Annotated in this window: 44 protein-coding genes and 1 pseudogene (2 of these 45 cut by a window edge); 17 read left to right on the top strand and 28 right to left on the bottom strand. The window is 69.4% G+C overall.

Annotated elements, in window-relative coordinates; translation table 11 throughout:
- Both PZE19_RS31170 and PZE19_RS31175 read left to right on the top strand, forming a co-directional pair.
- Positions 1–301, top strand: partial view of a DUF1592 domain-containing protein gene (locus PZE19_RS31170; RefSeq protein WP_277864578.1) — the final stretch only. Its footprint begins 3,779 nt before the window's first position; 301 of the gene's 4,080 nt are visible here — the last part of the coding sequence; its start codon lies beyond the left edge, outside the window; it ends in the stop codon at positions 299–301.
- Positions 302–357: 56 nt separating this feature from the next.
- The gene (locus PZE19_RS31175) at positions 358–1,665 is read left to right on the top strand and encodes a DUF1552 domain-containing protein (RefSeq protein ID WP_277864579.1); all 1,308 of its coding nucleotides are present in this window, start codon (positions 358–360) and stop codon (positions 1,663–1,665) included.
- A 29-nt stretch (positions 1,666–1,694) separates the two neighbouring features.
- Here PZE19_RS31175 and PZE19_RS31180 read toward each other — a convergent pair whose 3' ends face one another.
- From PZE19_RS31180 to PZE19_RS31215, 9 genes and pseudogenes are all read right to left on the bottom strand, one after another.
- Positions 1,695–2,021: a type II toxin-antitoxin system YafQ family toxin gene (locus PZE19_RS31180; RefSeq protein WP_277864580.1), complete on the bottom strand. Its 327-nt coding sequence runs from the start codon at positions 2,019–2,021 to the stop codon at positions 1,695–1,697.
- Positions 2,022–2,024: 3 nt separating this feature from the next.
- Positions 2,025–2,345: a hypothetical protein gene (locus tag PZE19_RS31185; RefSeq protein WP_277864581.1), complete on the bottom strand. Its 321-nt coding sequence runs from the start codon at positions 2,343–2,345 to the stop codon at positions 2,025–2,027.
- A gap of 53 nt (positions 2,346–2,398) precedes the next feature.
- Positions 2,399–3,982 carry an OprO/OprP family phosphate-selective porin gene (locus PZE19_RS31190; protein ID WP_277864582.1) on the bottom strand — a complete coding sequence of 528 codons (1,584 nt, stop codon included), beginning with the start codon at positions 3,980–3,982 and terminating at the stop codon, positions 2,399–2,401.
- 62 nt (positions 3,983–4,044) lie between these two features.
- Complete coding sequence (locus PZE19_RS31195; RefSeq protein WP_277864583.1) at positions 4,045–4,254, bottom strand: hypothetical protein; 210 nt, start codon at positions 4,252–4,254, stop codon at positions 4,045–4,047.
- 115 nt (positions 4,255–4,369) lie between these two features.
- On the bottom strand, positions 4,370–5,314 hold the full coding sequence (locus tag PZE19_RS31200) for a ParB/RepB/Spo0J family partition protein (protein WP_277864584.1): 945 nt from the start codon (positions 5,312–5,314) through the stop codon (positions 4,370–4,372).
- Between the two features lies 1 nt (position 5,315).
- Complete coding sequence (locus tag PZE19_RS31205) at positions 5,316–6,131, bottom strand: ParA family protein (protein WP_277864585.1); 816 nt, start codon at positions 6,129–6,131, stop codon at positions 5,316–5,318.
- A gap of 528 nt (positions 6,132–6,659) precedes the next feature.
- Positions 6,660–7,148, bottom strand: a complete 489-nt coding sequence (locus PZE19_RS31210) for a tetratricopeptide repeat protein (protein WP_277864586.1) — start codon at positions 7,146–7,148, stop codon at positions 6,660–6,662.
- Positions 7,149–7,169: 21 nt separating this feature from the next.
- A pseudogene (locus PZE19_RS33315) lies at positions 7,170–7,316 on the bottom strand (hypothetical protein); the annotation flags it as partial.
- 121 nt (positions 7,317–7,437) lie between these two features.
- Entirely contained in the window at positions 7,438–9,156 is a 1,719-nt protein-coding gene (locus tag PZE19_RS31215) for a SulP family inorganic anion transporter (RefSeq protein WP_277864587.1), read from the bottom strand.
- Between PZE19_RS31215 and PZE19_RS31220 the strand changes: the two genes are divergently transcribed.
- Positions 9,155–9,856, top strand: a complete 702-nt coding sequence (locus tag PZE19_RS31220) for a hypothetical protein (RefSeq protein ID WP_277864588.1) — start codon at positions 9,155–9,157, stop codon at positions 9,854–9,856. The two genes, PZE19_RS31215 and PZE19_RS31220, sit on opposite strands and share 2 nt — an antisense overlap.
- 275 nt (positions 9,857–10,131) lie before the next feature.
- Here PZE19_RS31220 and PZE19_RS31225 read toward each other — a convergent pair whose 3' ends face one another.
- From PZE19_RS31225 to PZE19_RS31290, 14 genes are all read right to left on the bottom strand, one after another.
- A complete protein-coding gene (locus PZE19_RS31225) occupies positions 10,132–11,064 on the bottom strand; it encodes a GGDEF domain-containing protein (RefSeq protein ID WP_277864589.1) in 933 nt (310 codons plus the stop codon).
- Positions 11,061–12,140, bottom strand: coding sequence for a cobalamin B12-binding domain-containing protein (locus tag PZE19_RS31230; RefSeq protein ID WP_277864590.1), 1,080 nt, complete (start codon positions 12,138–12,140; stop codon positions 11,061–11,063). Before PZE19_RS31230 ends, PZE19_RS31225 begins: the two co-directional genes overlap by 4 nt.
- A gap of 249 nt (positions 12,141–12,389) precedes the next feature.
- Positions 12,390–14,102, bottom strand: coding sequence for a hypothetical protein (locus tag PZE19_RS31235; protein ID WP_277864591.1), 1,713 nt, complete (start codon positions 14,100–14,102; stop codon positions 12,390–12,392).
- Entirely contained in the window at positions 14,099–16,879 is a 2,781-nt protein-coding gene (locus tag PZE19_RS31240) for an NPCBM/NEW2 domain-containing protein (protein WP_277864592.1), read from the bottom strand. Before PZE19_RS31240 ends, PZE19_RS31235 begins: the two co-directional genes overlap by 4 nt.
- Positions 16,880–16,928: 49 nt before the next feature.
- The gene (locus PZE19_RS31245; protein WP_277864593.1) at positions 16,929–17,468 is read right to left on the bottom strand and encodes a hypothetical protein; all 540 of its coding nucleotides are present in this window, start codon (positions 17,466–17,468) and stop codon (positions 16,929–16,931) included.
- A 61-nt stretch (positions 17,469–17,529) separates the two neighbouring features.
- On the bottom strand, positions 17,530–19,188 hold the full coding sequence (locus tag PZE19_RS31250; RefSeq protein WP_277864594.1) for a coiled-coil domain-containing protein: 1,659 nt from the start codon (positions 19,186–19,188) through the stop codon (positions 17,530–17,532).
- Positions 19,169–21,406, bottom strand: a complete 2,238-nt coding sequence (locus PZE19_RS31255; protein ID WP_277864595.1) for a hypothetical protein — start codon at positions 21,404–21,406, stop codon at positions 19,169–19,171. Before PZE19_RS31255 ends, PZE19_RS31250 begins: the two co-directional genes overlap by 20 nt.
- A 22-nt stretch (positions 21,407–21,428) precedes the next feature.
- Entirely contained in the window at positions 21,429–23,888 is a 2,460-nt protein-coding gene (locus PZE19_RS31260) for a vWA domain-containing protein (RefSeq protein WP_277864596.1), read from the bottom strand.
- A 33-nt stretch (positions 23,889–23,921) separates the two neighbouring features.
- Positions 23,922–26,099: a BatA domain-containing protein gene (locus PZE19_RS31265; RefSeq protein WP_277864597.1), complete on the bottom strand. Its 2,178-nt coding sequence runs from the start codon at positions 26,097–26,099 to the stop codon at positions 23,922–23,924.
- A gap of 64 nt (positions 26,100–26,163) precedes the next feature.
- Complete coding sequence (locus PZE19_RS31270) at positions 26,164–27,084, bottom strand: DUF58 domain-containing protein (protein WP_277864598.1); 921 nt, start codon at positions 27,082–27,084, stop codon at positions 26,164–26,166.
- Entirely contained in the window at positions 27,053–28,099 is a 1,047-nt protein-coding gene (locus PZE19_RS31275) for an AAA family ATPase (RefSeq protein WP_277864599.1), read from the bottom strand. Before PZE19_RS31275 ends, PZE19_RS31270 begins: the two co-directional genes overlap by 32 nt.
- Positions 28,100–28,115: 16 nt before the next feature.
- A complete protein-coding gene (locus PZE19_RS31280) occupies positions 28,116–29,222 on the bottom strand; it encodes a prenyltransferase/squalene oxidase repeat-containing protein (RefSeq protein ID WP_277864600.1) in 1,107 nt (368 codons plus the stop codon).
- Positions 29,219–30,127 (bottom strand): SIMPL domain-containing protein, encoded by a 909-nt coding sequence (locus PZE19_RS31285; protein ID WP_277864601.1) that lies wholly within the window; start codon positions 30,125–30,127, stop codon positions 29,219–29,221. The genes PZE19_RS31280 and PZE19_RS31285 overlap by 4 nt, the downstream gene beginning before the upstream one ends.
- Entirely contained in the window at positions 30,124–32,211 is a 2,088-nt protein-coding gene (locus tag PZE19_RS31290) for an outer membrane protein assembly factor BamB (RefSeq protein WP_277864602.1), read from the bottom strand. Before PZE19_RS31290 ends, PZE19_RS31285 begins: the two co-directional genes overlap by 4 nt.
- Positions 32,212–32,719: 508 nt before the next feature.
- On the opposite strand from PZE19_RS31290, the gene uvsE reads away from it, so the two are divergent.
- The 4 genes from uvsE (at position 32,720) to PZE19_RS31310 (ending at position 37,444) form a co-directional block, all read left to right on the top strand.
- The gene (gene uvsE / locus PZE19_RS31295) at positions 32,720–33,688 is read left to right on the top strand and encodes a UV DNA damage repair endonuclease UvsE (RefSeq protein WP_277864603.1); all 969 of its coding nucleotides are present in this window, start codon (positions 32,720–32,722) and stop codon (positions 33,686–33,688) included.
- A 123-nt stretch (positions 33,689–33,811) separates the two neighbouring features.
- A complete protein-coding gene (locus PZE19_RS31300; RefSeq protein WP_277864604.1) occupies positions 33,812–34,768 on the top strand; it encodes a carbonic anhydrase in 957 nt (318 codons plus the stop codon).
- Between the two features lie 1,338 nt (positions 34,769–36,106).
- Positions 36,107–36,292: a hypothetical protein gene (locus PZE19_RS31305; protein WP_277864605.1), complete on the top strand. Its 186-nt coding sequence runs from the start codon at positions 36,107–36,109 to the stop codon at positions 36,290–36,292.
- Positions 36,293–37,444, top strand: a complete 1,152-nt coding sequence (locus PZE19_RS31310) for an IS701 family transposase (protein ID WP_438270005.1) — start codon at positions 36,293–36,295, stop codon at positions 37,442–37,444.
- A gap of 184 nt (positions 37,445–37,628) precedes the next feature.
- Here PZE19_RS31310 and PZE19_RS31315 read toward each other — a convergent pair whose 3' ends face one another.
- Entirely contained in the window at positions 37,629–37,802 is a 174-nt protein-coding gene (locus tag PZE19_RS31315; RefSeq protein WP_277864606.1) for a hypothetical protein, read from the bottom strand.
- A 164-nt stretch (positions 37,803–37,966) separates the two neighbouring features.
- Here PZE19_RS31315 and PZE19_RS31320 point away from each other — a divergent pair, with 164 nt between their 5' ends.
- Positions 37,967–39,385: an IS4 family transposase gene (locus PZE19_RS31320; protein WP_277858735.1), complete on the top strand. Its 1,419-nt coding sequence runs from the start codon at positions 37,967–37,969 to the stop codon at positions 39,383–39,385.
- On the opposite strand, the gene PZE19_RS31325 is transcribed toward PZE19_RS31320, so the two are convergent.
- Together PZE19_RS31325 and PZE19_RS31330 are read right to left on the bottom strand one after the other, a co-directional pair.
- Entirely contained in the window at positions 39,372–39,806 is a 435-nt protein-coding gene (locus PZE19_RS31325) for a transposase (protein ID WP_277864607.1), read from the bottom strand. The two genes, PZE19_RS31320 and PZE19_RS31325, sit on opposite strands and share 14 nt — an antisense overlap.
- Before the next feature lie 62 nt (positions 39,807–39,868).
- Positions 39,869–40,315, bottom strand: coding sequence for a helix-turn-helix domain-containing protein (locus PZE19_RS31330; protein ID WP_277864608.1), 447 nt, complete (start codon positions 40,313–40,315; stop codon positions 39,869–39,871).
- 121 nt (positions 40,316–40,436) lie between these two features.
- Between PZE19_RS31330 and PZE19_RS31335 the strand changes: the two genes are divergently transcribed.
- The 6 genes from PZE19_RS31335 to PZE19_RS31360 all read left to right on the top strand — a co-directional run bounded on the left by PZE19_RS31335 (position 40,437) and on the right by PZE19_RS31360 (position 47,383).
- Positions 40,437–41,879, top strand: coding sequence for an Ig-like domain-containing protein (locus PZE19_RS31335; RefSeq protein WP_277864609.1), 1,443 nt, complete (start codon positions 40,437–40,439; stop codon positions 41,877–41,879).
- Positions 41,880–42,128: 249 nt separating this feature from the next.
- A complete protein-coding gene (locus PZE19_RS31340) occupies positions 42,129–42,410 on the top strand; it encodes a hypothetical protein (RefSeq protein WP_277864610.1) in 282 nt (93 codons plus the stop codon).
- 61 nt (positions 42,411–42,471) lie between these two features.
- Positions 42,472–43,035: a hypothetical protein gene (locus PZE19_RS31345; RefSeq protein WP_277864611.1), complete on the top strand. Its 564-nt coding sequence runs from the start codon at positions 42,472–42,474 to the stop codon at positions 43,033–43,035.
- 106 nt (positions 43,036–43,141) lie between these two features.
- Positions 43,142–43,942 (top strand): SAM-dependent methyltransferase, encoded by an 801-nt coding sequence (locus PZE19_RS31350; protein ID WP_277864612.1) that lies wholly within the window; start codon positions 43,142–43,144, stop codon positions 43,940–43,942.
- A gap of 89 nt (positions 43,943–44,031) precedes the next feature.
- Positions 44,032–45,438 carry a hypothetical protein gene (locus PZE19_RS31355; RefSeq protein WP_277864613.1) on the top strand — a complete coding sequence of 469 codons (1,407 nt, stop codon included), beginning with the start codon at positions 44,032–44,034 and terminating at the stop codon, positions 45,436–45,438.
- Positions 45,439–45,691: 253 nt separating this feature from the next.
- Positions 45,692–47,383: a hypothetical protein gene (locus PZE19_RS31360; RefSeq protein WP_277864614.1), complete on the top strand. Its 1,692-nt coding sequence runs from the start codon at positions 45,692–45,694 to the stop codon at positions 47,381–47,383.
- A gap of 7 nt (positions 47,384–47,390) precedes the next feature.
- Here the strand turns inward: PZE19_RS31360 and PZE19_RS31365 are convergent, their stop codons facing one another.
- Together PZE19_RS31365 and PZE19_RS31370 are read right to left on the bottom strand one after the other, a co-directional pair.
- The gene (locus PZE19_RS31365) at positions 47,391–50,237 is read right to left on the bottom strand and encodes a serine/threonine-protein kinase (protein ID WP_277864615.1); all 2,847 of its coding nucleotides are present in this window, start codon (positions 50,235–50,237) and stop codon (positions 47,391–47,393) included.
- 225 nt (positions 50,238–50,462) lie between these two features.
- Positions 50,463–51,083, bottom strand: a complete 621-nt coding sequence (locus PZE19_RS31370) for an ECF-type sigma factor (protein ID WP_277864616.1) — start codon at positions 51,081–51,083, stop codon at positions 50,463–50,465.
- A gap of 1,071 nt (positions 51,084–52,154) precedes the next feature.
- On the opposite strand from PZE19_RS31370, the gene PZE19_RS31375 reads away from it, so the two are divergent.
- The 3 genes from PZE19_RS31375 to PZE19_RS31385 all read left to right on the top strand — a co-directional run.
- Positions 52,155–52,856, top strand: coding sequence for a hypothetical protein (locus PZE19_RS31375; RefSeq protein ID WP_277864617.1), 702 nt, complete (start codon positions 52,155–52,157; stop codon positions 52,854–52,856).
- A gap of 177 nt (positions 52,857–53,033) precedes the next feature.
- Entirely contained in the window at positions 53,034–54,422 is a 1,389-nt protein-coding gene (locus PZE19_RS31380; protein ID WP_277864618.1) for a pre-peptidase C-terminal domain-containing protein, read from the top strand.
- A gap of 650 nt (positions 54,423–55,072) precedes the next feature.
- Positions 55,073–57,671 carry the 5' portion of a tetratricopeptide repeat protein gene (locus PZE19_RS31385; protein WP_277864619.1) on the top strand. The gene runs 485 nt beyond the window's last position, so the window shows 2,599 of its 3,084 coding nt (coding positions 1–2,599); the start codon lies at positions 55,073–55,075; its stop codon lies beyond the right edge, outside the window.

A 57,671-nucleotide genomic window follows, 5' to 3' on the forward strand; every position in this document is an offset into this window, starting at 1 on the left:
CCAGCCGATCGACGCCCACGCCAAGCTCCCCGACGGCTCCGAGGTCGACGGCGGCGATGGGCTTCGCTCCCATTTGCTCACGAAGCGTCGCGAGGCCGTCGAGCGCCAGTTCTGCAAGAAGCTCCTCGGCTACGCGCTGGGGAGGGGCCTGATGCTGACCGACGAGCCCTTGCTCGACGAGATGCGGCTCAGGCTCGAATCGGAAGGCCACCGGGTCTCGTCGGCCGTCGACGCGATCGTCCGCAGCCGCCAGTTCCGCGAGGTCCGCGGGGCCTCGCCGGTCCTCGCTGAGGCCCGCTGACGGGCCTCGCCTTCCCCGTTCGCTCCACTCCATCCTTCCGACCATCGAGGTGACCCATGCCGACCCCCGAGCTGTCCCGCCGCACCTTCCTGCGAGGCGTGGGCGTCACGATGTCGCTGCCGTGGCTCGAGTCGCACAACGTCTGGGGCGTCGAGTCGCCGTCGACCCACCCGGCCAGCGACCCGCCGGTGCGGGTGGGCGTGCTTTTCGCCGGCAACGGCTTCCACGGCAAGGAATGGTGGGCGAAGGGGAAGGGCCGCGACATGGAGCTGGGCGGCGTGCTCGCGCCGCTGCACGACTTCCGCGAGAAGCTCGTCTTCATCAAGGGCCTCTACAACGAGGAGGCCCTGAAGGGCAACATCCACAGCTCGCAGACCGGCAACCTGCTGTCGGGCGCGCCGCTGGCCTCGGGGGGCGAGATCCGCTCCGGCACCAGCTTCGACCAGCTCCTCGCCCAGAAGCACGCCGGGTCCACCAAGGTCCCCAGCCTGGTGCTCGGCTGCGAACAGCCTAACCCGTCGGTCCATAAAAACTACTCGATGCTTTACAGCTCGCACATCTCGTGGACGTCGCCGACGAGCCCGACGCCGCTGGAGCTGTTCCCCGCCCTGGCGTTCGACCGCCTGTTCAAGGACGAGGCCGCCAAGGGGGACAAGAGCGTCCTCGACGCCGTGCTCGCCGACGCCCAGGACTTCCGCCGCGACGTCAGCCTGTCCGACCGCCGCAAGCTCGACGAGTACCTGGAGTCCGTCCGCGAGGTCGAGCAGCGCATCGAGCGCGCCGGCGACCGCGGCGAGCTGCAGGGCTGGAAGCCGACCCTGGCGAAGCCCAACGTCCCCCGCCCCGCCGACGGCGTCCCCCAGGACATCGGCGAGCACATGAAGCTGATGTGCGACATCCTCGTCCTCGGCTTCCAGACCGACGCCACCCGCGTCACCACGCTGAAGCTGAACAACGACCACAGCTCGCTGCGCTTCCCCCAGCTCGGCGTGGATTACATGATCCACCACCTGCTCTCGCACACCGACACGGCCGACTGGCTGAAGGTCAACCAGCTCTTCACCGGCCAGCTCGCCTACATCGCCCGCAAGCTCGACGCGATCCAGGAGGGCGAGCGCACCGCCCTGGACAACTCGATGCTGATGATGTGCTCCAGCATGCTCTCGGGCGGGACCCACGACGCCACCCAGCTCCCGGTGATCCTCGTCGGCGGCGGAGGCGGCAAGCTGCAAGGCGGCCGGGTGCTCGACTACCTCAAGGCTCCCAACCGCAAGATGTGCAGCCTCTACCTGTCGATGCTCGACAAGGCCGGCCTGCACCTCGACGCCTTCGGCGATTCGAAGGAGGCGCTCACCGACGTCTGACCTTCTGAAGAGTCCGGACGCAGCGCCGATCAGAAGAGGTCGGCGTGCGTCCCGGTCCGGTGGAAGACGACCTCGGTCGGCGAGAGTTCGTAGATCAGGATCCAGTCGGGCTCGACGTGGCAGTCTCGACAGCCCTTCCACGGGCCGCTGAGAGCGTGATCGACGCGGCTGCGGTCAAGGGGACGCCGCTCGATGATGGCGGCCATGACGGCACGCAGCTTGGCCATGTCCTTGCCGCGGCTCTCCAGCAGGCGCACATCCCGCTTGAAACGAACGGCAAGGCTCGGCGTCAGGGGCGGTCGCGGGGCCGGCGTCGGCTCGTCTTCGCGACGATCGGCCTTCCGCCTTCGCGCCATGGATCAAATTCCGAGGTCGGCGAACATCTCTTCCGCGCTTTCATAGCGGGTCACGTTCTTGCCCGCCCGGGCGTCCTCGATGGTCCGCCGCGTCACCTCGTTGAAGTCGGGCTCGTCGGGGAGCGGACCGGCCTTGTCGGTGCGCGCCCTGGCCCGGAGCTGGGTCAGGCGCACCAACTGGTCCGCGAGCGTCTCGCCCTTCTTCCGCCGGACGGTCTTGGGGCGCATCGAGGCCAGCGACGCGACTACCTCGTCCGGCAGGCGGTCGAGGATCGAGTCGAGCAGGACGTCGAGCGCCGGGATCTCTTCGTGGATGGTGGCCATGCCTGAATCATATCCTGAGCCTGGAGCTTCGGGGAGCCTCATTCCGGCGTCGGTCAGAAGAGGAATTGGAGCCGCGCCCAGTACAGCTCGCTATTGAGATAGTACCGGCCCGGTTCGAAGACGACCGGGCTGCCGAACTCGGTGTGCTGCCAGTCGAGGTAGACCTTCAGGTACGAGTTGATGTACCAGTTGAAGCCCAGGTCGAGGACGCCGGCGTCGTTGGACCAGAGGTTGGGATCGGCCAGTCCGGAGGTGAAGACCTGGCCGCCCAGGTGCAGGGTGGAGTAGCGGGCCGCCAGCTCGACCGCGCCGAGGCCGAATTCTCCCCGCTTGAGGTTGAACGGCTTGCGGATCTGGATCGGGGCCCGCCGGGTGACGTTCTCGCCGGTCAGGAAGAAGCCGGCCTGCACATAGTAGGCGTCGACCGGGACGTCGACCCGCGTGGTGGTCGGGCCGGCGCCCGGCAGGTAGTTGACGAACCCGCGGTCCCACTCGGCGAGCAGCGAAAGCCGCTTGTAGAACCAGGCGGCGTGCAACGAGCCCATCGCGCGCATGCCGTCCTCGCGGACGTTGTTGTTGAAGGAGAGGAACGCCGGCGAGGCCGTGGAGGCTCCCGACCCCTGCGACGCATTGACCGAGGTCCGAAGCGCGAGCGGGGCCTGGGTCGCCGCCTGGTTGCCGACCTCGGTCGAGCCGCCGATGTTGAGGTAATTCAAGAAGGGAAGCCGCTCCGAGTGGCGGAACGGGCGGGCGTTGAGGAAGCCCACGAAATTGGGCTCGTCGTTGAGGTCCTCGAACGAGTTGCGCTGGCCGTTGAAGGCCCCGGCGGCGTAGTCGATCTGATCGTCCCGCAACGTGCCCCAGGCCATGGCGCCGATCTCGCGGATGTTGCTGAAATTGATGGCGAAGACCGAGCGTTCGGGCGAGATCAGGTCGTAGTTCGGGACGGCGTAGAACTCATAGGTGAACGGGACGCGATAGCGGCCGATCTTGAGCATGAGCCGGTCTTCGTCGAGCACCTTGAGGTTCACGAGCGCGTCGCGAAGCTCGAATCCCGAGAGGCCCCGCTGGAAGGAGGCCAGGAACTCGAGCTTCTTGGTCATGCGGCCGTTGAAGGTCCAGATCTGGCGGGGGATGAAGAAGCCGTTGTGGACCGTGCCCTGCCCCGTATGGTCGAAAAGCCGGTAGTCGACCTGCGTCTCGTTGTGGAACTGGAGCTGGAACTCGTCGTCGTCGCTGCTCAGCTCGAAACCCTGGCCGAGGTAAGCCTTCAGCGGCAGTCGACGCTTCGATCCCCGCGTATTGGTCGTGACGCCCGTCTCGCCGACCCGGAACGTCGGCGCCCCCTGGGTGGGATCGGCCGGTCCGTCATTCGCGGCCGGCGCCGGATCCGCGGCCGTCCCGGACGCGACCGTCGACGCGCCGCCAGTTCCCTTCGCCTCCGCGATGGAACGCATCTGATCGCGCAGCGTGCGATTCTCCTCCTCCAGCGCCTTCAGCCGCTTCTCGAACTGCTGGAGGATCTCCCCGGCCGTCGGAGGGGCCTCCTGGCCGCGTACGGTCGCCGCGCCCAGGCACAGGACGAGCCCCAGGGCGACCCAACGGCCCGATCGGAATTTGATCGCTGGACACGTCATGGACCATCCTGACCGTCGACTCGCATTCCGCTTCGTACGGTCGCCCGCGCGGGAGATCGGATTCAAAGCCCGAGTTGAAGTAAAACGACCGCGGCGAGCGCGGCCAGAACGAGCCCGACCCCGAAACACGCCGTCGCCAGGGCCTGGGCCGCGAGGCCGGCCGATCTGTGATGCTTCGGGCAGCTACGGGCGGCGCGTTGCTTGAGGACGATGCCCGCAGCGGTCGCGAAGAACAGGACCGAGAGAAGGGCGAGCGCCAGGGTCGGGTTCATCTTCGGCCTTCCTGGCCCTCGGGGCGAATGCTCTCACGGCGACGTGAGCGGGGCGGAGAGACGCCGAGCCGGCCGTCATGGGCGGCCCGGCGATCGCCGGACGGCGAGTCTTTCGTCAGGCCGCCAGCTCGGCCTGGGCGGCGAGTTGTTCGAGGGCCTCGCGGAGCGCGGCGGCCAGCAGGGCGTCGTCGACCCCCTTGCGGTTCTCGACGGTGATCTTGCAGCCGGCGGCGCGAAGGGTCCGGGTGGTCGGCGCCTTGTCGCCGCGGCGGGCCCCCCTGCCCTTGCCGACCGTGGAAGGCGTCCGGCGTGCGGCGACGCGGACGGCCTCGACGGCCTCGGCGCGGCTGAGGCCCTCGCTGACGACCCGCTCAGCGAGGTCGCGCTGGATGGCGGGGTCCTGGATCTTGCCGATCTCGTAGGCGGTCCCCGGCGGCAGCGTCCCCTCCTCGACCCGGCCCTGGACGGGCTCGGGCAGGTGCAGCAGCGCCAACGCCCGCACGACGGTCGGCTGCGCCACGCCGAGGGCCTTGGCCGTCTGGTTGCCGGACCAGCCGTTGCGATCCATCAGGGCGCGGAACGCCTTCGCCTGCTCGATGGGCCGCAGGTCTTCGCGCAGGCAATTCTCGATCAATTGCAGCTCCCGCAGCTCGCCCTCGTCGATCGGTCCCTCCGAGACCACGCACGAGAGCGAGGCCAGGCCGGCGAGACCCGCCGCGCGCCAGCGGCGTTCGCCGCAGACGACGACGTAGCGATCCTGCGCCTCATCCCAGCGCACACGGATGGGCTGGAGCTGCCCTCGCGTCTTGAGCGATTCGGCGAGCCGGGCGAGGGCGTCGGGCTCGAACTCCTCGCGGGGCTGGTCGGGGTCGGGCACGATCTTGTCGACCGGGATCTCGACGGCGTTCTTGCTCTTGGCCACCCCCTGCCAGCGGCTGGGGACGCTGGAGGTCTTGGCTTCCATCCGGGCCTCGAACGAGCCCATCTTGGGCCGCCCGGCCCCCATGCTCTCGGCGATGTTGGCGCCGCCGGCCTTCAGCAGTTCGTCCAGCTTTCCCATGTCAAGCGGCCTCCCCGGCGGCGCGCGGCGTCTGGGCCGCTGCCAGTCTCGCGAAAATCTCCTCGCCGAGCGCCTTCATGACCTTGGTCGCCGCCCCCTTGGGCTTGTACTGCGCGACCGGCTGGCGCTGGACGATGGCTTCCTTGTAGTCGGTCGAGATCGGCACCGTGGTCGTGAACACGGCGTCGCCGTAGTGGGTCCGCAAGAGCTGCTCGAACCCCTTGTGGACCGAGAGCCGGGGGTTCGACATGGTCACCAGAAAACCCAGCAGGAGCAGGTCGGGGTTGGGCCCGGCGACGACGCGGTCGATGGACTCCTGGACGTCGGCGATGCCCTGGGCCCCGAAGTCCTCGGGCTGGAGCGGGACGAGGAGGGCGTCGCTCGCGACGAGTGAGGTCCACGACGCCAGGTGAAGGTTCGGCGGGCAGTCGATCATGACGACGTCGTAGCGGTCGGCGACGTCGGCCAGGAAGTCCCGGAGCGCCGTCTGGAGCGGCCAGTCGACGAGATGGGGGTCGGGGACGTTGAAGCTGCCGGCGGCCCGGCTGCCGGCGAGGAGGTCGATCCCCGGCACGTTCGTCGCCCGCACGACCTGGTCGGCCATGGCTTCCTGCTGATAGACGGCGGCGATCGTCTCGCCCGGGTCGAGCGCCCGCGTGGCCTGGGGCCCGAGGAAGCCCTGCGTGAGGCTCGCCTGGGGGTCGTTGTCGACCAGCAGCACCCTCCTGCCCCCCAGCGCCAGGGCCCCCGCCAGGTGATAGCAGGTCGAGGTCTTGCCGACCCCCCCCTTCTGATTCAACGCCGTGATGATCGCCATGCGTCCCCCCCTCCGGAATCCGATTCTCCATGAGGTCATATCGGCCGGGGTATACCCCGCGTATAAGCCTTTCCCGCCCCGCCTCCTCGAGGGTCTGAAGCCCGCAACCACCGGGGCTATGCTCCGCGTATACCCCCCTGCCTCGCCAGCCTCTTGCCTCGTTTGCAAGTTTGGGTTCGATCCGCGGAAATTTTTTTCGTTTCGTCCGGCCCGCGGTCCCTGTGAATCGAGGAGGCCCGCGAGGTTTCGTCCGTTTTTACAGGGAAAATTGGCCGGACGAGCCCTCCGCGGCAGCCCGGTTCATCGGCTCTGTTTCGGCTTGGTTCGCGGGCGGGCACGGGGAGATGAAGCAGAAAGCTCCGAAATTCCGGCCTCTTCGGAGAATCGCCGAGCTGGAGTCAAGGGAACTTTCCGGCATGGGCGACCACCCTTCGCGGAACGATTCCGGGGCTTCTGGCGCGGCCTCTATCCTGAGGATGGGCTCGGGCGGGCGATCTGGGAGGAGAAAATCCCGGCGGCCGCTCGGGACTATACCCCGGGTATACCTTCCGGCCGCTGGGGCGCGATGCTGTGCAGCCAGGCCCTGGCCTTGCGGTGACCCTGCTCGGCCGCCATGCCCAGCCAGTGGCGGGCCCATCGTCGCGACTGTACGACGCCGTCGCCCGATAGGTACGACAATCCCAGGTTGTACTGCGCCGTCCGGTCGCCCGCCTTCGCCGCCGCCCGATACCAGCGAGCCGCCGTCGCCGAGTCCGCCGGGACGCCGACGCCCTCATGATGGCACCAGCCCAGGTCGCGTTGGGAGTCGGAGTCGCCCAGCTCGGCGGCCCGGGTGAGCCAGAGGAGCATCTTCGCGAGATCTCGCCGGGCACCCTCGCCCTCGCGGTAGCAGAACGCGAGGTTGTACATGGCCCCCGGGTGTCCGCGGCGGGCGGACTTCTCGTACCACTTCCGGGCGATCGAGACGTTGCGAGCCACGCCCCACCCTTGGTCGTGGCAGACGCCGATGGAAAACATCGCCCGGGCATGTCCCTGTCGTGCCGCGCGCCTCCAATGTCGGAGAGCGGCCAGCCAGTCGGGCGGCCTCGATCGTTTCCGACCGAACGCGATGCGGTAGCCGAGGCGGAAGTCGGCGTCTGCGTCGCCGTGCTCCGCTCGTCGCAGGAGGGTCTTCGTCGTCTCCAACTCTGCGTCCCTCCCCGTGGCGACGGGCTCTCATCCACGGAGATGGAGCCCGCCCGCGGTCGGAGGTTCGCCTTTCGGGCCGGGCTTATACGCCGCGTATAGGCTCGGCCGCCGATCGCGCTCAAATGCAGGGATGCGGCCCGGAGATCGTGGTCCCGGAGTCGATCGGGACGGCGGCGAGGCGACGGCTCGTCGCGGCGGAGGAGGTCTTGTGCATGTGCTCGATGCCGATCAGCTCGGCCCGGCCCCGGCCGCTGCGGCGGTGCTGCTCGATGAAATACATGAGGTTGTCGCAGGTGGTGTGGTCGATCATCGCGACCCGTTCGCCCACGTAAAGCACCACGTCGGAGACGTCGGCGGGGATGCGCCGCAGTTCGCGATTGAGGTGGGGGATGTTGAAGCAGACGAGCGGGCCGTTGAAGCGGATAACATAGCAGTCGCCCAGGCGCTCGCGTGTGCCGACGGGGTTGGCGAAGAATCGGCACGCCATGGCGATACCGTGTTGGATCCCCGCGGCCGGGGCCACGGCCTTGCGGGCGAGGTCGTGCCGGACCGTGGTCACCACGCCCAGCAGGAGCTTCACGGCCATTCCGACGCCGATCCCCACGAGCAGGTCGGTGGCCAGGGTCACGACCACCGTCGTGGCGAAGAGGAAGAGCTGCTCGCGGCCGATGTGCGCGACGTGCCGCCAGACGGCTGGTTCGCACATCTTGTAGCCGGTGTAGATCAGGATCGCAGCCAGGGCGCTGTAGGGGATCAGGTTGATCAGGGCCTTGCCCGCGAACAGGTAGAGCAGCAGGAAACAGGCGTTGTAGAAGTTCGCCCAGAGGGTCCGGCCGCCGCTGACGATGCAGAGCTTGCTCTTCACGCCGCCGGGGATGATCGTCAGGCCGCCGGCGAGGCTCGACATCATGTTCGAGATCCCCATCGCCAGCAGTGTGCGGTCGGGGCTCGACCGTCGCTTGAACGGGTCGATCCGGTCGATCGCCTTGATCGTCGCCAGCGACTCGGTGCCGTCGATCAGGACCAGCGTCAGCACGGCCGTGACGATCACCCAGGCGAGCGACCGGTCCGCGAACAGGCCGGGGAAGTTGGGCAGCACGATCCCGTGCTTCAGGATGTTGTCGGGGATGCTGATCCGGTGCGAGTCGTCGATGCCGAACAGCAGCCCGAGCACGACGCCCACGGCGACCACCAGCACCGGCGCAGGGACCGGCAGGCGGGAGCGGATTCGGGGGTGCGAGAGCCCGAACATCATCGCCAGGCAGACGCCGCCCATCCCGAGGATGTGCGGATCCACCCGGGCGAACTGCGACGGGGCCTCGGCGAGGATGCTGAAGAAGTCGTGGGCCCGGAATTCCTGGCCGAGGAAATGGGGCAGCTCCTTGGCGATGATCAGCAGGCCGATCGACGCCAGCATCCCCTCGACGACCGCGACCGGGAACACCGCGCTGAGCCTGGCGGCGCCCAGGAGGCTGAGCACCACCTGGATGGCCCCCACGACGCAGATCACGGCCAGCAGCAGGGGGTAGCCGATCTCGCGGTTGCCGTGTCCCAGGGCGAGCATCGCGGCGAATAGGGCGGGGGCCAGGCCGGCGGCCGGGCCGCTGATCGTGACGTAGGCCCCGCCTAGGAACGGGAAGATCAGGCCCGCGATGATCGCCGACATCAGGCCCGCGATCGGCGGCGAGCCCGAGGCGATCGCGATGCCCAGCGAGAAGGGGAGCGACGTCAGCGACACCAGCAGGCCGGCCATCAGGTCGTGCCGCCAGTGCTTGAGGCCGGCCAGCCCGTTTTGCGGCTTCTCGACGACGTCGTCGACGGAGGTTTCGGAAGACATGGCTTCGCAATCTCCAACGCCGGCGCAGGCCTGCGCCGGCAGTCCCAAAGAGCGGACGGGGGATGGCCGTCCGCGCGAGACGACGCACCGGGGGTGGTCGATCCCGAAGGGCGCATCGGCAGGATTCAGCATTCGACGCGGGAGTGGGCGTCGCTCGGCGGCCGGCGGTGGTCGTCGACCCACGCCGTCGCGAGACAGGCCGCAGGAGGGGACGGCGGCCTCAAGATATCGGCAAGGCGAGCCGGGCCCTGGGGAAAGGGCCGATCGGACTCATCAGCAGCGCAAGATCGAACGCGAGCCGTTTCTCGGGCTGGACACGATCGATGGAGGGGTGAGGAGGGAGTTCCGAAGCCCGGGCCGCAACGTCAAGGAGACGACCGGCGCCTCGGGCGACGATTCGAACTCCTCTTCTTCATCGGAATCCACGGCGACGATTCGCGACCAGGAGCGTTCCGAAGCCGCAGCCTGGGAGCCGTCGAACGACCCACCTTCGTCGCAGCTCGCGACGACGCAGGCGTACGACGTTTCCGGAGCGGCGAAGTCGCCGGACGCCACGGCAGGGAGGCCGGCGAGCAGGAAGCACGTGCTCAGGAAGGCGGCCGAGACCATTTCTCGATATCTCGACGATTTTGATACAACAGTCCTATCCGACAAATCTACTCGAAAAAGCAGCCGTCGGCAATTCCGATTTTCCTCGTGAGGCCGAAATGGATCCCCCTGGAGCATGGATCCGATTGGGACGACGATCCGGATTCTCTATAATCTCGGATCGCGCGGGATTCGAACGCGGCACTTGTACCGGGCAGGTCAGCTTGAATCCCGGGTCGAAGAAAACCGCCTCGCCACCCGCGAGGCTATACGCCGGGTATAAGCCGCGCCTTGATCCGACTCGGTTCGAGGTCGACGACGAGGGCGGGCCGTTCGGCGTGGACCTGTCCTGATAGGCTTCGCGAGAGAGCCTGCAGCTGGCGCCGCTCAGGCGAGCACCACGCGATTCCGGCGGCCGTCCTTGGCCGCGTAGAGGGCCGCGTCCGCGCGTTTGCACAGGGTCTTCACGGTGTCGTCGGGATGGAGGACGGCGACGCCGGAGCTGGCTGTGATCGCCCAAGGGATTGGAGGGATCGGCTCGCGAGCGAAATGCGACCGGACGCCCTCCGCGCACCGCACGGCCCCCTCGGAGTCGGATTCGGGCATGAGGACGATGAACTCCTCGCCACCGAACCGGGCGGCCAGGTCTGTCCTGCGGATCCGCAGCCGGACGACGTTCGCGAAGGCGCGGAGGGCCGCGTCGCCGACGTCATGGCCGAATTCGTCGTTGACGCTCTTGAAATGATCGATGTCGGCGACCGCCAGCGCGAAGCTTCCGCCATAGCGGCGGACCCGGGCGAACTCGGCGGCAATCAGCTCGTCGAACCGTCGGTGGTCGGCGATCCCCGTCAGCAGGTCGGTCTGCGAGAGGATCCGAATCTCCTCCTCACGACGCTCGAGCTTGTTGTGAGCGGAGAGCAGCTCGCGCTGCGCCTGCGCCAGGTCGAGGGAGAGCTGGATGGCCCGGTCGTTGATGCGTTCCAGTTCCTCGATCTCCGTTTCGGTGACGAGCAGCAGGCGGCTCCCGCTCCGCGAGACGGCGCCGCGCAACGTCCGCACCCGGCCTTCGGGGTCGCCGATGGTCAGGAGGCCCTCGTACGCGGCGTGGGGCTCCGACTGAGAGCATTCGACGAGGTGGGGGAGGCTGGGCGACAGCAGGTAGCCGGAGACGTCGGGATGAGGTTCGCGCGCCACCGCGTCGGGCAGCAGGCGGAGGAACCCCAAGTTGGCGTCGTGCAGCCGTCCGGATGGCTCGATCTCGGCGATCGCGACGGCGAGCGTCCGCCGTAATCCCGGGAATTTCAGCGGGCTCAGGTTCACGGCGAGGCCACGAGGAGTTCCGCGGCCTCGACGGCCGACCGCGCGTCGGAGCCAGTGCCGTCCGCCCCGAGCACCTTCTTCATCGGCGCGAAGTGGTTGATCGTCAGCCCTCCCAGGAGCAGCGCCGGGCAGGCCTCTCCCAGGGAGGAATGCAGGCCGGCGATCGCCTCACGCGCCGGCCGCAGGTGATGCGGCATCGCGACCGACAGGCCGACGACGTCCGGGCGAACGTCGCGGACCATCTTCACGAGCGAGGTCGTCGGCATGTTCGCGCCGAGGTAGTGCACGTCCCATCCCGACAGCTCGAACGCGTCGGCGACCATCCGCAGGCCGATGATGTGTTCATTCCCTTCGACGGCCGCGAGCAGCGCGCTGCGGCCGTTGGAAGGCAAGGACGAGGCCTGGGCGAACTCCCGCGCCAGGAGGCCGTGGACCATGGCCGTCGCCAGATGCTCCTGGGCGATGGAGATCCGATTGTCCTGCCAGCCCTTGCCGATCCCATATAGGGCGGGCTGGACGAGGTGAAGCTCCGCGTCGAGGAATGATCGGCCTTCCTGAGCGACCTCGCGGAAGATGCCGACCGAGGTCCTCTGGTCGCCGCAGATCAGGGCCGCGCCGAATGCATCGCATTCCTCGCACGCCTCCGGCATGAGAGGTACGCAGGGAGACGCCTCGGCCGAAGGATCGCGCAAGGAGGTGATCGCGGCGTTCAGGGCGGCGACGATCGGCCTAGCGTCGTCGTCGTCGAGTCGTGAGGCGAAGAACTCCATCAGGCAGCTCAGCGACAAGGTCAAATCCTGCGACGGAATGCCCCGCGAGCCCAGGATCGCCGTGACCCAGCGCACGTATTCCAGGATCGGCCGCCGGGTCCCGAATTCCACCGCCGGCCGGAGGAACTCCAGTTGATAGCCGACGTCTTCCCGACACGCCGCTCGACCGCGCACGCCGAACATGCCGTAGGAAGCGGTGGTGTTCTGATCGAACCGTCCGACGACCGCCTCGACGGCTTCCTGGTGGAGTGAGAGGAAGCGTTCCAGGCCTTCGGGCGTCGCGATCGGGTTGGTTGTCGCGTTCATGATTGGCCCTTCGGCTCGTCATCGCCGTGAAGGATCCGGACGTGAGAGATGCGGCTGGCTCGCACTCCGCATTCGGCGATCTTCCGCCGGCGCGCGATCGAACCGACCGCGGCGCCGCGAGCGGGAAGCGTCTTCGATCCCCGCGGAATCCGAAAGTGATCGCGCCTCGATGCCAATTGTCCTCCGCTCCGTCCTCGTCCGCCATAGGGCGTCGGCGACGACGTGATGGATGACGACGACGCAGGCCGGTCAGGGGACGTTGCGGTTGAGCTTCAGGAGCAGCCTCTCGACGCGGTAGACGACCTCGACGTCCTTGTCGCGGAGCGCCTCCTCGAGGGCGGGGACGGCCGCGGGGCCGAGGGCCAGCAGGCGGGCCTCGGCGGCCTCGCGCGACTTCCAGGACGGGTCGCCGAGCTGCTGGACGAACGCCTTGGCGCGATCCTGGAGGCGCGGGTCGACGCCGTGGACCACGACCAGGGCCACGCGCGTGAACTTCTTGGGCGTCGGGAAGACGTCGAGCGGGACGGCCTCGTCGATCGCCTCGCGGCTGAGGTGGGCCAGGATCAGCAGCTCGCCCGGCTCGAACAGATCCTTCGAGAGCCGGTCGAGCACGAGAGCGATGACGTCCTTGCGAAGGCCGCGACCTTCCAGGCGGCGGGCCAGGGCGTCGTGGGTGAACTCGCGATAGGACGGGTCGGACGACTTGAGGGGCTGGGACATGCCGAGCTTGATCGGCGGCCCCTCGACGGGCCCGCCCTTCTTGTCGGCCGCCTCGGCGAGCCGGCCGGCGGTGGTGATGAACAGGCGCCCTTCCTCGGTGACGCGGTAGCTGAGGCCGACGCCGCCCAGCAGGTCGGCCAGGGCGTCGCGGGCGGGGACGCCGGCGGCCTTCAGGCCGGTGGGCTTGGCGAGGTCGACCTTCTCCTTGGTCAGCGTCTTGTCGTCGAACTCGAAGCGGAGCCGGCACTGGGCCGAGACCATGCCGAGCAGGTCGCGGCGGGGGGCCGACTCGACGGCCGCGGTGATCGGCCGGTTGAGGAACTGGTCGACCCGGGCGCGGACCTCGGCGTCGCCCTCGGCGGGCAGCGGGGTGGGCTCGTCGGGCTTCTCCTTCTTCTCGTCCCCCTTGGCGGCGTCGCCGAAGACCTCCTCGGCCTGCTTGGCGGGATCGGCCTTGCGCGCCTCGGCGGCCTTCTTCTCCGCCTCCTTCTTCTCGGCCTCGGCCTTCTCCTGGGCGTCCTTGTCGGCCGCGGCGGAGGGCAGCTCGTCGAGCCAGCCGATGCGGAAGCCGGATTCCGAGGGCGCGATCACGGCGACGTCGACGAGGCGGCGGTTGGTCATGTTCTGAAGCGTATATTCGTCCGGCCCGCCCCGGATCCGCACGGGGATTGGCAGCGCGACGTCGGCGTCGTAGGCGATGAAGCGCTCGAATCGCGTCTCGTTCTTGAGATAGAGGGCCGCGGGGTTGGCGCGGAGCTTGCTCAAGAGGCCGCCGTCGTCGGGGAGGTAGCTCGCCGGGAGGTCGGGCGGCGGCTCGGCGAGCAGGTCCGAGCCGAACCAGCGGACCCGGCCGGCGTATTCCTTGCCCCCGGGCCAGTGGGCGAGGAAGGTCCCCTTCTTGATCTTCAGGTCCACGTCGACGTCGCGCGAGGGCTCGCCGAAGAACTGGACGAACGACCCCGGCGCGATCGGGAAGAGGCCGGCCAGCTCCTTGTCGTCGAGCTTGGGCCGGCTCGTGCCGACGACGCCCGGCATCGGGTTGCGATAGGCCTTCGCGGCGTTGAGGGTCGTCTGCGAGGGATTGCCCACCCAGATCGACACGTCGTCCACCTCGACGGCGATCTGCGCCCGAGCGTCGTCGCGGGGCTTCGCGGCGGGCTCCTCGGCCCCGGCCCGGCCGGCGACGAGCGCGAGGCTCAGGGCGACGGACGCCCCGAGGAAACGCGTGATTGTCCTGGTCATCGCGGGGGCTCCGGGGCGTTGGCGGCCGTCTTGGGCGGCGAGGCGCGGAAGAGTCGGGCGTCGGCCCAGACGACGCGGTCGCCCGCGTCCTGGCCGGCGCCGAAGTCGACCACAAGCTTGAGCTGCGAGGCCCCCGCGACGGCGAGCTTCAGCGGGACCGGCGGCGCGTCGGCCCGGAGGTCGGGGTTGGCGTAAAGCTCCTTGTCGTCGGCCAGCACGCGGCATTCGACGCGGCCCTTGCCGCGGGCCTCCTCGTCGAAGCCGACCAGGGCTTCGAACGTCTCGTACCGGCCTTCGAGGTCGTACGTCAATATGCAGCGCGCGTGGACGGCGAGGCCTCGGTCGTAGTTGCGGCCGTCCATCTTGATCTTGCCGCCCGACAGGCTCACGTCGCGACGCCAGGGCGAGCGGCGGCCGAAGAACGGCGTCTCCTCGACTCGGGCCGGTTCGAGGTCGGAGAGGTAGGTCATCTTGCCGCCCCGGAAGCGGACTTCCTGGACCTCGGCGGCGGGCAGCTTCAACTCCTGGCCCCACGGGGCTTCGACCTTCCAGACGGCCGCCTCGATGCCCTTCCAGCGACCCGAGACGGCCACGCCGCCGGGCAGGAGGAACGTCGAGCGCAGGTCGCTCGCCGGCGTCGCGGGTCGGGAGGCCAGGACGACCCCCTCGACCTGCTTGAGCGGCAGCGACCGCGACTTGCCCTGGTAGAGGAAGCGGAGCCGGCCCGCCTCGACGGCTTCCAGGACGCCCGCGATCGGGACGACCTCGCCGTTCTTCGACTGGGCGAGGAGCACGTCTTCGGACCCCCTCGTCTTGAGCCGGCGGGCGAACGACTCGGGCGTCTCCTTGCGATCGAGCAGGCTGAGGTGGACGCCGGCGATCCGCGAGAGCGGGATCTCCAGCACGTCCTTCCACGAGGTCGACAGGCGGAGCGAGTCCTTGGCGACGCCCTCGAACTTGCCGAAGAGCTTCTCGTCGCCTTCCAGGAAGACCCAGGCGTCGGGCGTCTCGGACGCCGGGGCCTTCTCGTCGGAGGCCAGCTTGGCGTCGGAATGGCCGTCGGCCTGGAAGTTGGCCGAGACGGCCTGGCCGTCTTCGTAGTTGACGTTCACCGTGAACTGCTTCTGATGGCAGTCGCCGGGCGGAGGTTCGAGGAAGACTTCGGCCGTGGTTTCCGTCCCCGCGCGGCGGAGGACCAGCGGCCAGCCCTGGCCGCCGGCCGCGTCGAGGCTCCAGGACGTCGCCCCCTGGTCGGTCTGGCAGTTGATCATGATCTGCTGGATCTTCGCCGGCCGGAGCCCGGAGAGCGCGAGCTGGATGTCGCGGATGCCGTTCTTCTTGGCCTCGACCTTGGGCGGCGGCTTGACGATCGTCGTCCCCGGCGGCGGGGCCGTGACCTCGTCGCCGGCCTCGGGCTTCTTGGGCGGCTCCGTCGCCGCCGCGGCGGCCGGAGCGGGAGCCGGGGCGCCGGGCTGGGCGGGCGCGCCGGGCTGCGACGGGGTCGGGGCCCCCTGGGTGAGATCGACGTTCGGCTGGCCGACGAACCGAGCCGCGAAGGCCGCCTGGCGTTCGAAGCGGACGCCCTCGATCTCGTCGAGCGGGATCCGGGCCTTCGGTTTGGGCGGCGGAGCAGCGGCGGCCGGCGCGAAGACGTCGGCCGGCAGCGTTCCGTCTGCGGCGGGCTGCGCCGGGGTCGCGGCGGCGACGGCCGCAGGAGCCCCCGCCGGAGGGACGGGCTGGGCCTGCGCGGGGGCTGCGACCGGGGCGGCAACGGCTGCGGGCGCCGCCACCCTCACCATGCCGCCGGCCTGCACTCGCACGGCCCGTGCCGCTCGTCGGGCGACGGCCGCCTGGACCGGTGGCGTCGGAGGCGGCGTCGCGCCCGGCGGGACCGCGCCGGCGGCGCCCGCTTCGCCGATGACGAGCTTGCCGTCCTCGATGCCGGTCGGCTCGCCGTAGACGACCTGGTCGAACACGGTGCGGACGGCGGTCCCCAGCCCGCTGACCCGCTCGGCGCGGATCGAAAGGCTCTTGAAGACGACGTCGACCGGGCCGGCGCCGCTGCGATTGACGGCGAACAGCTTGACGCCCGCCACGTCCTGGGGCTGGAGCGTGGCCTGGCCGAGGTAGCGAGGCTCGTCGGACTTCGCGTCGGTCACGAGGAACCGGAGGATCTGGCCCTCGCGCTTCAGCTCCAACTTGAAGGTCTCGCCCGCGGCGGGGAACGTCTTGCGCGGGGGGACGGCGGGCTTGGCCCCGGGCGCCCCGCCGCCGCCCATCACGATCATCCCCATGCCGCCCCGCATGACGATCATGCGGTTCTGCATCATCATCATCTGTTGCTGGTTCGGGTCGCCGCCGCCGACCTTCTCGATCGTGCGATAGACGGCCGTCCCGTTGGGCTCGACGACGCGGATGAAGGTCGCGTCGGGCTGGTCGATCGCGCTCAGGGCGATCGCCAGGCCGACGGCGACGCCGTCCTCGATCCCCGGCTTGGGGAGGCTCTTGGCGACGAACTCCGCCGTGATGGTGAAGTCGCCGCCGAAGCGGAGTTGCTGGGGCGCCTTCCAGCCCGTCTCCTCGGCCCCTTGCGCGAGGACGACGTGGAGGCCGTCGTCCTCGCGCTTGAGGGCCTTCTTGTCGCCGTAGCCCTCGACGTCGAGCGTCGCCTGGTCGAGCTTCGCGGCGTCGAGCCCGCGCGCATAGTCGCCGGAACCGGGTCCGGCGGCCGTCGTCGCGATCGCCAGGGCGAGGGCGAGCAGGGGGGTGGCGTGCATGGCGTCGGGCCTCGTCGTGTCCCGGCCCGGATCGGCCGGGCCGGTCGGGTCAGGGCGTCTCGGGCGCGGCGGCGGGGGTCTCCGCCTCGGGCTTGGCGGCGCCGGTCGTGGCCGACTTCTCCTCGGCCAGGCGGCGGTAGTAGCGCTCGAGGACCGTGCGGTACTCGGGCGGGAAGCCTTCCGACATCGACTGCAGGATGCGGTCGCGCTCGCGGGGGGTGAGCTTGGCCCATTCCTTGCCGCCGGGCCCGGCGTCGACCAGGTCGCCCACGCCGCCGGTGCCGCCGTGGATGTTCGAGTCGGGCGCGGGGCGGCTGGGTCGATTCTTGGCGATGCCGTTGCGGCAGCCCTGGCACTGCTTCTCCAGGTCGGCGATCAGCGCGTCGAGGTTCCGCAGGACGACCTTCTGGCCCTTCTGCGTGGGCTCGCCCGTGACGGTCTTGGCGAGGAATTCGGTCACGCCGCCCATCTTCACGGTGATCGACGACATCGTGGGCGGCTGCGCCTTCTCCGGGATCGGCGCCGCGGACGCCGTGGCGGCCCCGAGCGTCGCCAGGGCGGCTCCGAGGATGCGGTAACTAGTCTTCATGGCCTCATCCTTTCGAGTCGTTGCGGTTCGGAACGGGTCGGCTGGCAAGACCGGCGGTCGGTCACTTCGGCTTGGCGGGCTCCTCGGGGGCGGGAGCCTCCGCGGGGGCGCCCTCGTATCGCTCGGCGAGCTTCCCGAGGGTCTCGCGGATCTCGTCCTGGGACGACTCCAGCGTCTCGATGTCCCGCTTGAGGGCGGGAGGCAGGATCGCCTCGCCGGGGCGTCCCTGGTCGACCTTCACGGTGTCGTCGTTCACCCGCGACTGCAGCAGGCGAATCATCTTCAGCTCGGCGATCAGGCGGTTCAGCTCCTGCTCGCGCTGACGCAGGTCCTTGGGGAGTGGAGTGCCCGGCTTGGGCGGCGTCGAGGCCGGCAGCCGGCGCATGGCCTCGGCGAGCGCGAGGAGGTCTTCCTCGATCCGCTTCTCCAGGACCACGGTAGGCTCGGTCGGGTCGCCGTTCTTGAGCAGCTCCGACGCGTGCGTCATCTCGCGGCCGATCACCCGCAGCGAGGTCGGCAGGGCGATGCCGAACTCGGTCTCCTCGGTCAGGGCGCGAAGCTGGTCGATCCGGTCGGCCAGCTCGGCCTCCTTGGGGGCGAGGCCGGTGACGAGCAGGAGCGCCGTGCGAGACTTCTGGGCCACGCGGGGGGCCTGGGCCTCGGTCGTCTCGCGGATCGAGACCTGGATCTCGTGCATCTCGTTCAGCTCGGCGAGGATCCGCTGCTGAAGCTCGGTCCGCAGCTCGACGAGCAGGGCCTCGGCCGCCTTGCCCAGGTCGGTTCGGCCCTTGACCAGGTGCTTGAGCGCCTCGTCCTGCTTGACGGCGGCCGGGTCGGCGGCCTCCTTGCTCAACTGGCCCTCGGCCTCGCCCATCGCGGCCGAGGCGCGGATGAGGTCTTTCTGCAAGGCGATGCCCTGGTTGCCCAGCCGCGACGACGCCGACGCCAGCGCGTCGGACGCCCCGCGATTGCCGGCCTGGTCCTTCTCGGTCTTCTTGAAGTCGTCCTTCGCGGCCTTGGCCTCCTTGGCCGTCTTCGACCACGCCAGCTCGCGGCGCTCCTCCTGGACGATCCGGTCGAGGCGGTTGAGCGTCTCGCGCATCTGCCGCAGCCGCGCCAGCTTCATCTGAAAATCGAGGTCCTCCGCCAGCAGCAGCCGGCGCAGGTGGTCGAGTTTGGCCAGCATCTCGCGGACCTCGGTCTCGGCCTTCGAGAGCTGCGCATCCTTGAGGAGTTTCCGCGCGTCCTTCATCTGCTGGAGGATCAGCTCCTCGCGCGAGAACTTGAGCGCCAGCTTGAGCCGCGAAGCGTTCTCGGGCTCCAGGCTGCGGAGCGCCTCGGACAGGCGGAACATCCGCTCCTCCAGCTCATTCATCTGGGAGGCGACGTTCTCCTGCGTGAACTCGATCGAGTCCCGGTCGGAGACGTTGGGATCGGCGCCCAGGTCCTTCTTCGGCATCGCCTTGGCCGCGTCGGGCTTGGGGGCGTCCTTCTTCTCGGCGTCTTTCTTCTCCGTCGCGTCCTTCTTTTCGGCGGGCTTCTCGGCGGGCGCGTCTTTCTTGTCGGCCGGCGCGTCTTTCTTGTCGGCCGGCGCGTCGTCGAAGACGTCGGCGGCGTCCTGGGCGTGGGCGAGGCCGGACGCGGTCCCGAGGATCGCCAGGACGGCGAGGATCAGGAGGGGCGTCGACCGACGGCGAAGCTCAAGGCTTGTCCTTGTCATCGAAGACCTCCTGGGCTCGGGTTTCGCGGGCCTTCTCGGTCTCCTGGAGGACCTTCTGTTCCATCTTGATGACCTCCGCGACCTGGTTGACGACGTCGACGAAGCTCTCCCACTGCGACATTTGTTCGAGGATCTGCTTCATCTTTGTAACAACCTCGGCGTGCCGCCGTCGAGCTTCATCCTTGACAGGCCCGTTGAGGACGTTTGCGGAGGCGAGCGACTGGAGCGCCGACTGGAGCTGCGGCATGGGCCCGGCGGCCAGGGCCCGGAGCGGATCGACGACCCCGTCCTGCAAGAGCCGGTGCGATTTGGGCGAGCCGATCTGGTTGAGCTTCATCTCCTGGAGGGCGTCGGCCACCCGGCCGGCGATCTGCCCGAGCTGACGGCCGGCGGCCTGCTCGGCGCGGGCGATCGCGACGACCTCTTCGGCCTTCACGTCGCCTTCGAGGGCCGGGGCCTGCTTCTCGGTCGCGTCCAGGAGCGTCAGGAACTTGGCCCGCTCGGCGCGCTGGCGGATCAGGATCTCGTAGAACAGCTCGTCGGGCGAGACGACCGAGAAGGCCAGGACGCTCGACCGGCCGGTCTGCACGCCCCGGGCGCAGCGGTCGTCGGCCTCGGCGGTGAAGCGGAGCACGGTCCCCACGGCGGGCGGGTCGGACTGCAGGGCGACGTCGTGGCGGGCCTGATGGTCGAGCGTCGGCCGCGCGGCGTCGGACTCGAAGGGGATGGAAATGGGAGCCCGTTTCGTCTGCTGCTCGGGCTTGTCCGAATCGCCCGTGACGAGGGTGCGGTCGGCCTGGATCCGGAGCGCGGCGAGGCCGAAGTCGTCGGTCGCCGCGAGGGTGAGCGGGATGGTCGCGACCGGCGTCACGCGGCCGCCGACGCCCATGGACCGCAGGGTGACGCGGGGCTCGCGATCGCGCAACAGGCCGATCGAGATGAACGAGGGTTTCGAGGTCAGCCCGGTCTCGGACGAGGTGAGCACGATCTCCAGTGTGACCGCCTCGCGGAGCGTCCAGGTGGTCGCGAACGTCCGCGGGCCGGTCCGTTTCAGGGCGGGCGCGGGCCCCGGGTTAACGGTCAATTTTGCGTCCGAGAGGTCCTGGGTCCCCTCCAGGCTCAGCTCGACCTCCGAGTCGGGGAGGAAGAGCAGGCGGGAGGGCGAATCGTCGACGTCGCGGAACTGGGGATCGACGGTGCCGGGCTCCTTCACGCGAACCTTCGTCCCGGCCAGGGCGGGTCGGTCGACGCGCTCGACCGGGATCGGGCCGAGCCAGTCGTCGCCGCCGAAGAGCTCGAAGGTCGACGAGGTGGGCGACGGCGGGAACTCATACTGGTAATGCGACGGCGACGTCACGGTCATCGTCGCCGCCCGCGCGGGGCCCTTCGCGGCTCGTTCGCGGACGGTCACGGCCTCCGGGTCCGTCGGATTCCTGGGCTTCGAGCGGAGGAGCAGGGGGGCGCCCCGGCCGCCGACCGACCAGCGGTCTCCCTGGGATTCGATCAGCGGCAGGTCGCTGCGGACTTCGAGCATCGCCCGCTCGTCGCGGGGAGCGAGGAGCCGACCCCTGGCGTCGAGGTTCATGACCGTCAGATAAGTCGCCTGCGGCCAGCGCTCGTCCGAACCTCGGAACCAGCGCGCGAAGCTCAGCAGGGCTGACTCGGGATCGATCGTCGCGAAGGCCGCGGGGACGATGATCGCCAGGCCCCCGAGGGCGGCGTACGCGATCGTCCGTCCCGGGTTCCAGAGCCGCGTCCAGTCGGATTTGTCGAGCGCCTCGGACGCCTGGCGGACGGCCAGCCGGACCATGGCCGGTGACGTGGTCGAGCGGGGGTCTTCGAGCAGGGCCGGGAGCTGGAGGATCTCGGCGACGCGCTGGCCGAGGCCCGGTCGATGGCGGTCGAGCGTCAGGGCGAGCGACAGCTCGTCGAGCCCCGCAGGTCGCAGACGTCGGACCGCCCGGACGACCACGAAGGCGACGACCGCCGCGGTCGCCACTCCCAGCAGCGCGACGCGGGCGGCGAGGCCGGGCCGCAGCAGCCGGTCGATCGTCACCAGCGCCGCGCCGGCCGCCGCGAGGACGGCCGCCGACTCGGCCAGGACCTCGAGCGCGAGCTGGAGCCGGAGGCGGCGTCGCAGCCGAGCCAGGTCGGCCTTCAGCCGGGCCCGGGCCTCGGCGAGCGTGTGGGTCGTCGTCGGTTCGTTCAGGATCGACACGATGGTGGTTCCCGGGCCTCGTTCAGACGAGTCGATATCGCTTGCGCAGCAGCCATTCGGCCGTGAGGCCGACGATGATGGTCCCGAAGAGCAGGGGGGCGTCCCACAGCTCGTCGCGGTTCTCGATCGTGCGCGTGACCTCGCGCATGGGGATGGCGGCGTCGATCTGGTCGACGTCCGACAGCTCGAAGACCCGGCCGCCGCTCATCCGCGCCAGGTCGGCCAGGAGCGGGCGGTTGAGCGCCGGCTCGTCGATCTCGCGGCGAGGGGGCTCGACGCGAAACGTCGTCGTCGAGACCCGCGCGACGTCGGCCCCTCCGGTGAGGTCGGGCGCGGAGGCCGGCGCGACGCGGAGCGAGTACGCGCCCGCCTGCTGGGCGGGGAAGTCGGCCGTCGCCAGGCCCGGATCCTCGGGCGACTTCTCGAACCGGATCGGGTCGGGAGGCTGGCCGGTCGCCTCCAGCTCGGCGACCAGCTCGGACGCCTCGGCGAGCGCCGCGGGGTCGGTGTAGCGGATCGAGGCGTGGACCCGGTCGCCCACGCGATAGAGGCTCTTGTCGAGGTGGACCTGGAATGGGAACCGGCCGCCGAGGGCCTTGTTGCGGCCCACGCGGTCGACCAGCCGGGCCCAGAAGCCGTCGAAGAAGTCCTCGCCCAGATAGCGCCAGCGGTAGGTGCTGTCGAAGCCGATGAAGACCGTCCGACCCGGCCCGTAGAGCTGCGACGCCAGCAGGACATGCCGGCCGTTCTGGTTGGCCATGCGGGGGTCGCCGTGGCGGGCCAGGACCACCGCGCCGGGCCGGGCGCGGGTGACGGGGAAGCTCCAGTACATGCCTGGCAGGCTCGTCAGCATGGTCCGGTTGCGGATCGGGTCGGGGCTGAACTCAAACACCGGATCGCCTCGGCCCTCGGAGGTCAGGTCGAGCGTGTAGGTGTTCTGCGAGCTGAGCCGGACCTCGGCGTCGCTGCGGAAGAGGCCGGGGTCGCGGACGATGGGGAGGATCTTGGTCCAGCCGCCGCCGGCGGACTTGTCGTCGACCGACTCGAAGAGCTGCTGCGAGAACAGCTCGCCGGCGACGAAGATCAGGCCGCCTCCGTCGCGGCCGACGAACTTCTGGATCATGTCGGGCCAGTGCGCGCCCATCGTGCGAAGGTCGGGGTCGACCAGCAGCAGGGCGTCGTAGCGGCTCAGCTCCTCGTCGTTGTTGGGCAGCCGCGTGATCGGCCGGTCGCCGGGCTGGCGGAAGCCGGGGTCGGCGTGCTGGAGCCAGCCGGCGAACTCGACCTGCTGGTCGCGCATCAGGGCGTTGCGCAGGAACTGGACCTCGGGCGACGGACCGCCCGCGATCAGCAGTACGCGGATCTGGCGGCGGACGACCCGGGCCGCGGCGGTCGCGACGTTGTCGTCCTCGGTCAGCTCGGGGCCGGCGTCTTCGACCTTGGCGCGGTACTCGTACTGGCCGACGACCGCCGGGACGACCCGGAACGTCGCGCGCTTCAGGACGCCGTCCTCGCCCAGCACGACGCGCTGGGATCCGACCGGCTCCCACGCCCCGTCGTTGATCCGGCGCTCCAGGACGACGGTGGCGTCGGCGTCGCGGAGGCCGCGGGCCTCGACGACGACCGAGACCGTCGTCGGGTCGCGGGCGAAGACGACGGGGTCGACCTGCAGCTCGGCCAGGCGGATGTTGCGCGGACCTTCGTCGGCCCCGGCGGCGATGGCGAAGATCGGGATCTTCTGGCGGGCCGCGGCCTCGACCACGCGGGTCGGATCTTCGCCGGCGTTGGAGCGGCCGTCGGTGGCGAGGATCAGGCCGGCGACCGGCTGCCCGCGATGGGCCGCGATCACGCCCCGGAGGGCGTCGCCCAGCGGCGAGACCGTACGCTTGGGCTGCACGTCTTCGAGCTTCCGCGTCCTGGCCGCGTCGCCGCCGCCGGGGCGGGAGGCCGATTCGAGGTCGTAGACGAACACGTCTCGGCCCTTCGAGAGCGCCTCCAGGTTGGCCCCCAGCACCTTCTGCACCAGGCCGAGGCGCGGCGATTCGCGCAGGCGATCCGCGGCGGCCTTGCCGTCCTTCGCCTCGACCCCGAGCTTGCCGGCGATCGCGGCGGCTTTCGCGGCGTCGGTGTAGGGGTCGGAGAACCGCATGCTCTCCGAGTCGTCGAGGATCATCGCCAGTCGCGACGGCGACTGCTCGCGGCGGACGAAGACCAGGACGGGCTCCAGCAGCATGACGCCCAGCGCGGCGATCGTCAGGAGGCGGATCGCCGTCAGGAGGATCCGCCGGCCCGTCGTCAGGTCCTTGCGGCTCCAGCGGGCGAGCTGCCAGATGAGGACGACGAGCGCGAGCGCGGCGAGGGCCGCGCCGACCGCGGCGGCGCCCTGGGGCAGCGACGCCAGCTCCAGCCGGACGTCGTCCGGCGGCGGCGCGCCGGGCGACGGCGTCTCGATGCCCAGGAGGTATTGCCAGAATCGATTCATGACGACGCGTTCATTCCCCGTTCCAGGAGTGGCTCACCGGGACCGACCGACCCACGCCGCGAAGGCCGCCTCGGCGACGAGCAAGACGAGCAGCGCGGCCGCCAGGTCGCGCCAGATCTCGCGGCCCGTCGCCGCGAAGGACTCGACGTCGCCCCGGGCCGCGACGACTTCCACGTTCAGGGGCTCAAGCAGCTTCTTGACCTCGCCCGACTCGATCCGCTCCAGCTGGCTCTCGCGGGGATCCGGATTGGCGGCGAAGACGTCCTCGCGGGCCCCGAGCGGGCCCTCTTCCCACGACAGCCGGTACACCCCGGCCCTCCGCGTGTCCGGGAGGTCGATCGAGAAGCCCGGGCCGCGGTCGTCGGTCGGATCGTCGGGCATCGGCACGGCCGCCAACGACAGGGGCTCCGTGCCGCCGGGCGGGGTCAGCCGCGCGTTCGTGACCTCGTGGCTCGAATGGACGATGCGAAGGATCGGGTCGCCGGCCGCGATCGTATTCGCCGTCGACGTCGCGCGGGCCACCCCCTTGACCGCCTCGCGGATCGCCAGAACGAAGCTCGGCTCGACCGGCCAGTCGTTGCCGGTGCGGTCGGCGGTGGTCGTCCAGAGCAGCACGCGGCCCTCGCCGACGACCCGCTCGGCCACCGCCGGCGAGCGGTCGGGATCGTTCCAGCGGGCCAGCACGCGGGCCTCGTCCTTCTCCTTCGACTCGCCCGACGTGGCCGTCCCCTCGTCGACGGTCGTGATCCAGCGCACCGGGACGCGCTCGAAGGCCGACGCCTTCAACTCCAGCAGCTTTTCCAGAGGCGACGGCCGCACCGGCTCGATGAACAGGCCGCGGAAGGGCTGATCGGAGGTCGCCTTGAGCGCGAACGGCAGGATCCGGTCGTCGGGCCGGAAGAGGAGGTCGTTGTACAGGCCGAGATCGACCCGGGCCCCCGCGAAGATCATCAGCCCCATCCCCTCGCGGACCAACCGGCGGAGTCGGGTCGCCTGCTCGGGCGTCGGCGCGGCGACGTTCGCCAGCACGAGCACGTCGGGGGTTTCCAGCCGCTGCGAGAGGAAATCCTGGTCGGGCACGACCTCGATCCGCCAGGCTTCGGCCGACCCGACGCCGATCGACAGGGGCGCGGCGAGGTAGTCGACCTCGGACGCGAAGGGCTCGGCGGAGGGCTCGCCGTCGACGAGGCGGATCAGGAGCGAGTCCTTGACCGGCACGGACGCCCAGCGGCGGCCGTCGGCGGGCAGCTCGTCGTCGGGGAGCTGGAGCGAGAACTCGTGAGGGCCCGAGCCGGGGAACGAGACGGAGAGCGGCAGGCGGACGGTCGCGCCCGGGGCCAGCTCGGGCAAGGGGACTTCGCTCGGCTTGTCGTCCACGCGGAGGATCGCCTTGGCGGCGACGATCGAGCGCGGCGAGTCGTTGCGGACGACCGCCTCCCACGCGGAGGGGGCGCCGGCCAGGACCGTGCGCTCAAGGGGCGCGAGCGACTGGAGGGCGACGTTCGCCGTCTCGACTGCGCCGACGTCGACGATCCGCACGACGACCGCCTCGTCGCCCCAGCGCTTGGCGATCTCGCCCACGGTCCCGTCCCAGCCGCTTCGTCTCAGGTCGGTCAGGATGGTGAGCCGGCGGGTCGGGTAGGTACACGATTTCAGGACGTCGTCGATCCCCGCGAGCACCGTGGGCCAGGCGGCGTGGGTGGCGGTGGGGGATAGGCCCGCTACGGCGGCGGCCAGTTCCTCGCGGCGGCCGGCCTCGACGTCGTGGACCACCGGGGCCGTCGGGGCCGAGGTCGTCGCCAGCGTGCAGCGGTCGTTGGGGGGCGTCGAGCCCAGCAGGGTCGTCGCCACCTGCACGGCCTTCTGGAAGGCCGCGCCCTCGCTCGACGCGTAGCCCATGCTCAGCGAATCGTCGATCAGCACGACCTCGCTCGAACGCCCGCCGCGGCCGAGCCAGCGCTCCATGCCCGTCGGGTTCAGCACGGGCCGGGCCAGGAAGAAGAAGAGGACGACCGGCAACGCCACCCGCAGCAGCAACAGGAGCAGTTCTTCGAGCTGGATCCGGCGGCGGTTGCGCTGGATCGTCAGCTTCAGATATTTCATGGGGGCCCACTCCACGCGGCGGAACCGGCGACGGTTCAGCAGGTGGATGATGATGGGGATCGCGCCCAGCAGGGCGCCCCAGATCAGGAGTGGACTCAGGAACGTCATGGCGTCGAGATCACCCCCGTCGGACTCGTTTCGGGCCTGGAATGGGATCGGCGGCCGGTTCGCATCAGCGGCCGCGGCGGTCGGTCCGGCCGGCCTCCAGCCGGGTGTGCAGGAAGCGGCTCAGGGCGTCGGCGAGCGGCTCGTCGGTCAGGAATCGGACGTGGTCGTAGCCCCGCGCCCCGCACGCCTTGCGGACGCCATGGAGGAAGTCGTCCATCGCGGCCCGGTACGACTTCTGGAAGCCCCGGGGCTCGGCGAACAGCTCCTCTTCGCCTTCAAGATCCTTGAAGACCGTCGGCCCGTCGAACGGCAGGTCGACCTCGTCGTGATCGAGAACTTGCATGATCAGCACTTCATGGCCGCTGAACCGGAGCCGGTCGAGGCCCCCGTAGAGCGTGTCCAGGTCGGTCAGCAGGTCGGAGACGATCACGAGCATGTTGCGGCGGCGGAACTGGTCGCCGAGAGCCAGCAGCAGGCCGCCCAGCTCGGTCCGTCGTTCCGGCTTGCAGGCCTGGAGCATGCCCGCGACCAGCTGCACCTGCGACTGGGTGGCGCGGGGCGGGATGGTCTTCACCGCCTTCTCGTCGAACAGCACCAGGCCGACGGGGTCCTGCTGGCGGGTGAGCAGCATCGCTAGTGAGACCACCAGCGTCGAGGCGTAGTCGAACTTGCTCAACGCGGCGCGGTCGCCCTTGTACTTCATCGAGGCGCTGGCGTCGACGAGGAACGTGACCCGGACGTTGCTCTCTTCCTCGTACTGCTTGACGTAGTGGCGGTCCGACCGCGCGAAGACGCGCCAGTCGAGGCGACGGAGGTCCTCGCCGGGCGAGTATTCGCGGTACTCGGCGAATTCGACGTTGAAGCCGTGGAACGGGCTCTTGTGGAGGCCGCTGATCGCCCCTTCCACCAGCCGCCGCGACCGCAAGGTCAGGTCGGAGATCCGCGCGACGGCGTCAGGATCGGAATATGGCCGAGGCGGCGGCATCGGGCGCTCCCTTCCGGACGGGGACCTCGGCGAGCAGTCGCTTGACGATCGTGTCGCTGGTCTGGCCGTCGGCCTGGGCGTTGTAGTTGACCACGACGCGGTGGCGCAGCACCTGGGGCGCGACCGATCGCAGGTCGTCGATCCCCACGCTCGGCCGCCCCGCGAGGGCGGCCTTGGCCTTGGCGGCGAGGATGAGCGACTGACCGGCGCGGGGGCCCGCGCCCCAGGCGAGCCAATCGTCGATGAACTTGGGCCCGCCGTGCTCCGTGCCCCGGGTCGCCCGCACCAGGTCCATCGCATAGTCGATGCAGTGGTCGGTGACCGGCACCCGGCGGACGAGCTGCTGGAGCGCCCGGATCCGCTCGCCGTCGACGACCGGCTTGATCTCGTCGTGCTGAACGCCGGTCGTCATGCGGTAGATCCGCCGCTCCTCGTCGGGCGTGGGATAGTCGATGAAGACCTTGAACAAAAAGCGGTCGAGCTGGGCCTCGGGCAGGGGATAGGTTCCTTCCTGCTCGATCGGGTTCTGCGTCGCCAGCACGAAGAAGGGGTCGGGGAGAAGGTGGCGGCGGCCTCCGGCGGTGACCTGCCGCTCCTGCATGGCTTCCAGGAGCGCGGCCTGGGTCTTGGGGGGCGTGCGGTTGATCTCGTCGGCCAGGATCAGGTTGGCGAAGATCGGCCCGTGGACGAAGCGCAGCTCGCGCGCCCCGCTCTGGCGGTCCTCGTGCAGGACCTCGGTCCCGGTGATGTCGCTGGGCATCAGGTCGGGCGTGAACTGGATCCGGTTGAACTCCAGCGACAGCGAGTCCGCCAGCGCGTGGACCATCAGGGTCTTGGCCAGGCCGGGGACGCCCTCCAGGATGCAGTGGCCGCGTGCGAAGACGGCGACGAGGAGTTGCTCGACGACGTCGTCCTGACCCACGATCCTCTGGGCGATCTGGCGGCGGATCTCGTCGTGGATGGTCCGCAGCTGCTCCAGCTCGGAGAGGTCCAGCTCTTCGACGGCGGTGCTCAAGGTCGCGTCCCCTTCATCAGCGCTGGAAGACCGGGAGAAACTTGAAAGGCAGTTGGAGGATGATCGCGGCGACGGACGTCCCGAAGACCTGGCCGATGCCGTCGCCGTTCCAGGAGCCGTCGGGCTGCTGCTGGGCGATGAGCTGTTCGCGGGTCTTGGGAAAGTACTCGTCCCAGTAGGCGTCGCCGGCCATGTAGAAGCCCTGGGAGGCGTAGAGGTGGGCGTAATAGTCGTGCCCGCCCCCCTTGCTCCAGCCGTCGTTGGCCTTGAACTGGTCCCAGACGTACTTGAGGCAGTCGGTGGCGATCGGCCCGTCGAACTGGCCGGCGTTGTACAGGGTGGCTACGGCGGCGGCCGAGATCGGCAGCCGGGGGCCGCTGGGGCTGCTTAGCGAATACTGGATGCCCCCCTCGGGCGTGCGGCACTTGTCCAGGTACTTGACCGCCTCTTCGATGACCGCCTGGGGGACGAGGAATCCGGCGTTCTGCGCGGCGCGGAGGGCCTGCACCTGGGTGACGGTCACGGATCCTTCGTCGCCGGTGCCGGGAGTATACGTCCAGCCGCCGGCGCCGCTCTGGCCCTGGCTGGTCAGGGTCACGGCCTTGCGGACGGTCGTCTGCACCTGCTTGCGAAGGGCTTCCTTGGTGATCATGCCGTAGACGCTGGCCAGGAACATCAAGGCGAAGCCGTGGCCGTGCATGGGGATGCCGCCGTCTTGACCGGGGCCGGTGATCAGCCCGGTCTCGGTCGCGCATCGCACCAGGAACTCGACGGCGCCCTGGACCGTCTTGGAGTACTTGCCGCGGGTCGGGGTGTCACCGTGGGCCAGCAGCGCCGTGCCTGCCAGGCCGGTCATCGCCACCGGATAGACCTGGCCGCCGCCGGTGATCCACGAGCCGTCGTCGGACTGCTGCGAGGCCAGGTAGTCCAGGCCCTTCTGCACGACCCGGATCGTCTCGGGCGTGACGTGCTTGGGCAGGACTTCCTCGGCCGAAAGTCCCGAGACGACGCCGGTCAGCCAGCCCCCGCCGACGGCGGCGACAGCCGGAGCGCCGGCGGCGCAGCGGGCGAGGAATGCGCGGCGCGTCCCGGTCGGGGATGATCCGCGGAGGGAAGGCCTCATGGCTTGGCGGCCCCCTTGGGACGGATCGCGTAGCGGACGAGCAGCTCGACGCGGATCGGGACTTCCTGGAACTTCGTGGTTTCCAGCCGATTGGGGAGCGTATCGTCGTCCTGGGAGGGGGGTTCGCCGTAGAAGTACGCGTACGGCGAACGCGACGTGTTCCCCGGCGCCGTCATCTCGCGGACGGCCTGCACGGCGCCCAGCTCCAGGCCGTTGAGCCGGGCCAGGCGTTCGGCCCGCGATCGCGCGTCGGCCGCGGCCTTCGCGAAAGCCTCTTCCTGGAGCTTGTCGTAATCCTCGACGACGAACCGCACCAGGGTGGTGGTCGAGTTCATCCCGTAACGATACGCCATATAGGCGCTGTTGCTGGGCGGCCCGACGTGGGCCCCGGCGTCCTGGGCGACGTCGAGCAGGCGGCCGACGAGCTGCAAGACGGCCTCCTCCTCCATCGCCTGGATCTTCGTGGCGCGGACGACCAGCTTGCGCGAGAGCTGCACCTCGCTCTTGGCCTTGGACTGGACGCCGTAATCCATCATGTACGGGTTGAACGCGGCCCCCTTCTGGTCGACGAGCAGGCCGCGTTCGTCCACCACCACGTCGGCGAGCTTGAGGGCCGCGAAGGCGTCGCGGACGCGCTTCTTGGCGTCGCGGAATTTCACGATGGCGTCGCCGGTCAGCTCGGCCGAGGCCGAGACGTCGAGGTCGATCTCGGCGAGGGTCGGCTTGACCTTGACGACCCCCTTGCCGACGACCGTCAGGCCCTCGATGTTCCCGAGGTCCGGCGGGGCCTGCGCGGCGGCGGGGCAAGGGGCCGCGACGGCGACCGCGACCGCGACGGCCGCGAGCACGATCCACGCCGCCGGGCGCGCTGCGGCGACTTTCCAGGGCGCGCGGATGGACTTCATCGCGGGGCGTTCTCCTTGGGGTTCGTCGGGGCCTTCTGCGACGGCCTCGGATAGGCGGTGATCGCGCGGTTGGAGACGGTCAGCAGGCGGTCGCGCGTCACGAGCAGGCCGGCGGCGTCGGCCCCGAGGTCCTCGCCCCGGAAGATCCGCCGGACATGACCGGTCCTCGGGTCGAGCTCGAACACCCCGCGGGGCGTCCCCTGCCAGATTCCGTCGGGTCGGATCAGGACCGTCCCCTTCAGGCTCCCGCCGGGAAGCCGCGTCGCCCAAGAGAGCGCCCGCGTGCCGACGTCCAGGGCGGCGATCTCCTCGCCCCCGAGATAGATCGAGCGGTCGTCGACGCCGAGCACGCGGACCGCCTTGCCGATCGGCCGGCGCCAGGCGACCGTCATGCGATTGGGGTCGATGGCGTAGATCCTGGACGACTGGGCCCCTTTGAAGACCAGCGCGTCACCGCGGTCCTGCGGAGGCTCGCCGGCGACCTGGGGCTCCTGGTTCTGATAGCCGTAGGAGAAATAACGCTCGGTCTCCAGCGGGGCCGTCTCGTAGCCATACCCCCAGTCGAGCGTGCCCGAGTCGGCGTCGAGCCGGACGAGCAGGCCGACGTGGGTGTCGACGTAGAGCGCCCCGGATTTCAGCAGCAGCCGCACCTGCGGGTTCTGGTCGCGGCGGCCGTAATAGGAGTACATCTGCTGCGCCTGGCGCGAGACGGCGACCTCGGCCTTCCAGATCGGCCGGCCGTCCTGCGGCCGCACCGCCAGCACCCACTGCTGCGGGAGCGGCTGATTCTGCTGGATCTTCACCGGGATGAACAGCTTGCCGTCGCCGAGGATCGGCGGCCCCGACGGCTCGTATCCCGCATACTCGGGGAGGTCTGAGAGCTTCCAGAGGACCTCGCCGTCCTCGGCGCGTCGGCATTCGAGCTGCATCGACGAGTTGTAGTTCTGGTCTTTCATGTCTTTCGACACGGTCCAGAGCAGCTTGCCGCGGGCCAGGATCGCGAACTGCAAGGCGTCGAGCATCTGGCCGGCGGGCTGCTGCGCGAGCAGCTCGACGTGGTGGAACGACTCGGTCCGCCAGCGGATCTTGCCCGTCGCCATGTCGAGCGCCAGGAACCGTCCCAGGAAGTTGACGTAGAGGGTCGAGCCGTCGACGGCCGCGGCGGGCGCCGCCGAGCTGAGCGGGCCGGAACGCCACTGGTTCAGCTCGACCGGGGTCATCCCGGCCTCGATCGATTCGGCGATCCGGAACTGCCAGGCGGGCGCCACGGCGTCGGCCTGGTCGATCAGCCCCGCGTCCGTCACCGCGGCGGAGTTCGAAGGGGCCGACGCGGGACGATCGGCGTCGACGAGCCGGCGGAGCAGGTCGGGGGGCGACTCGGTGCGGCCGCCGAGCGTGGTCCGCTCGGTGCGATGGCGATCCTCGATCTCGGCCCGGAGCTGGTCGAACTCGGAACGTCGGCCGGCCCGGTGCAGGGCCACCGCCGCCTTGGTCGCGACGGCGGCCGGCGGCAGGTCGGCGTCGGGCCGATCGCGGAGGATGGCGAGCCAGCAATCGGCCGCGCGGTCGAACCGCCCCTGCTCGAAATACAGGTCTCCCAGGCGATCGGCCGCGGCCGCGCCGACCGAGGTCGTGAAGTAGGCCGAGTAGATCCGTTCCAGGTTCGCCTGCTCGGCGTCGCCCTCGGCCTTCTCGAACAGCTTGCGCGCCTCGGCGTCGTAGAAGAGCCGATAGGCCGCCTGGCCTTCGGGGGGGAGGGCCGTCAGGACCTCGCGCCGCTTCCGCGCGACCGGGACGATGAAGCCGTCGGCGCCGTCGACGAACCGCAGGGCCTGGTCTTCGCTGATCGTGTAGAGGGCCTTGAGGGCCCGCTCCCACGAGCCTCGCTTCTTGAAGCGCTCGAAATCCTCGAGCGCCTCCTTGACCTCTGTGGTCGCCGGGGGCATCTGCAAGGGACGGCCGGGATCGTCGTTCGACACCTTATCGCGATCCGCAGGCTTGGCATCGTCCGCCGCGCGGCCGATTCCCGCCGACGCCATGGAGGCGAGCCAGACCAGCGCGATGACGCGTCGCATCCAGAGCATGCCGCCTCCGTCGAAGGGTCCGATCACGGGGGAGAAGCGATTAAGCCCGAATGCGTCCCGGGGGAGGGCCGGGGCCGGAAGGCGAGTCGCGACTCACTTCCGGCAAGAGACATTTGTAGTGCTCCCAATTCCCTCGTGCAAGATGGTACCGTGAATCTCGTCGAGGCCCCGGGGAGGTGCGACCCCCGACGAATCGGCCGCGACGCGGGCCGGGCCGCCTTCAGACCGCATCCCCGGATTGTCCATCCTACGAAACCGCTTCGGAATGGTTCTTGTTGAGATTCATAAAGAAATCAAGCGAACGCCTTCGAAATCCATCGAGCGATACGCCGTTCGAAAACCATCCTCGGCGGAAGGCGGGCAGTCGTCGGGGCCCGAGTCGTCATCGTAAATTCATTCCCCAAGGCTGCATGCGGTCGCAGTTGGGAGTCGTCTCGTCGATGCGTGCTGATTCCTCCGGGCGTTTCGCGGCCGCGATCCCCGGGGTCGCGAAAAGAGGGGACCGATCATGATCCGGCTGGGGCTCTGCTGCACGTTCCGCGACGAGCCGATCCGGTTCGTCACCACGACGGCGGCCTACGTGAATCGCCTGAGTCGGGCCGATGGACTGGTGAAACTGTCGGCCCTGTGCCTGGCGAACGCCGAGGCCCTGCTGGCCGCACTGCGGTTTTGCAAGGCCGCCGACATCGGCTGCTTCCGGGTGAACAGTCAGGTGCTCCCCCTGAAGACGCATCCCCAACTCGCTTATGGGATGGAGGAGCTTCCCCAGGGCGACGGGATCGTCCGTCGCTTCCGCGAGTGCGGCGCGTTCGCGTCGCTCCACGGCTTGCGGACCTGCTTCCATCCCGACCAGTTCGTGGTGCTGAATTCGCGGCGGCCCGACGTCGTCGACGCGTCCGTCCGCGAGCTGGAGTATCAGGCCGAGGTGGCCGAGTGGATCGGGGCCGACGTGATCAACGTCCACGGCGGCGGCACCTTCGGCGACAAACGGAAAGCTCTCGACGACTTCGCCCGGGCCCTCGACCGCCTCTCGCCGAGGGCTCGGAGTCGCCTGACCGTCGAGAACGACGATCGGACCTTCACGCCCGCCGACCTGCTCCCCGTCTGCAAGGCCGCCGGCCTGCCACTGGTCTATGACGTACACCACCATCGCTGCAATCCCGACGGCCGATCCGTCGAGGAGGCGACCGAGCTGGCGCTCGCCACCTGGAACCGGGAGCCGCTTTTCCACCTCTCCAGCCCCATCGCCGGCTGGGACGGACCGAGGCCCGAGCGTCATCACGACTTCGTCGACCCGCACGACTTCCCCGACTGCTGGCGCGGCCTCGACGTGACCGTCGAGGTCGAGGCCAAGGCGAAGGAAGCGGCCGTCCGCAAGCTCCGAGACGACCTGGACGCGCGGCCCGGGGCGGAGCGGGAGGATCGGCGGACGGCGACCCCCCGGGATTCTCCGGCGTCTCGTCCAAACGCTGAGTGATTCCGACCCTCGTCATGAGTATGCTTTAAGAAATGCGTGCCATCGCAGCGGACGGCCCCGGCCCCTCCCGTGCGACGGCCGGATCGACGAAGCTTCACGCCGAGAGCATCGCAAGGGATCTCCATGAACACGATTGATTATATTTATCGCTTCGATCCCGAGAAACCCTCGGCCAAGCCCCTGCCGCACGACGCGGACGCGGCCCGGCGCGTCTTGGAGGACGGCAACCGACTCTTCTCGCAATGGATGGAGAGCTGCCGCACCGGCACCCCCTCGCACGGCGAGCCGCGTTACATCGTGCATTGCAACGGCCTGGAGGTCGGCATGCTGCGCACCCGCGGCGAGATGCCGACGCAGTCGCCGTTCGCGGTGGTCGTGGGCTGCTCCGACGCCCGGGTGCCGACCGAGATGCTCTTCGGCCAGGGGTTCAACGACCTGTTCGTCATCCGCGTGGCCGGCAACGTCATGAGCGACGTCTGCCAGGCGAGCGTCGACTTCGCGCTGACGAACTTGAGCCAGAGCGTGCGCGTCGTCGTCGTCCTCGGCCACAGCGGTTGCGGTGCCGTGACCGCCGCGGTCGACGCCTACCTCCGGCCCCTGAAGTTCTGGTCGAAATCCGTCTCGCCCATGCTCCGTTCGCTCACCCAGCGCGTCTTCGTCTCGGTCCGCGAGGCGGCGAACGGCCTCAAGGAGGTCTGGGGACCCGAGGCGCGCGACGTCCCCGGCTATCGCGAAGCCCTCGTCGAGTCGGCCGTCTGCATCAACGCCGCCCAGGCCTCGTTCGGCCTCCGACAGGAAGTCGAACGCAACGGCAAGTGGGAGGTCGAGGTGTTGTACGGCGTCCACAACATCCGGAACCACCAGGTCTGCATGCCGGTGGATCCGTCCGCCCCGCGATCCGACGAGAACGTCATGCTCGCGGTCGCCCCGTCCAATCCCAGGGAGTTTGAAGCCCTCGCCATCCAGATGGCCGAGATCCTGCGTCCGGGCGCGCGCCCTCGCCCCGGCCCGACGGCCTCCAGGACCGCGTCCCCCGTCGACGTCGCGCCCCCGCCGACCGTCGAGGACGCCAAGGGCTGACAGGACGAGTTCCGCGGATCGACTCGGCGCGGCCCGCCCTTGCGTCGAGCAGGGCCTTGCTAAGGCCGAACGCGCCGGCCGCCTCCTGCATAGCGCCCTTCGCGTCGAGAAACGACGATGACGACGTTCCCCACGACGGAGAGCAAGAGGCGGTGGACGCCGCGACGACGGCCGTCGCCAAGGTCGACGCCGAACGCGTCGCGGCCGCCCGGGGACATTTCGACTGGATCGTCGAGATCAAGGGGCCGGGCGAAGTCCCAGTTGAAGTCGGGCCGGCGCTCGGCCGCCGACGCGACCGAGGTCCGGGCGTCTCGGGAAAACGCGACCCTGCTCCACCTCGTTGCCGTGACGACGGCCCGCCGGTTCCGCGGCCGACGACCTCCGACGTCGCGTCAAGGAGTTCGAGATGCAACTGGACGAGCCCTTCTTGAAGCCCGACCGCCCGGCGGCGGGGCCGCCGTCTCGATGACCGTCCGCGTTCCCCGAGCGGCCACGATCGCGCTCGTGGCCCGTACGGGAACAGCACGACGAACCGGGGCCGCGGGGGGGTGAAGGGCTCCGCGCGGACCGATCCCGCCGACGCGGGCGCATCGACACGCGGCGACGATCCTCGAACGAGGTCCATCGCAAGCGGACCAAGGTGGGAGGTCCCGAATCGGCCGGCCGTGAAACGCACCGATGAAGCTGCGTAATCGATCCGCATGCCCTGGCCTTCGCAGACCGGCCGAACCAAGGACGGCCTCGGCGTGAGACGTCCGCGGCCTAGAGGCCATGGAATTCTGTCCCCCTCGTGAATCCGCTGCACTTTCCGAAGCTATATGCATGCTGGGTAGATCAGCACGCCTGGCCACGGGACGCGCTTCCTCACCAGGGAATCGGAGCATGTTCGCCCGTGTCCGGGCAGCTCTCGAAGCATGCCCGATGGACCCACACCCCGATGCCCACGGCGAGCCCACTCGCCCATCTCGGGTGTAGGCTGGCGGGGAGTCGATCCTCGCCTAACGTCCGCTCGCCGCAGATCGGGCAGCACTCCGTCTCCCGCCACACCCGGTCGCAGAACTGGTGAAGGTCCTGGGAGATCGTGAAAGCGATGGGATTACCGAAGCGGCCCAATGCATCACTGCTGAGGCCGGTTTTCGGCGGCGACGATAGGCGGCGCTGCGGCATCGCCTTCCAGGTGCGATCCCACTCCTCGCGGCCATCGCCGTCCAGCGAGTAGTCTTTTGCATCGGACACGGTTCGCCTTCGCCTCCAAGAAGGCAGCGGATCGACAAGGGCCGGCCCGGCCGGGACGATGGCGGTTACCAGACCAGCCGATCATCCCGGACGGAGCCAGCCATGACATACTCGCATCCGATACCCGACCCGTGCCAGTGGTTCTCCCAGCTCGCCGTGACCCTCGACCGCCGCTCCGCCCCGAGGCTGGCGTTGCTGTTCCTCGGCGTCGTCCTGGCGCGTGGCCGGCGGACCGTCACCTCCTGGATCCGCGCCGCCGGGCTGAGTTGCCGGTACCATTCCTGCTAGATCGCCGTCGCGGCGGCGGGCAAGCGGCCCGACCGCATCGCCAGACGGGTCCTGATCGACATCGTCGCGCCGCTCGTGGCCGCGGATGGGCGGTTGACGCTCGCCCTCGACGACGCCCCGACGCGGCCGTACGGGCCGCACGTCCAGGGGGCGGGCATCCATCACAACCCGGCGCCCGGCCCGGCGGGATCGCCGCACGTCTACGTTCACGTCTTCGTCGTCCTGGCCCTGCTCGCCGTGCATCCGTCGTGGGGCACTATCGCATTGCCGCTCCTGTCCCGTCTCTACGTCCGCAAGAAAGACCTTCCCGGGATCGACCCGAAGCACCGGCCCGGGTTCCGAACCAAGCTCGTGCTCGCCGTGGAGCTGCTCCAGTGGGCCCATCCTTGGCTGGGCCTTCTCGGCAAGCCGGTCTGGCTGGTGGCCGACGGGGCCTACGCCAAGGCGGATGTGCTCAAGCCAGCGAAGGCCCTGGGGATGACTGTCGTCAGCCGGCTGAGGTGTGACGTCGCGCTGTGGTCGTTGCCGCCGGAGGTTCCCGCGGATCGTCGGGGGCCGGGCCGGCCATGGATCTACGGCGAGCGCCGCATCGACCTGGCGAAGCGGGCGGGACAGCGGCGGGGCTGGTCCACAGAGGTGTTCGACCTGTACGACGGAAACCTGATCAAGCGGTGCAAGACCTTCACGGCGACATGGCGGCCAGCCGGAGGCGCGTTCCGGGTGGTGATGGTGGACGAGCCGACGGGATGGGTGGCCTACTTCTGCACCGACCTGGCGGCCGCGGTCGCGGACATCCTGGGGACGATATCTAATCGCTTCGGCCTGGAGATCACGTTCCGCGATTGTAAACAGGTCGTCGGGGCGGGCCAGCAGCAGGTGCGGTTCATCCACGCCGGCGTCGGGGCGTTCCACGACTGCCTGTGGACATTCACGCTTACCGAGGCATGGGCGTGGGGCCGCGATGAGGATGCCCTGGTGGACCGCTCGGACTTGCCTTGGGACTCCCTCCTGCGCCGGCCGAGCTTCGTGGACAAGCGGCGTGCCTGGCGGCGCGAATTGCTGGGCGAGCAGATTCATGCGGCTCTGCGGCCCGGGGCCACCGACGAGGAAATCCAAGCCGCCGCCGAACGGTTGCTCAGCCTGGCCGCTTGAATGTTATCGACTCCCGGAAAGTACAGGAATCCGATAAGACGCCTTTATTTCGATTGCATGAAAGATCTTCGCCCATGACTGCCGCATGGCGATTCTCGGGTCGCCACCAATCGTGACGCGGCGGCGCCCGCAGCCGTGCGTCGAAGGAGCGGACATTATGCTTAGGTAAGGCCGTAGTGACGTGTCACTCGATGATTTTCGGGAAGAGGTGCCGTAGCTTGATCCGGGCGTCCTCGGTGGTGAATCGCCACTCGACGCCCACCTGCCTCGAGTTGCGGCGCGAGCCCCATGCGCCCGCCTCATCGGCCACTTCGCCGATCACCGCGATCCGTCGGTCCAGGCACTGCCGCGTCAGCACGGCGTGCTCCGACTCGGCGACGTTGAGCCAGCTGCCGTGCTTCGGCGTGTGGACCGAATGGCACTTAGATTTTCACAAACGGTTCCCCCGCCGCAGGATAGGAAGCCACGGGCATTCTGGCTCTGATGAGGGCGTACAACCCTCACCGGCTCGGAGCCAGATTGATGTTCAACTACGCGCAGGGACGTCTTCGGCATCAGATCGACCTCCTCCGCCAACAGTTCGTCCAGGAAGGCGGACTCCCCTTCGCCGACGTCCTATCCGCCAGCGGCCTCGAGGAGGCCCTCCGTGAGATCGAGGCGACCTGGAATGACCGCATCTACGCCCCGTTGGTAACCCTCTGGGTGTTCATCGGACAGGTGCTCAACGCCGACCAGTCCTGCCGCGCCGCCGTCGCGCGGCTGATCGCCCACCGGGTCTCACAGGGGCTCGAGCCGTGCAGCTCCGAGACGGGGGCGTATTGCCAGGCGCGGAAGCGCCTGCCCGAGCGGTTCTTCGCCGCCGTGGCCCGCCTCGTGGGGCGGAACCTGGACGCGCGAGTCGACCCGCAGTGGCTTTGGAAGGGCCGCCGCGTCTGCCTGTTCGACGGCTCGACGGTCTCCATGCCCGACACCCCGGAGAACCGCCGGGAATACCCTCTGGCCTACAACCAAGTGCCCGGGACGAGCTTCGCCCCCGCCCGGATCGGGGCGATCATCTCGCTGTCCTGCGGCGCGATCCTCGACCTGGGCGTCTGCCGCTACGCCGGCAAGGGCCAGGGCGAGGTCAGCCTGCTGCGCCAGCTGTGGGACGTGCTCCGCCCCGGCGACGTGCTGCTGGGCGACCGCCTGATGTCGGGCTGGGTCGGAATGTACCTGCTCAAGCAACGCGGGGTCGACACCGTCAGCCGCCTGTCGGCGCACCGCCGGGCCGACTTCCGCAAGGGGACCCGCCTGGGCAAGGACGATCACGTGGTCGTGTGGAAGAAGCCGTCGTCGATCCGCTCGGTGGACCGGGCGACGTACAACGCGCTGCCCGAGGCGATCACCGTCCGCGAGGTTCGCTTCCGCGTAGTGCAGCCCGGGTTCCGGACGCGGTCGGTCGTCGTCGTGACGACCATCCTGGACCCCGGGCTGGCGAGTGCGGAGGAGCTGGCTTCGCTCTACCGGGCCAGGTGGAACAACGAGTTGGATTTGCGTTCGATCAAAATCACCTTGCAGATGGATGTTTTGCGGTGCAAGACGCCGGAGCTGGTGCGCAAGGAGATCTGGGCCCACGTCCTGGCGTACAACCTGATCCGCACGGTGATGGCACAGGCGGCGACCATCGAAAATGTGGAACCTCGCTCGATCAGCTTCAAAGCGACGCTCCAGGTTCTCGAAGCGTTCCGGCCGCTGATCGCCTACCGGGCGCACAGCGGTGCGGACGACCAAGAGGAACTCTACGAGCAACTGCTCGGGGCCATCGCCGTGCATCGCGTGGCCGACCGGCCCGACCGGTTCGAGCCCCGCATGACCAGGAAGGGGCCGAGAGGGTATGAGGAATTGAAGCGGCCGCGAAGGGAGATCAAACTCCATATGCTCAAACGAGCTAGCAAAATCTAAGTGCCATTCGCGTGTGGACCAGCTCCAGGCGTCGCGCCACTCGCATCGCCTCGGCCGGCCCGAACGCCTTGTACAGCGACGCCAGGCCGTGGGTGATCAGGTTGTCGCAGACCAGGGTGATCCGCTCGGCCTGCGCGTACCTCGGGTCGTCCACCAGCTGCCGGACCTGCCGCGCCCAGTCGACGGCGGTCTTGGTGCCGGTCACGCGGACGTCCCGCCAGCCGCCCAGCGGATCGACGAACATCCAGATCGTGCAGGCCCCCTCGCGCACGTAATCGCAATCGACCCGCGCAGGGTGCCTCGGGGCAGCCGGGATCGGCCGTCCCGCCTCGGAGACGAGCTGATTGGGCTGCTCGTCCATGCAGACGACCGGCCACCTCGCGTCGCGGGGCCGCCGGTAGACCTCCAGCAGCTGCTCCATCTAGCAGACGAAGGCGGCGTCCTGATCCAGGGGGATGTACCAAATCTGCCTGCGCCGCGGCTTCAGTTCGCCTTTTCGAGAGCGCGGCGGACGGTCTCGTGCGAGACCGAGCCGATCACCTCCAGCTCCACCTGGCGCTCGGCCAGCAACCGCAACGACCACCCGCCCGCGCCCTGGGGCGGCTGCGAGCAGGCCGGAGCTGTCAGCCGCGCCTCGTTCTCGCCGCCGAGCTTCGGGGGCGTCGACGGGGTGCGTCCCTTGCGCTCCAGCACGGCCGTCGGCCCGTGCTCGACGGCCCGCCTGTGCCACGATTCCAGGCTGCGGTTGGTGACGCCGAACGCCTCGGCGATCCTGTCGTCGGGCCAGGCCGGCCCGTCCGGCCCTTGGTCGCACTTGGGCAGCGCCTGGGCCCGCTGCAGCTTCCAGCCGGCGACGTTCCCCTTGCGTACCAGGCGGGCGAAATCGGCCCGCTCCTCGGCGGTCATCTTCAGGACGTACCTCTTGGCCATGTCGGACCTCCGTGGGGGCCGCGTTGCGACCGGAGCAGAGAGGCCATCCTACCCGAAGATCATCGAGTGACGCACCACGACCACCGCGTCGCCGAACACGTTGGATATCTCTGGGACCTTCGTGTTCCCGACGGCGGGGATCTACAGCGTCCGCATCGGCGTGACGGACACGGCCAATCTCACCATGTTCGCGACCAGCTCGATCTCGATCGTCGAACCTTACTCGATCATCGCAGCCCCGGTCGCAATCTCCGGCGGCCTGGGGACCACGCCCTTCAGCGGCCCCGTGGCCACCTTCGCGACGACGAGGCCGAACTCGAGCATCGCCGATTTCTCAGCCGTGATCCAGTGGGGCGACGGTTCGAGCAGTCCAGGCGATATCAAGGGCGGGCCGTCGAGCTTCACCGTCTCGGGGAGCCACCCTTACGAGAGCGCCGGCACGTTCACGACCAGCATCTCGATCGTCGGGGTGGGGGACGCGCCGAGCGGGTCGACGATGGGTACTGCGACCATCACGGCGCCGTCCAGCGGCGTGACGGCCTCCGGCCGAACGTTCGTGGCCTCGGCGGGCCAGACCATCAACTCCGGGGCCCCGGCCGACGACGTGGTGATCGCGACCTTCACCGACCCGTCGCCGACGGCGGTCGGGACGTACTCGGCCCTGATCGACTGGGGAGGAGGGCGGACGGGGCCGGGCGCGATCAGGTTGGAAGCCGGGACGAGCGACCAATTCGAGGTCCGGGGGACGATCTCGTACGATTCGGCCAGGTCGTACCCGGTGAAGGTGGCGATCTACAAGTCGGGTTCCCCGTTCGCGACGGCCTCGTCCACGGCGCAGGTGGTGAACACCGGGGCGAGCTTCTCGTTCACGGCGGGGCTGGCGATCGCGCCGGGCAACGGCCCGAACGCGGCGAACGGGTACACGCTGACCAACCGGCCGACGTTCGCCGGGACGGCGACGCCGTACGCGACGGTGCAACTCTACGCCAGGCCGACGATCGCCGACGCGACGATCCCGATCGGGTCGGGGGTGGCCGACGGCTCGGGGGCGTGGTCGGTCCAGTCGACCCCGCTGGCCGACGGTGCGTATGCGGTGACGGCCGTGCAGACGCCGCCCGCGGGATATCCCGGTGAGCCGGTTTCGCTCGCCGCGAACCAGGGGCGAGTCGTGGTGGACACGGTCGCGCCGCAGGTCGTCGGCGTGGCGACGGACCGGTCGGGCCGCGTGACGGTCCTGTTCCGGGACGAATCGAGCGGGATGGACGCGTCCACCCTGCACGACGCCGGCGATTACGCCCTGCTGGGCAAGAGGTCGTCCGTCATACGCCCGACGTCCGCGACGTTGGAGTCGGTGGGGGCCTCGCCGACGGACGCGGCCGTGGTCTCGCTGGCCCTGCCGGGGGGGCGCCGAACACGCTCGGCGTTCGGCCGGCTCCGGATCGACGCGGCCGCCGCCGGCGGGGCGGGCGCGACCGACCTGGCCGGCAACGCGGTCGCCCCCTTCGTCGCCTCGCTGGGCCGGGGCCGGACCGTCAAGCCCGCCGCCCGCAGGCGGGCCCGCTGAGGGCCGGCGACGGCAGGGAAGGGCGGGGGGGCGGTCGGCTCCGGACGGCGCGTCGAATGCGACCCCGCCGCGTCCGGCGGAATTCGGAAACGAGTTAACATGTAATCGCCAGAATATTAGACTCTTCTGGCGACGACGACTTCGATGACATGAACATGGCCGTCATCATCGGGGCCCGCGGCTCGAATCGGCGGAACGCCGCGACAGCGTCGGCTCGCGCCATGGCGGCGACCTGATCGGTCGCCGACCTTGCTTCTCGGCGAGGACGGCCTGCATCTCGGCCGGCACATCCTCGGCTCGCGCGACCCGGAGGGCGTGCGATTGCTCCGCCAGGTCGAAAACCCCTGGTCGAAGGTGGCGACTGGGATGATCGGCGGAAAAGACGGGGTTGATCGCCGGACGGCCTCTGAAAAGGCCAGCCGGATGACTACAAATCTTTTTTACTATTTGCAAGGCTTTGTGCGAGCGCTTATTCTGCATCACAACCATCGTTTCTGGCGGCCCGACCGCTCGATCCTCGTCGCTGCTTGAGGTGCGGATGTCTTCGTCACTCGTCCGATTTTTGTCACACTTGGCGACGGACGCCGAGCTGATGGGGAAGTACCTCGAAGATCCAGAAGCCGTCATGCTTCAATTCGACCTATCCGAGTCGGATGTGCAGTTGCTGCTGAGCCAGGACACCTTAGGCTTGGAAGCACGTGCCTGCGGTACGATAGGCTCGGTCGATCAGCCCTCGAACCCTGCGCCCGGCTATCCGCCGACGTGTTCTGGGGTCTACCCCCAGCCGTCGGTCATGACGCTGATCGTCTATTTCGTCCCCTTGGGCATGGGATATCAGAACCAGGCGGCCATGGTCTCCGGGATGCCCTTTCCTCAGGTCGCTCCGGCCCCGGGCGTCGTTCCCGGGCCGCTCACGTATTTCGCGCCGGTGCCCGGCGGCTCCGGGTATCCCGCGTCGGTTCCCGGGCCGCTCACGTATTTCGCGCCGGTGCCCGGCGGCTCCGGGTATCCCGCGTCGGTTCCCGGGCCGCTCACGTATTTCGCGCCGGTGCCCGGGCCGCTCGCGTTCTTTACGACGCCGTCTCGCCAGCCGTCGGCGGGCCCAGTTCCGGAGAAGTGTCCGCCAAATTCATCTAAGGAGCCACCGCTTCACTAGCGTTGGACAACCCTTATATGGACGGAAACGGCCAAGTGGGCCGCGACTGACCAGGTCGTCGTCGTCACAGGTCGAATCCGAGGTTTTCCCGGCGGAGAGCGGCGGCATGGTGGAGCGTTCCGCGGGGCGGGGGAGACTGATCGCCGTCGGCACGGGGATCCGGATCGTGGGGCAGATCACGACCGAGGCGATCGCCTGGATCCGCCGGGCCGACCGGGTCTTCACCCTCATCAGCGACCCCGTGGCCGACGAGACGATCCGGCGGCTCAACCCGGGAGGGGTCGAATCGCTCTCGACGTTCTACGAGGATCGGAAGCCACGCGAGATCACCTACCGCCAGATGGCTGGGCGTGTCATGGAATGTGTCCGTGAAGGTTCGATAACCTGCATCGCCTCCTACGGTCACCCGGGAGTCTTCGCCGACCCCGTCCACGAGGCCGTCCGCCGGGCCCGAGAGGAGGGCTTCCCGGCGCAGATCCTGCCGGCGATCTCCGCCGAGGATTGCTTGTTCGCCGACCTCGGCGTCGACCCGGCCCGGTCCGGGTGCCAATCCTACGATGCGACCGACTTTCTAGTCCACGGTCGGATGATCGACCCGTCATCATGTCTGATCCTCTGGCAGATCGGTGCCGTTGGCGAGCCGCTCTTTCGGGCCGACGGCTACCCGCTCTCGCTGCTGCCGATACTGGTCGATCGACTGGCCCGGATCCACCCCCTCGGCCACGTCGGCTACCTCTACGAGGCGCCAGCCCACCTCGGCGCGGGGCCGATGATCCGTGCCGTCGCGCTAGGCTCGCTGACCGGCGAGCGATTCTCCACCTCGTCGACCCTCTACATCCCCCCATCCCGCCCGCCCAGACCCGACCCGGATGTCGTCGCCCGGATCAATTCGATGAGGGGCCAATGACCCCTCGACCGTCGCCTTTCACCCGCGGGGACGTCATGCGACACTGGTTCTCTTACAATCTTACTTTTATATGTATCGGGATCGTGGCCATGGCGGGCTCTCCGGCCCGAGGAGACGAACACCCGTTCACGATCGAGCTCCGGGAGGTCGTGGGCGTGGGGGCCCCCGGACTCCAGTCGTTCGCCGTGGGTCGGACGGCGGACGGGCGCTGGGTCTGCATCGGGGGCCGGCTCGCCGGGCTGCACGACCGGCGAAGTCCCGGCAATCCGCCGCCGCTTACCAACTTCGACCGGCGCAACGAGAGCCTCTGGGTGATCGATCCGGTCCGGCGGCGAGCCCGCTCACGGCCCCTGGCCGACCTCGTCCCGCCGGACGCGGCCGTATCGCTCGCCGTAGTGAATCCCCAGGCCGCCCAGGTGGGGGACCGGCTCTATCTCGCGGGGGGGTTCGGGCTCGGTCCCGGCGGGACCGCGATGACCACCCATCGTCGTCTCACCGTCGTCGACCTCTCGGCGGCCGCCGACGCGGTCGAGGGCGGCGGGCCGATCGGGTCGCACATCCGCCAGTCCGCCCCCGACGATTTCCTCCGCGTCACCGGGGGCGAAATGCTGACCCTCGACGGGACGTTCTACCTCGTCTTCGGCCAGCGGTTCGACAGGAATTACGTCGGCGAGGATGACCGTGGGGGGACCTACACGCATCAGGTCCGTCCGTTCCGGGTCGAGGACACGGGGGCGGCGGTCTCGATTCTCAAGGGGACCCCGACCGGGACGTCGACCCATGACGGAGAGTTCCGCCGCCGAGACCTGAACGCGATCGTCGCAGTCCGGGGCGACGGCCGGCCGGGGATCACCGCTTTCGGCGGGGTCTTCAGGCCCAACCGCGATTCCGAGACAGGTCGACACGCCTGGACCCGGCCGATCGACATCGACCCGGGGGACGCCGGGCCGTCCGTCCGGGTCGACCCGACTGGGTTTCGGCAGCAACTCTCTCACTACAACTGCGCCACGCTGACGGTCCGCGAACCGACAACGAGGACGACGGCGACGGTCTTCTTCGGCGGGATCTCCGAGGTCGTCGCAGGGGTGGACGGGGCCTTCCGGCCGGACGCCGAACTACCGTTCGTCGACCACGTGAGCTGCGTCACCCGGCGGGCCGACGGCTCCTTCAGCGAGACGCTCGTCTGCCGGGGCGTCTCGGCCCCGCCGGCCCCGCTGCGGCTGCCCGGCCTGCTCGGGGCCGGGGCCCGGTTCGTGCCGGCCGACCCGTCCCTGTTCGCGTTCGACGCGCTGCAGCTGGACCGGCTCCGGGGGAACGTGGTGGTCGGTCACATCTATGGGGGGATTTCCGCCTCCACCGGCAACGGCGGGACGACCCGCGCGAGCGACCGAATCTTCGAGGTCGTGGTCGGGCCACGTCCTTCGTCTGCCTCCCCGGTGCCAGTCGTCCTCTCTCGCCTTCATCCGGTCGATTCCCCTTCCAAGTCCCCCCGATGAGGAACGTCCGTTGAGCGTCCTGGCTTATCCGCGTATCCATTTCCGCGGGAACTGCACCTTCAACCCGGCGACTGGCAATAACGACGACGTCGTCGTCAACGGCGACGCGGTCGACGTCACGCTGCGCCCCGATCTCTTGCAACTAAACGACGAGGATGCGACGGCCGCCCTGATATCGGCTTACAGGGCAACGCATCCCATCAATCATCGCGTTCAGACATATATGCGAGTCGGGTGGAATTACGCCGGCGACATGTCATCGAGCTTCACGCAGGTCTCGGTCTGCTCGGTGACGGACTCCAACGGGCGAACTCACTCGGACGACCCGATCATAGGCTCGCTGGTCGAGATCGAGGGCTCGCCGGCCGATATGGAGTTCTTTAGGATAAGGGGCCCGGATGCGGTCATCTGCGACCTAGACCCTACGGGGTCGGCGACCGCCCAGCTCTTCCTCGGCGCGTTCTCGCTAGGCAACGGAGTGGCCGGTATCTCGGCGACCATCAACGTCCGCGCGCACGCCCGGCGGGCCTTATTTCGCAATGCGGCCGTCTACGAAGGGGAGCAGAATTTCCCCGGCGGCGGGGCGTCCTGGCAGTTCGCCCTCCCGCTCGAATCTCTGCGGTTTAAGGGGGCCGGTCGGTCGATCGCACTGGACGCCCTTCGGGCCGCCGCCGAAGCGGCGCGGGGCCTCGTCGTCCGTTTCGGCGTCCTCCGACCCGAGCCGCGCATCCGCACCAACGAGCTGATCGAGCTTTTCCACCAGGGCCGGTTCGTGCGGAACCCGGCCGAGGCGATCGTGGTCGGGACCGTGGGCCTCTGGGAGGACGGAGACCTGACCTCGGCGTCGGCCGACCGGTCTCTCCTCCCGGCGAGCGGCCCCCCCAGGCCGTCGACGATTCTTGGAATCGCCGCCGAGTACCTCGGCCCGGCTGCGGCGCGAGTCCAACGCGGCCGGGACGTGGTTTCGCTCGATCTGATATCGGCTTTCCCCGAGGACGGCTTCGATCCGCCGCCGGCCAAGCCGGTCAAGGCGAATCTCGGGACGGTTCGGCTCGGGTGGGCCCCGCCGGGGGGGGGCAGCGTCGTTCCGATCAGCCGCCCCCTGGCGTATGAGTATGCCACCTACGAGACTCGGGGAGGAGTGCTCGACGTCGAATACGACCCCCGGGCAGTCTCGCGAGACGACCTGGACCGGGGCGATCTGGTCTTGATCTCCGAAGACGACGCGACCGGCCGCCGGGTAACCCTGCTGACCGAGGCCGGCTCGGCCGTCACCGCCGAGGTCGACGACAAGGGGATCTACCTGGACCCGGGCGACAGCGCCGAGATCGCAATCTCGGTTCGAGAGCGGGGGGGAGTGCCGCGGCGGGACGTCACCGTCCACCTGTGGGAGTATCAATCCGTTACCGTTCCGGAGTCGGCGAACCGGCGTGCCGGGACCGTGCTGACGCGAGTCGGGTCGGAGTCGAGTCTCCGGCAACGGGTGCGGTTCGTCCCGACGTTCGTTTTCCCGCGGGGCCGGTCCGAGCCCCTGGTCGTACCGATCGCCGCGATGCGACCAGGTCCGGCCCTGCTCGCCCTGACGGTGGATGATCAGGGCCCGGACCTGCTCGAGTCCAGACCCTGGGGCCTCAACAGCTACGGCGGGGTGCGGGTCCTCCCCCGCGACAGCTACCGATCCGTCCCTCCCGACGTCCGGACGAGCTGGGAGTTCATGTATCGGACGGTTTTCCGTTATTACCGACTCGTCTACCCGGCGATGTCCCAGGTGATCGACTTCTCCAACCAGACGCAGATGGAGGACAACGCCGAGCGGATCGCGCAGGGGATCGATCCCCGGCTTCGGTCGAACACCCGCTTCATGCCGGTCTCCCGCGACCTCTCCGCGGGGAAGCGAGCGCTCATCGTCGAGTGGGCGGCGAGGGTGGTCCGGGATCGGAGGTAGGGGTGGATCAGCGAGGAGCCGGGCCCTCCAGCTCCCTAACCAGTCGCTGGAAGTCGGGGCGGCCTCGGAGCGGGGCGAGGTCGAGGTCCTCCGATTTAAGTCCGAGGAATTGGTGGGGCTGGCGGAACAGGCCCGTCCCGGCCGCGTCCCGGAGCAGAGCGATCGCCCGCTCCTGATAACGCTCGACGCGGCGTCGGGTCTCCGCCGCCGGGGGGCCCGGCGGTCGGGACGCGACCTCGGACGCGGTCGAGAAGCCGCAGGCGGCGTAGAGCAGGCCCAGGCCGAACCGGGGGGACCTCGCCACGGCCTTCTCAAGGACGTCGGCGGCCCGTTCGTGCTCTCCGGCCCGCACGAGGTGCATGGCGTAGAGGCATTCGATGAGGCAGCACTGGTCCGTGAAGTTCGGGACGTCGGGGTGCTCGCGCGCCATCTTCTGGCCGTCTTCGCGGACCTGCACGAAGAGCGACGAGATCAGCCCGGGGACCCGCGCGTTTGAATAGGCCGTCGCGACCAGCACGCAGCCGTCGACCAGGCTGGACTTGAGCCCGAGGTCGTGCGGATTCTCGGAGACCAGCCGTTCCCGGAGGGACAGGGCCCCGTCGAGCATGGGCCGGGCCGAGGCAAAGTCCTCCTCGCTCAGGAGGCAGCCCAGGAGGAGGTCGGCCTCGGCCTGCTCGTTCAGCGAGTCGGCGGCGGCGAGCCCCGCCTGGTCCAGCCATGCGCATTGCATCACGGATCGCTCCAGGAGAACCCGGGCGTCCGACGGCTCGCGGAGGATCAGCGTGAGCAGGCGGCCGAGCCGATTGAGGCTGGTCGCCAGGCGGAGGCGGTAATCGCGGGACGCGGGATGGTCGTCGACGAGTCGCTCCCAGGCCGCGACCGCCCGTCCCAGGAACGCCCTGGCCTCGTCAACCTGGCGGTCGGCCGCGCAGTAGGCCCCAAGCTCGTCCAGCGCCCAGGCGGCCCCCTCGCGTGACTCGACGTCGCCGGGGTCGTGCTCGACGAGGCTCGAGAACCTCGCGAGAGCGCGGAGCGCCAGGGACCTGGCCTCGCGGGGCTCGCCGAGTTCCCCCGTGATTTTGGCCAGGCGCAGGTCGCTCCGGCCCCGTGCGACGACGACCCGACGGCTCTCGCCCCCCTCGCGGGAGAGCTGCTCGTGGAAGGCCCTGGCCTCGGCCAAGAGGTCCTGACGGAGCTTCTCCAGGCCGAGGGCCTTGAGCCTCGGGTCCTCGCCCACCTTGGTGAAGAATCGGTCGACGGCCCTCAGGGCGACGTCGAGGTTCCGCTCCGCCTTGGACCGCGCCGAGGCCTCGCGCTGGCCGGCCGCTTCGAGCAGGCCCGTCGCCACGGCGAGGCAGAGGGTCGTCACGAGGAGGGTCGCCCCCAGGGCCGTCGAGAGGGTCCGATGTCGCGAGACCCATCGAATCACGCGGACCGCCGGCGGCTCCCGGTACGCGGAGACCGGCTCTCCCGCCAGGTGGGATTGCACGTCCTTCGCCAGCGCGTCGGCCGTGGGGTAGCGGTCGCCCGGCGACTTCTCCAGGCACTTCAGGCAGATCGCCTCCAGGGCCGCGGAGACCTCGCCGTTGCGCGGACGAGGCCGCGCGGGGGCCTCGTGGACCGCCTTCCGGAGCAGCTCGTCCTTGGTGCCGCGGAACGGGGGCTCGCCCGTGAGGATCTCGTAGAGGATGGCCCCCAACCCGTAGACGTCGCTCCGTTCGTCGACCTGGTCGAGCCGCCCGAGCGCCTGCTCCGGGGGGATGTAAGCCAGCGTCCCCACGATCGAGCCGGCGGCCGTTTCGTCCCAGCATTCCTCGTGGGAGTCGGCCTCGATGGGCGGAGTGGCGGCGGTCCTGCCGCGGGACTCCGGCCCCGGCTCCGACTCGGTCGCGCCGACGACCTTGGCCATCCCCCAATCGAGGACGATCACCTCGCCGTAGTCGCCCAGCGCGACGTTCTGCCCCTTGAGGTCGCGATGGATGACGCCCCGGCTGTGCGCGTAGGCGACGACCTGGCAGACACTCGCAAACGCGCCCAGCAGATTTCGCAGCTCGACCCTCCCCGCCGAGCCGTCTCGACGACCCTGGTGGTAGGCCTGGGCCGACTCCGCCATCGTCCGGCCTTCGATGAGGCGCATCGTGTAATATGCGCGCCCGCCCCCTTGGTCGCGCGAGAGGTCGAAGACCGGGACGATGCCGGGGTGCTGCAACTGCCCCGTGATGCGGGCCTCCCTGAGGAAGCGAGCCCGCATCGAGGGGTCGGCGGCCTTGCCGGGCTGGAGCTTCTTGAGGGCGACTTCGCGGCCCAGGTCGTGGTCGCGGGCCCGCCAGACCTCCCCCATCCCCCCCTGGGCGTGCTTCTCGACGAGCTCGTAGCGGACGCCGCCGGGCGGCCTCGACGCCGAGGGAGGTCCGCCCGGGAGTTCGAGCGCCAGGTCATGGGGGAGCTCGATCGTCGTCGCCCATCCCGGCCCGTCGACGCCCGTCTCAAGCGAGACCTCCGACCAAAGATGTGTCTCGCCTTCGCGGCGCCGGGGGGGCCTCGATGGCAGCTCGCCGCCCAGGTCGACGTCGTCCATCGCCGATTGGACGGCCTCGGCGTCGTCGCGGAACCGTTGGATGTACTCGGTCAATTCGGGCCGCTCTCCGCGACCTGCGCGGAGTTCGACCTCCAGGGCGATCAGCTCGCGGAGCACGGCCGGACGTTCCGCCTCGCCCAGGCCTTCGAGGAACGACTCGATCTTCGCCCCGCCGGCGTCGCGCCACGACTCTTCGTACTTCGCGCAGGCAGCGGCCACCACGCGTCGGACGTCGAAGGCCGGGTTCATCGGGGCTCGGTCGGGGTGGGCGAACATGGATGACGGCTCTCCGAAGTCGACGAGCGAATCCGTCCCCGTTGGTTTCGGCCCGATCCTGGGGCCGGCCGCGCCTCGATCCGCCGTCCACCCTCGGCAGGTCCGTCCGGCCCGACCTCCATCATCCTCGACGGCCGTCGCAAGCCGATATCAAAATTTGCTTTATCACCATCGGCGATCGGACGTTGAGGGACGGCCCCTCCTGGTCGGGGACCGATGGCGCGTTCACGGCTCGCGGAACCCCTCCCAGGCCGAGCGGATCCAGTTCAACTGGGCGGCGATGGTGCGACGGCTGTATCCGAGCTTGTCGGCGATCTCCTGATTGGTGAACCCCTCCAGCTTCCAGAGGGCGATCCGCCGGAGCTTGAACGTCGGGTCTTCGCGGTCGAGGGCGGCCAGGAGCACGCGGCATCCTTCCGCGAGTGCGGCCGCCAGCTCGGGAGTCGGTTCGTCGCCGAGTATGCCGTCCAGGCCGCCGCGCTCCTCCGGGCCCGCGAGGGCCGCCTCGTCGAGCACCCTCCCCTGGCCCCTCTTGAGCCGCGCATGATGCTTGCGGAGGTTGACGGCCTTGCGGGCCGTCACCTCGAAGAGGGACCGCCAGAGGTCGTCGCGATCGACCAGCTTGGGGAATCGGCCGGCGGCCACCGCCTGCACGAAGCTGTCGAAGGCGCTCAGCGCCACATCTTCTTCATAGTGGTCCAGCCCGCGACCGCCGGCCAGTTTCGCGCGGGCGAGCCGGACCAGGCGGCCGTAGTACCGCTCCCAGAGAGGCTGCGCGGCCGCGTGGTCCCCCCGCCTGAGGGGGTCGAGCCATTGCGAGATGGAACCAAACGCCTCGGTCGTCATGCGGGGTACGCCTCGCGTCAGATGCCGCCCTGGAGCCGCCGGATCAGGATCGGCATATTTCTGTCCAATTCATCATCAGCATATCGGCCCCGGAGCTGGGAGCCAAGGTCGTTCGACCGGAAGCCGCGACCACTCGACCGCCGCGCACTTATCGGCCTTCCGTCGATGAAAGTGGACTGCGGCGGGGGAAGGGTGCTCCCCGCTCGCCTCTCGCTCACCGCCCGCAGCACGCCAATCCCGCCCGAGGCGCGGGCCGTCGACGGCTGCATGCCCGAGGCTCGCCGTCGGATTTCGGACGTCGGGCTGCATCCAGCGAAGGACGAGCCCAACCGCGTGATTCGCTGTGAGGCGACGCCCCGGCGGATGAACTCAAAAAAGTTGAAAATGAGTTGCACTTCTCCGGGGCCGATGTTGGTTACCTCATTGGAGGCGGCTTGTCGAGCCGCCCTTGAGATCGAGCACTCGCAAGGCAGAGGAGCCTCTACGATGCGCAACACGTTGAAAGTCGTTATCCCGATGTTGACCGTCCTCGCCACGACGTCCCTGACCAGCTCCGAGGCGCGAGCCCAGTATGGTCCAGGCCGCCCCGACGGCGCCCGGATCGCCTCCGGCATCCTTCAGGGCATCGCCGGCGGACTCAGTGGCGGGGGCTACGGGCGGCCGGGCGGCGGGGGCTACGGCGGCGAGATCGGAAGAGCACTGGGCGGCCGGGCGGCGGAGGCTTCGGGCGGCGGGGCATGGCGGCGGGGGGCTATGGGGAAGGCCGGGCGGCTGGGCGGCCGGATACACCCGGGCGGTTGGGGCAGGGCCTGGCCATAACTCCAGGCGGCTGGAGTGGGGCGGGCTGACATATCCTGCTGGGGCGGCGGGCCGGGTCGCGGCTACGGGCGGCCGCGGGGCTGGTGAGGGAGGGTCGATCGTCGGTGGATCGCCGCGAGCGAAGCGGACTCGCGGCGATCCGAATGCTCAGTCCGCGGCACACGCCGACGCGGCGAAGGTCGTTCGCCGAGATGACGTCGATGAGCCGCATCTCCAGGTAGCGATTTCCCCCAAATAGAAGGATGGATGACGATGATTGGTCAGATCCGATGGATGGCGTCTTCCCTCGCCATGGTCCTCGTCGTGGCATGTTCAGAACCCGCCGAGGCGCAATTCGCGTTCGACCCCGGTGCCCCGTGTTACCAGGGCGGGGCGCAGCTGTTCCAGGTGCCGGCGGAGTACGCCGGGACGCCGGCCGGCTACGTGATCAGCTACGGTGGGGCCACCTACCTCACCGACGCCGGCGGCACCATGTCGGCCTACTCGGGGCCGACGGCCTCCCAGCCGGCCGACCAGGGCGGGGCGCAGCTGTTCCAGGTGCCGGCGGAGTACGCCGGGACGCCGGCCGGCTACGTGATCAGCTACGGCGGGGCCACCTACCTCACCGACGCCGGCGGCACCATGTCGGCCTACTCGGGGCCGACCGGCCTCCCAGCCGGCCGACCAGGGCGGGGCGAAGACCCAGGTGCCGTGGCGGAGTACGCCGGGACGCCGGCCGGCTACGTGATCAGCTACGGCGGGGCCACCTACCTCACCGACGCCGGCGGCACCATGTCGGCCTACTCGGGGCCGACGGCCTCCCAGCCGGCCGACCAGGGCGGGGCGCAGCTGTTCCAGGTGCCGGCGGAGTACGCCGGGACGCCGGCCGGCTACGTGATCAGCTACGGCGGGGCCACCTACCTCACCGACGCCGGCGGCACCATGTCGGCCTACTCGGGACAGGTGCTCCAGTGAATGGCCCGAGATTCCACGAGGGATGAGCCGTCACACCGGCTCATCCCTCAACTCCTCGCCGACGCTCGTCGTCCTTGCGGCTGACGTGCTTACCGGCGAGGCGTCACCTTTGCATTAGAGTTTACTCATTTGAGGACGCATCCGATGTGCTGCCGATTCCGTCGCAAACGGGCGTGGATGCCCACCATCGACGCGCTCGATCGCCGGGACTTGCCCTCGGCCTCGCCCGCAACCGCCGCCCTCGGCGGCCGTACGCCGGGCCTCGTCCCCGCCTCGAACGACTCCCGCTCCGAGGCCGTCGACCTGGGATCGATCCGAGGGACGGAGACCCGCACCGGACAGGTCGGCGGCTCCGACTCGCGAGACTACTACCGGTTCGAGGCGAAACGCGGACGGCTGGAGGTCCGGCTGACCGGGCTGAGCGCCGACCTCGACTTCGAGCTGCTCGACAGCCGCGGCGACCGGATCGGATCAGCCGCCCGAAATCCCGGCTCCCGGTCCGAGTCCAAGGGCTACACCCTGGGCGGGGGCACGTATTACGTCAAGGTCTACCCCGGCGTCGACGACGCCCGCAGCGACTATTCGCTGAGCCTCAAGTCGACCCCGGCCTCGTCCCCGGGTGCCTCCGGCTCGGGCGGCGGGGCGTCGACGGCGTCGGACCCAGTCAAGGTCGTCGGGCGCGTCCTCCGCATCACGGGCGACGGCGACGGGAACGACGTGGTCGTGACCAGATCCGGCGGCAAATTCCGGGTCCGGGTCGAAACCGTCCTCTCGTCTGGGTTCTCGATCGTGCCGATCAAGTTCGACAAGACGTATCCAGCGGCGAAGATTGATGAGATCGTGTTCGTCGGCAACGGCGGCGACGATTCGTTCGACGCGCGCGGCGTGACGATCAAGGCCACGGCCGTCGGCGGCTCGGGCCGGGACCACGCCGTCGGCCGCGCCGGCAAGCTGGTGGCCGACGCCGAGTCGGTGCAGCTGACCGGCCTTCCGGACGGGACGCCCCAGACCCGCAACACCTGCGGTCCGAACTCGGCCTACCGCGTGATCCGATCCCTCGGCGGGACGGCGACGTATCAACAAATCATCGACCGCGCCTCGGAATCCTCGATCGTCTCGCGCTGGGCCCTGGGGACGACCGGCCGCACGCTGGTGGACGCCATGAACAGCCTACGACGCGGGCTATCGGGCCGGCCCTCCTTCAGCCTCAAGACCCAGTCGTCGCTGGAGGCGATGTTCGCGCAACTCCGCGAGGGCAACCCCGTCGTCGCCATGGTCCGCGTTTCGGGCGCCGAAATCTACTCGGTGGGCGGGGCGGTCGGCGACTTCCTCGACCGGATCCCGGGCGTCGGCGGCGTCACGCGCCACGAAATCCCGTCGCTCCACTGGGTGGCCGTCGACGGCTTCGATCGGGCCAGAAGCCTTGTTTTCTTCACCGACACCGACGGCGGGCACTATCAGCAATCGTTCGATTCCTTCGACTCCAACTTCAACTGGAACTTCGGGACCGCCCAGAACACGATCCTACAGGGACTCGGGATCGTGAAAGGGACGTTCATCGCATGAGCGAGCGCGCGGGCCGCAACGCGGCCCCTGAGCCGGGACCACGCCTTCCTCCGCCGCGGACCTTCCGAGGCCTCGCGCGTTCGTCCACCCGTCGAATGGCCGCCAAGTCGTTGGCCGCATCGAGCCCGGTTCGACCTCGAGGAATCGCGGGCCAGACTCGATGTTGGTTCCGGACGATCGCGGGGCGTCCGGACGGGATGGAGCATGATGAGTTCGAGATCGCCGCGGGTGGTTCGAGCCGCGTCCGAAGGGTGGTTTCGAACGCGTCGCCGAGGGCTGCAACACCCTCGCCATCAGTTCGATTTTCCACGCCTGAACATAACGCCCATCATCGGACGTTGCCGCGGCAGGTCTAAAGACGCGCGGACCATGCGACGCGGCCGGGAACGGCCATTACGTTTACCTTGTCAAATCGAATCGGCCCAACGGAGCAAGGCGTCCACGCTGCCGGCGATCCAATGTTGGGCAAGGAGCCTGGACGGGCGGCGTGCTCGGACGCCGCCAACCCGGTAGAATCAGACGTCACGCCCGAACTCGCCCGCCTGCCCGCGTCGGCGCCGGTCGGCGGCCGAGAAAGAACGACTTCCACAAAGCGTTCTCGGCGGCCGACTATGCATCGGGTCGGGCCAGCCGCATCCACGGAGTCGCTTGTGAACGAACGCGACCTTCTGACGGAGGCCCTCGCCCGGACCGACGCCGCGGAACGCGCGGCCTTCCTCGACGGGGCGTGCAAGGGGGAGCCGGAACTGCGTCGCCGGCTCGAGGAGCGACTCGCCGGACGCACCCGGGGCGACGGCGGCCTCGAGGGGCCGGAGACTTTGCCGGTCGATCCTGCGGCGACCGCCGAATCCTCGCCGGACGCGACGAGCGGGGAGCAACGGACTGGCGGGGCCTCGGCCACGCTCGCCGGCTCCGATCATGATGCGGCCGCGTCGGGGGCGGGATCGGCCGCTCCGAGCCGTCGAGCCGGCCTCCCCTCGGGCGAAGGGCTCGGCACGGTCGTCGCCGGCCGGTACACGCTCGTCGAGGTGATCGGCGAAGGCGGCATGGGCTCGGTGTATCTGGCCAGCCAGTCGGATCCGGTCAAGCGTCGGGTGGCGCTCAAGCTGATCAGGACGGGGATGGATTCGCGGGGCGTGCTGGCCCGGTTCGACGCCGAGCGTCAGGCACTGGCGCTGATGGACCACCCGAACATCGCCCGCATCTACGACGGCGGCGCCACCCCCGCGGGCCAGCCGTTCTTCGTCATGGAGCTGGTGAAGGGGACGCCGATCACCGAGTATTGCGACGAGCGGCGGCTGTCCGTGCAGGCCCGCCTGGAGTTGTTCATCGCGGTCTGCCAGGCGGTGCAGCACGCGCATCAGAAGGGGATCATCCACCGCGACCTCAAACCGGGCAACGTGCTGGTCACGGAGGTCGACGGCCGGCCGACGCCGAAGGTGATCGACTTCGGCGTCGCCAAGGCGGTCGAGGTGAAGCTGACGGACATGAGCTTCGCGGACACCGGCGCGATCGTGGGCACGCCGGCGTACATGTCGCCGGAGCAGGCGGATCCGTCCTCGATGGACATCGACACGCGAACCGACGTCTACGCCCTCGGCGTGATGCTCTACGAGCTCCTGACGGGATCGCCGCCGATCGACGCGTCGCAGTTCCGGCGGGGCGCGATCCTCGAGATGCTGCGGATGGTGCGCGAGGTCGATCCGCCGCGCCCGAGCACCAGGCTGAGCACCGCGGAGGCCTTGCCGAACATCGCCGCCAATCGGAGCATCGAGCCGGCCCGACTGGCGAGGCTGTTGCGGGGGGAGATCGACTGGGTGGTCATGAAGGCGCTCGAGAAGGACCGCTCGCGGCGCTACGACACGGTCAACGGCCTCGCACGCGACCTCCAGCGCTATCTCGCCGACGAGATGGTCGAGGCCCGGCCGCCGAGCGCGGCCTATCGACTGAGGAAGCTCCTGCGGCGCAACCGGGGGACGGCCGCGGCGACCGCGGCGATCGCGGCGACTCTGGTCCTGGCCGCGGGAGTGTCCTTGTGGTTCGGGGTGAGAGAGGCGAAGCAGCGGGCCGAGGCGGTCAGGCTGTCGGGCATCGCGGAAGCGAACGCCGCCGCCGAGGTCAAGGCTCGCAAACGAGCCGAGGCGATCAGCGCGTTCGTGATCCGGGCTCTCAACGCCAGCGACGCCATGCAGGCCGGGAAGAAGGATGCGACGATCGCCGAGGCGATGGTCGGCGCGCTCGCCGACCTCGAGTCGGGCGCGTTCGCGAATGATCCGGAGACCGAGGCGCGACTGCGGGAGACGATCGGAATCATCCTGAAGAACAACGCCGAGTACGAGCGGGCGCGGCCCTTGCTGGAGCGGGCCCTCGCATTGACCGAGCGCCTGTCCGGCCCCGATTCCGTCCAGGCGGCCACGAGCCTGGAGATGCTGGGCACGCTCCTCGTCGCCGAGCAGAAGTACGATCAGGCGGAGCCCCTCTACGCGCGATCGCTGGCGATCCTCGAGAAGGACCCGAAGTCGGACGAGCGCGAAATGGCCGTCGTCCTCAACAGCCTGGCCGCGCTGCACTACATGCGAGGCCGGCACATGGAGGCCGAGCCGCTGTTCTTGCGAGCGTCGGCGATCCGCGAGAGGGTCCTGGGCCCGGAAGCCCGCGACCTGGCGGTCAGCCTGAACGACCTGGCGTTGGTTTACAACGCCCAGCGCCGGTTCGACGAGGCCGAACGGCTGATGAAACGTTCGATGGCGATTTTCGAGAAGACGCTCGGACCGCACCATCCGAACGTGGCGGCCAGCCTCAACAGCCTCGCGATGCTCCAGGAAGAGCGCGGCCTGGATGCCCAAGCCGAGCCCCTGTACCTGCGAGCCCTGGCGATCTGCGAGAAGGCCAACGGCCCCGACCACCCGCTCGTGGCCACGGGGTTGCACAACCTGGCCGAGAATTATCGCGTGCGCAGCTTGTTCGCCCAGGCGGAGCCGCTCTACGCCCGGGCGCTGGCCATCCGAGAAGAAGCCCATGGCCCGGACCATCCCGAAGTGGGCATCGTGCTGGGCAACTTCGCGCTCTCGTTGAAGGCCGCTGGCAAGTACGCGCAGGCGGAGCCTCTCTATTCGAGGTCGCTGGCCATCGATGAAATGATGTTCGGGCCGGACCATCCGGACGTGGCGACCGACCTGAACAATCTGGGGATGCTCTATGAGGCCCAGGACCTGCACGCCAGGGCCGAGCCCCTCCTGAAGTGGGCGC

Source organism: Paludisphaera mucosa (assembly GCF_029589435.1).
GTDB lineage: Bacteria > Planctomycetota > Planctomycetia > Isosphaerales > Isosphaeraceae > Paludisphaera > Paludisphaera mucosa.

What these genes read in the sequence shown, in the direction of transcription:
- PZE19_RS31175 (WP_277864579.1), top strand. Translation starts at nt 358, where the DNA reads ATGCCGACCCCCGAGCTGTCCCGCCGCACCTTCCTGCGAGGCGTGGGC.
- PZE19_RS31180 (WP_277864580.1), bottom strand. Translation starts at nt 2,021, where the DNA reads ATGGCGCGAAGGCGGAAGGCCGATCGTCGCGAAGACGAGCCGACGCCG.
- PZE19_RS31185 (WP_277864581.1), bottom strand. Translation starts at nt 2,345, where the DNA reads ATGGCCACCATCCACGAAGAGATCCCGGCGCTCGACGTCCTGCTCGAC.
- PZE19_RS31190 (WP_277864582.1), bottom strand. Translation starts at nt 3,982, where the DNA reads ATGACGTGTCCAGCGATCAAATTCCGATCGGGCCGTTGGGTCGCCCTG.
- PZE19_RS31195 (WP_277864583.1), bottom strand. Translation starts at nt 4,254, where the DNA reads ATGAACCCGACCCTGGCGCTCGCCCTTCTCTCGGTCCTGTTCTTCGCG.
- PZE19_RS31200 (WP_277864584.1), bottom strand. Translation starts at nt 5,314, where the DNA reads ATGGGAAAGCTGGACGAACTGCTGAAGGCCGGCGGCGCCAACATCGCC.
- PZE19_RS31205 (WP_277864585.1), bottom strand. Translation starts at nt 6,131, where the DNA reads ATGGCGATCATCACGGCGTTGAATCAGAAGGGGGGGGTCGGCAAGACC.
- PZE19_RS31210 (WP_277864586.1), bottom strand. Translation starts at nt 7,148, where the DNA reads ATGTTTTCCATCGGCGTCTGCCACGACCAAGGGTGGGGCGTGGCTCGC.
- PZE19_RS31220 (WP_277864588.1), top strand. Translation starts at nt 9,155, where the DNA reads ATGGCTTCGCAATCTCCAACGCCGGCGCAGGCCTGCGCCGGCAGTCCC.
- PZE19_RS31215 (WP_277864587.1), bottom strand. Translation starts at nt 9,156, where the DNA reads ATGTCTTCCGAAACCTCCGTCGACGACGTCGTCGAGAAGCCGCAAAAC.
- PZE19_RS31230 (WP_277864590.1), bottom strand. Translation starts at nt 12,140, where the DNA reads ATGAACGCGACAACCAACCCGATCGCGACGCCCGAAGGCCTGGAACGC.
- PZE19_RS31235 (WP_277864591.1), bottom strand. Translation starts at nt 14,102, where the DNA reads ATGACCAGGACAATCACGCGTTTCCTCGGGGCGTCCGTCGCCCTGAGC.
- PZE19_RS31240 (WP_277864592.1), bottom strand. Translation starts at nt 16,879, where the DNA reads ATGCACGCCACCCCCCTGCTCGCCCTCGCCCTGGCGATCGCGACGACG.
- PZE19_RS31245 (WP_277864593.1), bottom strand. Translation starts at nt 17,468, where the DNA reads ATGAAGACTAGTTACCGCATCCTCGGAGCCGCCCTGGCGACGCTCGGG.
- PZE19_RS31250 (WP_277864594.1), bottom strand. Translation starts at nt 19,188, where the DNA reads ATGACAAGGACAAGCCTTGAGCTTCGCCGTCGGTCGACGCCCCTCCTG.
- PZE19_RS31260 (WP_277864596.1), bottom strand. Translation starts at nt 23,888, where the DNA reads ATGAATCGATTCTGGCAATACCTCCTGGGCATCGAGACGCCGTCGCCC.
- PZE19_RS31265 (WP_277864597.1), bottom strand. Translation starts at nt 26,099, where the DNA reads ATGACGTTCCTGAGTCCACTCCTGATCTGGGGCGCCCTGCTGGGCGCG.
- PZE19_RS31270 (WP_277864598.1), bottom strand. Translation starts at nt 27,084, where the DNA reads ATGCCGCCGCCTCGGCCATATTCCGATCCTGACGCCGTCGCGCGGATC.
- PZE19_RS31280 (WP_277864600.1), bottom strand. Translation starts at nt 29,222, where the DNA reads ATGAGGCCTTCCCTCCGCGGATCATCCCCGACCGGGACGCGCCGCGCA.
- PZE19_RS31285 (WP_277864601.1), bottom strand. Translation starts at nt 30,127, where the DNA reads ATGAAGTCCATCCGCGCGCCCTGGAAAGTCGCCGCAGCGCGCCCGGCG.
- PZE19_RS31290 (WP_277864602.1), bottom strand. Translation starts at nt 32,211, where the DNA reads ATGCTCTGGATGCGACGCGTCATCGCGCTGGTCTGGCTCGCCTCCATG.
- uvsE (WP_277864603.1), top strand. Translation starts at nt 32,720, where the DNA reads ATGATCCGGCTGGGGCTCTGCTGCACGTTCCGCGACGAGCCGATCCGG.
- PZE19_RS31300 (WP_277864604.1), top strand. Translation starts at nt 33,812, where the DNA reads ATGAACACGATTGATTATATTTATCGCTTCGATCCCGAGAAACCCTCG.
- PZE19_RS31305 (WP_277864605.1), top strand. Translation starts at nt 36,107, where the DNA reads ATGACATACTCGCATCCGATACCCGACCCGTGCCAGTGGTTCTCCCAG.
- PZE19_RS31320 (WP_277858735.1), top strand. Translation starts at nt 37,967, where the DNA reads ATGTTCAACTACGCGCAGGGACGTCTTCGGCATCAGATCGACCTCCTC.
- PZE19_RS31325 (WP_277864607.1), bottom strand. Translation starts at nt 39,806, where the DNA reads ATGGAGCAGCTGCTGGAGGTCTACCGGCGGCCCCGCGACGCGAGGTGG.
- PZE19_RS31330 (WP_277864608.1), bottom strand. Translation starts at nt 40,315, where the DNA reads ATGGCCAAGAGGTACGTCCTGAAGATGACCGCCGAGGAGCGGGCCGAT.
- PZE19_RS31345 (WP_277864611.1), top strand. Translation starts at nt 42,472, where the DNA reads ATGGGGAAGTACCTCGAAGATCCAGAAGCCGTCATGCTTCAATTCGAC.
- PZE19_RS31350 (WP_277864612.1), top strand. Translation starts at nt 43,142, where the DNA reads ATGGTGGAGCGTTCCGCGGGGCGGGGGAGACTGATCGCCGTCGGCACG.
- PZE19_RS31355 (WP_277864613.1), top strand. Translation starts at nt 44,032, where the DNA reads ATGGCGGGCTCTCCGGCCCGAGGAGACGAACACCCGTTCACGATCGAG.
- PZE19_RS31360 (WP_277864614.1), top strand. Translation starts at nt 45,692, where the DNA reads ATGTCATCGAGCTTCACGCAGGTCTCGGTCTGCTCGGTGACGGACTCC.
- PZE19_RS31365 (WP_277864615.1), bottom strand. Translation starts at nt 50,237, where the DNA reads ATGTTCGCCCACCCCGACCGAGCCCCGATGAACCCGGCCTTCGACGTC.
- PZE19_RS31370 (WP_277864616.1), bottom strand. Translation starts at nt 51,083, where the DNA reads ATGACGACCGAGGCGTTTGGTTCCATCTCGCAATGGCTCGACCCCCTC.
- PZE19_RS31375 (WP_277864617.1), top strand. Translation starts at nt 52,155, where the DNA reads ATGATTGGTCAGATCCGATGGATGGCGTCTTCCCTCGCCATGGTCCTC.
- PZE19_RS31380 (WP_277864618.1), top strand. Translation starts at nt 53,034, where the DNA reads ATGCCCACCATCGACGCGCTCGATCGCCGGGACTTGCCCTCGGCCTCG.